Source organism: Sulfitobacter sp. IGS-18 (genome assembly GCF_059628195.1).
Window position 1 is genome coordinate 341,466 of sequence record NZ_JCAQIH010000002.1, and the last position, 54,999, is coordinate 396,464.

General features: G+C 62.9%; 56 protein-coding genes (2 of these 56 running past the window's edge). 21 read left to right on the plus strand and 35 right to left on the minus strand.

The genetic code is table 11. From position 1 onward, the window contains the following. Positions 1-790, plus strand: partial view of a glycosyl transferase family protein gene (locus ACWNZ3_RS19740; protein WP_496901988.1) — the 3' portion only. Its footprint begins 182 nt before the window's first position; 790 of the gene's 972 nt are visible here — the last part of the coding sequence; its start codon lies beyond the left edge, outside the window; its stop codon occupies positions 788-790. A 10-nt stretch (positions 791-800) separates the two neighbouring features. Further along, positions 801-1,901 (plus strand): SAM-dependent methyltransferase, encoded by a 1,101-nt coding sequence (locus ACWNZ3_RS19745; RefSeq protein ID WP_496901989.1) that lies wholly within the window; start codon positions 801-803, stop codon positions 1,899-1,901. A gap of 82 nt (positions 1,902-1,983) precedes the next feature. Here the strand turns inward: ACWNZ3_RS19745 and ACWNZ3_RS19750 are convergent, their stop codons facing one another. The 9 genes from ACWNZ3_RS19750 to ACWNZ3_RS19790 form a co-directional block, all read right to left on the minus strand. Beyond that, the gene (locus ACWNZ3_RS19750; protein ID WP_496901990.1) at positions 1,984-2,739 is read right to left on the minus strand and encodes an alpha/beta hydrolase; all 756 of its coding nucleotides are present in this window, start codon (positions 2,737-2,739) and stop codon (positions 1,984-1,986) included. A gap of 60 nt (positions 2,740-2,799) precedes the next feature. After that, the gene (locus tag ACWNZ3_RS19755; RefSeq protein ID WP_496901991.1) at positions 2,800-3,825 is read right to left on the minus strand and encodes a zinc-dependent alcohol dehydrogenase; all 1,026 of its coding nucleotides are present in this window, start codon (positions 3,823-3,825) and stop codon (positions 2,800-2,802) included. 2 nt (positions 3,826-3,827) lie between these two features. Next, positions 3,828-4,829, minus strand: a complete 1,002-nt coding sequence (locus ACWNZ3_RS19760) for a branched-chain amino acid ABC transporter permease (protein ID WP_496901992.1) — start codon at positions 4,827-4,829, stop codon at positions 3,828-3,830. 9 nt (positions 4,830-4,838) lie between these two features. Further along, positions 4,839-5,699, minus strand: coding sequence for a branched-chain amino acid ABC transporter permease (locus ACWNZ3_RS19765; RefSeq protein ID WP_496901993.1), 861 nt, complete (start codon positions 5,697-5,699; stop codon positions 4,839-4,841). Continuing rightward, positions 5,686-6,420: an ABC transporter ATP-binding protein gene (locus tag ACWNZ3_RS19770; RefSeq protein WP_496901994.1), complete on the minus strand. Its 735-nt coding sequence runs from the start codon at positions 6,418-6,420 to the stop codon at positions 5,686-5,688. The genes ACWNZ3_RS19765 and ACWNZ3_RS19770 overlap by 14 nt, the downstream gene beginning before the upstream one ends. Beyond that, entirely contained in the window at positions 6,417-7,145 is a 729-nt protein-coding gene (locus ACWNZ3_RS19775) for an ABC transporter ATP-binding protein (protein ID WP_269360507.1), read from the minus strand. The genes ACWNZ3_RS19770 and ACWNZ3_RS19775 overlap by 4 nt, the downstream gene beginning before the upstream one ends. A 10-nt stretch (positions 7,146-7,155) precedes the next feature. Continuing rightward, entirely contained in the window at positions 7,156-8,454 is a 1,299-nt protein-coding gene (locus tag ACWNZ3_RS19780) for an ABC transporter substrate-binding protein (RefSeq protein WP_496901995.1), read from the minus strand. 90 nt (positions 8,455-8,544) lie between these two features. Next, a complete protein-coding gene (locus ACWNZ3_RS19785; protein WP_496901996.1) occupies positions 8,545-9,381 on the minus strand; it encodes an SDR family NAD(P)-dependent oxidoreductase in 837 nt (278 codons plus the stop codon). Between the two features lie 30 nt (positions 9,382-9,411). Continuing rightward, entirely contained in the window at positions 9,412-9,927 is a 516-nt protein-coding gene (locus ACWNZ3_RS19790; protein ID WP_269360504.1) for a 2,4'-dihydroxyacetophenone dioxygenase family protein, read from the minus strand. 240 nt (positions 9,928-10,167) lie between these two features. Here ACWNZ3_RS19790 and ACWNZ3_RS19795 point away from each other — a divergent pair, with 240 nt between their 5' ends. Then, on the plus strand, positions 10,168-11,808 hold the full coding sequence (locus ACWNZ3_RS19795) for a XylR N-terminal domain-containing protein (RefSeq protein ID WP_496901997.1): 1,641 nt from the start codon (positions 10,168-10,170) through the stop codon (positions 11,806-11,808). Here the strand turns inward: ACWNZ3_RS19795 and ACWNZ3_RS19800 are convergent. The 8 genes from ACWNZ3_RS19800 to ACWNZ3_RS19835 form a co-directional block, all read right to left on the minus strand. Next, entirely contained in the window at positions 11,794-13,242 is a 1,449-nt protein-coding gene (locus ACWNZ3_RS19800; protein ID WP_496901998.1) for an ABC transporter ATP-binding protein, read from the minus strand. The genes ACWNZ3_RS19795 and ACWNZ3_RS19800 overlap by 15 nt on opposite strands. Further along, positions 13,239-14,057, minus strand: a complete 819-nt coding sequence (locus ACWNZ3_RS19805; protein ID WP_496901999.1) for an ABC transporter permease — start codon at positions 14,055-14,057, stop codon at positions 13,239-13,241. The genes ACWNZ3_RS19800 and ACWNZ3_RS19805 overlap by 4 nt, the downstream gene beginning before the upstream one ends. Further along, positions 14,054-14,983 (minus strand): ABC transporter permease, encoded by a 930-nt coding sequence (locus tag ACWNZ3_RS19810; RefSeq protein WP_496902000.1) that lies wholly within the window; start codon positions 14,981-14,983, stop codon positions 14,054-14,056. The genes ACWNZ3_RS19805 and ACWNZ3_RS19810 overlap by 4 nt, the downstream gene beginning before the upstream one ends. After that, positions 14,980-16,485, minus strand: a complete 1,506-nt coding sequence (locus ACWNZ3_RS19815; RefSeq protein ID WP_496902001.1) for an ABC transporter substrate-binding protein — start codon at positions 16,483-16,485, stop codon at positions 14,980-14,982. The genes ACWNZ3_RS19810 and ACWNZ3_RS19815 overlap by 4 nt, the downstream gene beginning before the upstream one ends. Then, positions 16,482-16,862 (minus strand): DUF6525 family protein, encoded by a 381-nt coding sequence (locus tag ACWNZ3_RS19820; RefSeq protein ID WP_496902002.1) that lies wholly within the window; start codon positions 16,860-16,862, stop codon positions 16,482-16,484. Before ACWNZ3_RS19820 ends, ACWNZ3_RS19815 begins: the two co-directional genes overlap by 4 nt. Beyond that, on the minus strand, positions 16,769-17,980 hold the full coding sequence (locus ACWNZ3_RS19825; RefSeq protein WP_496902003.1) for a GTP-binding protein: 1,212 nt from the start codon (positions 17,978-17,980) through the stop codon (positions 16,769-16,771). The genes ACWNZ3_RS19820 and ACWNZ3_RS19825 overlap by 94 nt, the downstream gene beginning before the upstream one ends. After that, entirely contained in the window at positions 17,977-18,894 is a 918-nt protein-coding gene (locus ACWNZ3_RS19830; protein ID WP_496902004.1) for an NAD(P)/FAD-dependent oxidoreductase, read from the minus strand. Before ACWNZ3_RS19830 ends, ACWNZ3_RS19825 begins: the two co-directional genes overlap by 4 nt. A 167-nt stretch (positions 18,895-19,061) precedes the next feature. Beyond that, a complete protein-coding gene (locus ACWNZ3_RS19835; protein ID WP_496902005.1) occupies positions 19,062-20,105 on the minus strand; it encodes a zinc ABC transporter substrate-binding protein in 1,044 nt (347 codons plus the stop codon). Between the two features lie 56 nt (positions 20,106-20,161). Between ACWNZ3_RS19835 and ACWNZ3_RS19840 the strand changes: the two genes are divergently transcribed. Genes ACWNZ3_RS19840 through ACWNZ3_RS19850 form a run of 3 tightly spaced genes read left to right on the plus strand, consistent with a single transcriptional unit; the run spans position 20,162 to position 22,250 of the window. Continuing rightward, positions 20,162-20,680 (plus strand): helix-turn-helix domain-containing protein, encoded by a 519-nt coding sequence (locus ACWNZ3_RS19840; protein ID WP_269360494.1) that lies wholly within the window; start codon positions 20,162-20,164, stop codon positions 20,678-20,680. Continuing rightward, positions 20,677-21,456 (plus strand): ATP-binding cassette domain-containing protein, encoded by a 780-nt coding sequence (locus tag ACWNZ3_RS19845; RefSeq protein ID WP_496902006.1) that lies wholly within the window; start codon positions 20,677-20,679, stop codon positions 21,454-21,456. The genes ACWNZ3_RS19840 and ACWNZ3_RS19845 overlap by 4 nt, the downstream gene beginning before the upstream one ends. After that, positions 21,456-22,250 (plus strand): metal ABC transporter permease, encoded by a 795-nt coding sequence (locus ACWNZ3_RS19850; protein WP_114276910.1) that lies wholly within the window; start codon positions 21,456-21,458, stop codon positions 22,248-22,250. Before ACWNZ3_RS19845 ends, ACWNZ3_RS19850 begins: the two co-directional genes overlap by 1 nt. Before the next feature lie 6 nt (positions 22,251-22,256). Here the strand turns inward: ACWNZ3_RS19850 and ACWNZ3_RS19855 are convergent, their stop codons facing one another. Continuing rightward, positions 22,257-23,459: an MFS transporter gene (locus tag ACWNZ3_RS19855; protein ID WP_496902007.1), complete on the minus strand. Its 1,203-nt coding sequence runs from the start codon at positions 23,457-23,459 to the stop codon at positions 22,257-22,259. Between the two features lie 79 nt (positions 23,460-23,538). Here ACWNZ3_RS19855 and ACWNZ3_RS19860 point away from each other — a divergent pair, with 79 nt between their 5' ends. Then, positions 23,539-23,979 carry a helix-turn-helix domain-containing protein gene (locus tag ACWNZ3_RS19860; RefSeq protein ID WP_496902306.1) on the plus strand — a complete coding sequence of 147 codons (441 nt, stop codon included), beginning with the start codon at positions 23,539-23,541 and terminating at the stop codon, positions 23,977-23,979. A gap of 200 nt (positions 23,980-24,179) precedes the next feature. On the opposite strand, the gene ACWNZ3_RS19865 is transcribed toward ACWNZ3_RS19860, so the two are convergent. Next, positions 24,180-24,563 (minus strand): hypothetical protein, encoded by a 384-nt coding sequence (locus tag ACWNZ3_RS19865; RefSeq protein ID WP_496902008.1) that lies wholly within the window; start codon positions 24,561-24,563, stop codon positions 24,180-24,182. Between the two features lie 131 nt (positions 24,564-24,694). On the opposite strand from ACWNZ3_RS19865, the gene ACWNZ3_RS19870 reads away from it, so the two are divergent. Then, entirely contained in the window at positions 24,695-25,480 is a 786-nt protein-coding gene (locus ACWNZ3_RS19870) for a helix-turn-helix domain-containing protein (protein WP_496902009.1), read from the plus strand. A gap of 145 nt (positions 25,481-25,625) precedes the next feature. On the opposite strand, the gene ACWNZ3_RS19875 is transcribed toward ACWNZ3_RS19870, so the two are convergent. The 3 genes from ACWNZ3_RS19875 to ACWNZ3_RS19885 form a co-directional block, all read right to left on the minus strand. Next, positions 25,626-26,609 carry a Bug family tripartite tricarboxylate transporter substrate binding protein gene (locus ACWNZ3_RS19875; protein ID WP_274574620.1) on the minus strand — a complete coding sequence of 328 codons (984 nt, stop codon included), beginning with the start codon at positions 26,607-26,609 and terminating at the stop codon, positions 25,626-25,628. A gap of 288 nt (positions 26,610-26,897) precedes the next feature. Beyond that, positions 26,898-30,767 carry an amino acid adenylation domain-containing protein gene (locus ACWNZ3_RS19880; RefSeq protein ID WP_496902010.1) on the minus strand — a complete coding sequence of 1,290 codons (3,870 nt, stop codon included), beginning with the start codon at positions 30,765-30,767 and terminating at the stop codon, positions 26,898-26,900. After that, entirely contained in the window at positions 30,764-31,030 is a 267-nt protein-coding gene (locus tag ACWNZ3_RS19885; RefSeq protein ID WP_496902011.1) for an MbtH family protein, read from the minus strand. Before ACWNZ3_RS19885 ends, ACWNZ3_RS19880 begins: the two co-directional genes overlap by 4 nt. Before the next feature lie 169 nt (positions 31,031-31,199). Between ACWNZ3_RS19885 and ACWNZ3_RS19890 the strand changes: the two genes are divergently transcribed. The 5 genes from ACWNZ3_RS19890 (at position 31,200) to ACWNZ3_RS19910 (ending at position 36,823) form a co-directional block, all read left to right on the plus strand. Beyond that, on the plus strand, positions 31,200-32,525 hold the full coding sequence (locus tag ACWNZ3_RS19890; RefSeq protein WP_496902012.1) for an MATE family efflux transporter: 1,326 nt from the start codon (positions 31,200-31,202) through the stop codon (positions 32,523-32,525). Further along, positions 32,522-33,688 carry a PLP-dependent transferase gene (locus ACWNZ3_RS19895; RefSeq protein WP_496902013.1) on the plus strand — a complete coding sequence of 389 codons (1,167 nt, stop codon included), beginning with the start codon at positions 32,522-32,524 and terminating at the stop codon, positions 33,686-33,688. Before ACWNZ3_RS19890 ends, ACWNZ3_RS19895 begins: the two co-directional genes overlap by 4 nt. 81 nt (positions 33,689-33,769) lie before the next feature. After that, positions 33,770-34,813, plus strand: a complete 1,044-nt coding sequence (locus ACWNZ3_RS19900; protein ID WP_496902014.1) for a GNAT family N-acetyltransferase — start codon at positions 33,770-33,772, stop codon at positions 34,811-34,813. Further along, positions 34,810-36,114: a lysine N(6)-hydroxylase/L-ornithine N(5)-oxygenase family protein gene (locus ACWNZ3_RS19905; protein WP_496902015.1), complete on the plus strand. Its 1,305-nt coding sequence runs from the start codon at positions 34,810-34,812 to the stop codon at positions 36,112-36,114. Before ACWNZ3_RS19900 ends, ACWNZ3_RS19905 begins: the two co-directional genes overlap by 4 nt. A gap of 145 nt (positions 36,115-36,259) precedes the next feature. Then, on the plus strand, positions 36,260-36,823 hold the full coding sequence (locus tag ACWNZ3_RS19910; RefSeq protein ID WP_496902016.1) for a sigma-70 family RNA polymerase sigma factor: 564 nt from the start codon (positions 36,260-36,262) through the stop codon (positions 36,821-36,823). Positions 36,824-36,852: 29 nt separating this feature from the next. On the opposite strand, the gene ACWNZ3_RS19915 is transcribed toward ACWNZ3_RS19910, so the two are convergent. From ACWNZ3_RS19915 to ACWNZ3_RS19930, 4 genes are read right to left on the minus strand one after another with little or no spacing between them, the layout of a single operon-like run. Next, positions 36,853-37,140 carry a hypothetical protein gene (locus tag ACWNZ3_RS19915; RefSeq protein ID WP_496902017.1) on the minus strand — a complete coding sequence of 96 codons (288 nt, stop codon included), beginning with the start codon at positions 37,138-37,140 and terminating at the stop codon, positions 36,853-36,855. After that, entirely contained in the window at positions 37,130-38,182 is a 1,053-nt protein-coding gene (locus ACWNZ3_RS19920; protein ID WP_496902018.1) for a hypothetical protein, read from the minus strand. Before ACWNZ3_RS19920 ends, ACWNZ3_RS19915 begins: the two co-directional genes overlap by 11 nt. Continuing rightward, positions 38,179-38,583: a hypothetical protein gene (locus tag ACWNZ3_RS19925; protein WP_114276923.1), complete on the minus strand. Its 405-nt coding sequence runs from the start codon at positions 38,581-38,583 to the stop codon at positions 38,179-38,181. Before ACWNZ3_RS19925 ends, ACWNZ3_RS19920 begins: the two co-directional genes overlap by 4 nt. Further along, a complete protein-coding gene (locus ACWNZ3_RS19930) occupies positions 38,580-40,067 on the minus strand; it encodes an FAD-binding oxidoreductase (protein WP_496902019.1) in 1,488 nt (495 codons plus the stop codon). Before ACWNZ3_RS19930 ends, ACWNZ3_RS19925 begins: the two co-directional genes overlap by 4 nt. 190 nt (positions 40,068-40,257) lie before the next feature. Between ACWNZ3_RS19930 and ACWNZ3_RS19935 the strand changes: the two genes are divergently transcribed. The 3 genes from ACWNZ3_RS19935 (at position 40,258) to ACWNZ3_RS19945 (ending at position 41,991) form a co-directional block, all read left to right on the plus strand. Further along, positions 40,258-40,620: a hypothetical protein gene (locus ACWNZ3_RS19935; protein ID WP_496902020.1), complete on the plus strand. Its 363-nt coding sequence runs from the start codon at positions 40,258-40,260 to the stop codon at positions 40,618-40,620. Then, entirely contained in the window at positions 40,617-41,216 is a 600-nt protein-coding gene (locus tag ACWNZ3_RS19940) for a short chain dehydrogenase (protein WP_496902021.1), read from the plus strand. The genes ACWNZ3_RS19935 and ACWNZ3_RS19940 overlap by 4 nt, the downstream gene beginning before the upstream one ends. 223 nt (positions 41,217-41,439) lie before the next feature. Next, positions 41,440-41,991, plus strand: a complete 552-nt coding sequence (locus tag ACWNZ3_RS19945; RefSeq protein WP_496902022.1) for a 2OG-Fe(II) oxygenase — start codon at positions 41,440-41,442, stop codon at positions 41,989-41,991. Between the two features lie 160 nt (positions 41,992-42,151). Here ACWNZ3_RS19945 and ACWNZ3_RS19950 read toward each other — a convergent pair whose 3' ends face one another. Beyond that, complete coding sequence (locus tag ACWNZ3_RS19950; protein ID WP_496902023.1) at positions 42,152-42,925, minus strand: amidohydrolase family protein; 774 nt, start codon at positions 42,923-42,925, stop codon at positions 42,152-42,154. Between the two features lie 84 nt (positions 42,926-43,009). Between ACWNZ3_RS19950 and ACWNZ3_RS19955 the strand changes: the two genes are divergently transcribed. The 4 genes from ACWNZ3_RS19955 to ACWNZ3_RS19970 are packed head-to-tail and all read left to right on the plus strand — an operon-like array spanning position 43,010 to position 46,671. After that, positions 43,010-43,741 (plus strand): GntR family transcriptional regulator, encoded by a 732-nt coding sequence (locus tag ACWNZ3_RS19955; RefSeq protein ID WP_496902024.1) that lies wholly within the window; start codon positions 43,010-43,012, stop codon positions 43,739-43,741. Between the two features lie 28 nt (positions 43,742-43,769). Beyond that, positions 43,770-44,720: a tripartite tricarboxylate transporter substrate binding protein gene (locus ACWNZ3_RS19960; RefSeq protein ID WP_274574644.1), complete on the plus strand. Its 951-nt coding sequence runs from the start codon at positions 43,770-43,772 to the stop codon at positions 44,718-44,720. Positions 44,721-44,723: 3 nt separating this feature from the next. After that, the gene (locus tag ACWNZ3_RS19965) at positions 44,724-45,173 is read left to right on the plus strand and encodes a tripartite tricarboxylate transporter TctB family protein (protein ID WP_274574646.1); all 450 of its coding nucleotides are present in this window, start codon (positions 44,724-44,726) and stop codon (positions 45,171-45,173) included. A 1-nt stretch (position 45,174) separates the two neighbouring features. Beyond that, positions 45,175-46,671, plus strand: coding sequence for a tripartite tricarboxylate transporter permease (locus tag ACWNZ3_RS19970; protein ID WP_496902025.1), 1,497 nt, complete (start codon positions 45,175-45,177; stop codon positions 46,669-46,671). A gap of 90 nt (positions 46,672-46,761) precedes the next feature. On the opposite strand, the gene ACWNZ3_RS19975 is transcribed toward ACWNZ3_RS19970, so the two are convergent. After that, positions 46,762-47,397: a LysE family translocator gene (locus tag ACWNZ3_RS19975; protein ID WP_496902026.1), complete on the minus strand. Its 636-nt coding sequence runs from the start codon at positions 47,395-47,397 to the stop codon at positions 46,762-46,764. An 88-nt stretch (positions 47,398-47,485) separates the two neighbouring features. Between ACWNZ3_RS19975 and ACWNZ3_RS19980 the strand changes: the two genes are divergently transcribed. Continuing rightward, the gene (locus tag ACWNZ3_RS19980) at positions 47,486-47,740 is read left to right on the plus strand and encodes a hypothetical protein (RefSeq protein ID WP_496902027.1); all 255 of its coding nucleotides are present in this window, start codon (positions 47,486-47,488) and stop codon (positions 47,738-47,740) included. A 139-nt stretch (positions 47,741-47,879) separates the two neighbouring features. On the opposite strand, the gene ACWNZ3_RS19985 is transcribed toward ACWNZ3_RS19980, so the two are convergent. The 7 genes from ACWNZ3_RS19985 to ACWNZ3_RS20015 form a co-directional block, all read right to left on the minus strand. Beyond that, positions 47,880-48,848: an ABC transporter ATP-binding protein gene (locus tag ACWNZ3_RS19985; RefSeq protein WP_496902028.1), complete on the minus strand. Its 969-nt coding sequence runs from the start codon at positions 48,846-48,848 to the stop codon at positions 47,880-47,882. Continuing rightward, positions 48,845-49,858: an ABC transporter ATP-binding protein gene (locus ACWNZ3_RS19990; RefSeq protein WP_496902029.1), complete on the minus strand. Its 1,014-nt coding sequence runs from the start codon at positions 49,856-49,858 to the stop codon at positions 48,845-48,847. The genes ACWNZ3_RS19985 and ACWNZ3_RS19990 overlap by 4 nt, the downstream gene beginning before the upstream one ends. 1 nt (position 49,859) lies before the next feature. Then, entirely contained in the window at positions 49,860-51,332 is a 1,473-nt protein-coding gene (locus tag ACWNZ3_RS19995; protein WP_496902030.1) for an amidohydrolase family protein, read from the minus strand. Beyond that, positions 51,332-52,528, minus strand: coding sequence for an amidohydrolase family protein (locus ACWNZ3_RS20000; RefSeq protein ID WP_496902031.1), 1,197 nt, complete (start codon positions 52,526-52,528; stop codon positions 51,332-51,334). The genes ACWNZ3_RS19995 and ACWNZ3_RS20000 overlap by 1 nt, the downstream gene beginning before the upstream one ends. 12 nt (positions 52,529-52,540) lie before the next feature. Beyond that, entirely contained in the window at positions 52,541-53,479 is a 939-nt protein-coding gene (locus ACWNZ3_RS20005; protein WP_114276930.1) for an ABC transporter permease, read from the minus strand. Then, the gene (locus tag ACWNZ3_RS20010) at positions 53,476-54,447 is read right to left on the minus strand and encodes an ABC transporter permease (RefSeq protein WP_496902032.1); all 972 of its coding nucleotides are present in this window, start codon (positions 54,445-54,447) and stop codon (positions 53,476-53,478) included. The genes ACWNZ3_RS20005 and ACWNZ3_RS20010 overlap by 4 nt, the downstream gene beginning before the upstream one ends. A 65-nt stretch (positions 54,448-54,512) precedes the next feature. Next, positions 54,513-54,999: the end of an ABC transporter substrate-binding protein gene (locus tag ACWNZ3_RS20015; RefSeq protein WP_496902033.1), read on the minus strand. It continues 1,085 nt past the right edge of the window; only the last 487 of its 1,572 coding nucleotides appear in the window; its start codon lies off the right edge, out of view; its stop codon occupies positions 54,513-54,515.

The following is a 54,999-nucleotide window of genomic DNA, read 5'->3' on the forward strand; positions in this document are numbered from 1 at the left end:
AGAAATCGCCGGGCTGACCGACGGGGCGCGGGCCGCACTTGCGCTCTGGACAGGGCCCGCCCCCGCTGTTGACTGGCCGTCTTATGCCGCCGGGCGCACCCGTGGGCAGCCGTGGTTTCTGGCCGCAGCGAAACTGGTGGCCCAGGCGGGCTATCCGGTGCTGATGCACGGCTGGAATTCACATCAGGCGACGGGGGCAAGCGTACGTGCCGCGCTCGCCGATGTCGGTATCCCGCAAGTGCCATGGGCCGACGCCCCCGGAACACTGGCGCAAACCGGTATTGCCTATGTCCCGCTGGAAGCGCTTTGCCCTGCCCTGCTGGACCTGTTGCGCCTGCGTGACGTTCTGGGCCTGCGGTCCTGCATCAACACCGTGCTGCGCATGTTGAACCCGGCCGCTGCGCCGATCGCCTTGCAGGGGGTCTTTCATCCCTCCTACCGCGAATTGCAGCGCGATGCGGCGCTGCTGCTGAACCAGCCCGGCCTGCGCGTGCTCAAGGGCGGTGGGGGCGAGTTCGAGCATCACCCGACCAAGGACATCACCCTGCACGGATTGCAGGACGGCGCCATCTGGGAAGGGCAGACCGGCACGGTGCTGAGCGGCCACCAGCGCCTGTCCGAAACCGACAGTACATTGGCCGATGTCTGGCAGGGCCGCATTCAGGACCCGTTCGCCATGGCCATCATCATCAGCACCGCAGCCCTTGCGCTGGAGGCCTGCGGCATTGCCGACCCGGCCCGGCTGGCACGGGACCTGTGGCTGCGCCGCCACGACGCCAAAGCCGCCTGAGGGGACCATCATGCACAGCTTTCCCATGTTCATCCGCACCACCAACCGCCGCGTTGTGATTGTGGGCGGTGGGGAGCAGGCTGCGCAAAAGGCGCGCCTGATGCTCAAGACCGATGCGAAGCTGGTGCTGCTGGCACCGGTCCTGGACGTTGAACTGGCGGATCTGGTGGCGACAGGGCGTGCGACACAGGATGCCGGGCCCTTCACACCGGAACATTTTGCCGATGCGGCGCTTGTCTTTATCGCGAGCGGTTGCCCCGGCCTCGATGCGGCGCTGCATGCGCTCGCAAAAGCGGCGGGGGCGCAGGTCAATGTGGTGGACCAGCCGTCGCTTTGCGACATGACCACGCCGTCACTGGTGGACCGCGATCCGGTGGTCGTGGCCATCGGCACCGAAGGAACCGCCCCGGTGCTTGCCCGCCGGATCAAGACCGAGGTCGAGCAGATGCTGGACCCGCGGCTTGGCAGCTTTGCAGCCCTTGCCGGGCGGCTGCGCGGCGCGGTTGCGGCACATATCCCAAAACCGGACCGTCGGGCGTTCTGGCGATGGGCATTTGCCGATGCCCCCTGGCAGTTGCACAAGACCGGACAGGAACGCGCCGCTGCCGATCTGCTGAAACGCACAATTGCAACAAAAGACCTGCCCGACAGGCAGGGTCAGATTGCATTGGTGGGCGCGGGCCCCGGTGCGCGCGATCTGCTGACCCTGCGCGCTGTCGAGCGTCTGCAAGAGGCCGATGTGATCTTCTACGATGGGCTTGTCGATCCTGATGTGCTGGAACTCGCCCGCCGGGATGCAGAGCGTGTTTTTGTGGGGAATGTCCCTGGCACGCATATCTGGCCAGGGGAACGCATCTGCAGATTGGTCTTGGCCGAAGCCGCCAAGGGCCGCCGCGTCGTCCGCCTGGAATCCGGCGACGCGGGCATTTCCGGTCATGCCAAAGAAACACTGGACGCCGCCACCGCCGCCAATGTCCGCGTCGAGATTGTTCCCGGTGTCACGGCGGCAAGCGCCCTTGCCGCCGCCTCAGGTCAGCAGCTGAGCGGGGGAAGAGACCCGCAACCTGCCTTTCGCTCGGCAATCGCTGCCGGGCAGAACATTGGCGTTTGACCTGAAGTCAGAATGACAAAAGTGCCTTTCCGGCGCAGCGCCCGGGCCTCCAGCGGTTGCGAGACGGCACCGCAAAACCCTGCTATTTACCGGCCAGATGTTCAAAGAACGTCCCTACGGAATCCACGATCAAATCCTTGTCGTTGTCGAGCGTGGCGACGTGATATGATTCATTCAGCCAAAGCAGACGCACCTCATCCGACGATACGCCGTTGACGATCAAATTCGCATTCGCGGCCGGAACCACATGATCTTCGCGGCCCTGGATCACCAGCGTCGGACAGGTGATTTCCCGCAGCATGGTGCCGGTCGCCATGATCAGCTTGGTAAGTTCCCCAAGGCAGACAGTCGGTACTTCGGTATAGGCCAGCTCTTTCACATCCGGTGCCTTGATGTCCGATCCCACGCCCGGCAACAGCTCCGGCATCGGGTCAAGGAACATGGCACCTGACATCGGATCGTTGAGGATGCCGACCGCGCCGGCAATCGGCGCGATGCCCTGGACAATCTCCTTGTGTCGCCATGCCAGGTTGAGGGTAATCGTGCCACCCATGGAAAGACCCGTCACAAAGACCTTTGACTTGCGCGCGGCAAGCGCCTTCAGCGCCCGCTCTGCCTCTCCGACCCAATCGGTGGCACCGGTCGGCGCCATATCGGCAACCGATGTGCCATGACCGGGCAAACGCGGCCCCACGACGGTAAAGCCGAATTTCTTGTGCAATTTCTCACCAAGGTAACGCATACTTTGGGTGCTGCCGGTAAAGCCATGAATTACAAGCACGCCGATGTCGTTTCCCTCGAACTCGAATGCTTCGGCTCCTTCAAGAACATCTACCATGTCATTTTCTCCTCCATGATCTGCCGATCCTCCGGTGCGGGGGGCATTGCCCAGCCTTGATCAGTTTTGCGCCACAAAGCCACTTGGATCGACAAGTACCTTGCATTGGGTTGTGCGGCTTCTCAATGCCTCAAAAGCCTCTGGCATCGAAAGCAGACTCACATGGTCGGAAATCAGATGGTGCGGTGTATGGGTGCCGCCGTCCAGGGTGCGGATGGCCATTTCGAATTCCGGCATCGTGAAGAACACCGACATTACGATGTCGACCTCCTTGGAGATTGCGCGAAAGCTGTTCATGTGATCGGGCGCGGTGCAAAGCCCGAGGACAAGCACCTTGCCGCGCGGCGCGACAAGGTCGACACAATGGTCAATCAGCCCCGGTTTGCCAACGCATTCAAAGACGATCTCCGGCGCGCTCCCGCCGCAACTTTCGGCCAGGCGTCGGGCCATGTCTTTGCCGGACAGGATGAAATCCGTGGCGCCCAGTTCCATGGCGCGGTCGCGTTGATGGTCGTGAAGGTCAGCGACCACGACATGCGCCGCCCCCATGCGTCGCGCCCAGAAGGCGACGGCAAGCCCGATGGCACCGGCGCCGACAATAAGCACCCTGGCACCCGGTTGCATGCGCGCACGCCGGATGCCGTGAAGCGCCACGCTCAGCGGTTCTGCGAGCGCGCCGTCGATGGCGGAAATGCCCCAGGGGAGCTTGCGGCATTGCACCGCGTCGAGCGCCGCAAACTCGGCAAACCCGCCGCCGATCAGATCGAAGTTCGCGCACCACGCAGGCTCGCCCCGCTTGCAGGATGCACAGGCGCCGCAGCCCCGCAGGGGAGCAGCCGAAACGTGATCGCCAGGTTTGAGGCCCGTGACGCCAGAGCCCACGTCGATCACTTCGCCGGAGAACTCGTGGCCGATCACCTCGCCGCCTTCCAGCCCGAATGTCGGGTCTTCGGTCATGTGAAGGTCGGAGCCGCAGATGCCACAGCGGCACACTTTGAGCAGCACCTGTCCCCGCCCGGCCTCGGGCAGTTTCACGTCGCCGATCCGGAGCGGTTTGCCCAGGGCGTCGAAGATAGCGGCTTTCATGATCACTCCTCCAGGATCAGTTTGCGACGCACCGGGAACCAGGGATGATCCCCGAGTTTCTGCAGCAGCCCCCAGACGCCACCCCGGGCATAGAGCGCGATGATGAGGGTGAGGATGCCGAGCACGATCAGGTAGGCAGAGCCGAACTCACCGAACAACCGGTCCGCGAAGAAATAGATCAGCGCGCCGATGAGGGCCCCTTCGATGGAACCGATCCCGCCGACCATCACGATGAAGATCGCCATCGAGGCCCAGAACGGATCGAAACCGGCAGAGGGGGTGATCCGCAACTGCGCCATGTAATAGATCGCGCCCGCAAAGCCCGTTCCCACGGCTGCGGCGACAAATATATAGAGCCGCAGCTTGCCGACATTGACGCCCTGGCTGGCAGCGGCAACGGGATTGTCCCGCATCGCGGTCAGCGCCAGACCGTGTCGCGACCTCAGAAGCCAGTAGCTGCCGCCGATGGTCACGATCAGCAGGATTGCACATAAGATCACAAAGGCGACCTCGCGTTCGTGCTGGCTGTATTGCGTCATGACGCGCAGGGTCATGCCGGCCCCCGCATTCACATAGTCGATGTTTGAGGTCGCCAATCGCACGGCCTCTGCGACAACCCAGGTGCCGATGGCGAAATAGGGACCGTCCAGACGCCTGAGCAGGAAATAGGTCGGCACCGCCAGAACCGCAGGTGCGATCAGGGACAGGATCACGGCGAAAAACGGGTTGACGCCAAAGTTCTGTGCCAGAACGAACAGCATGTAGCCTGCCACACCGATAAAGGCCTGTTGCCCGACCGAAACAAGCCCGGCGTATCCGGCAAGAAGGTTCCACATCTGGGCGATGGCGATATAGCAGCACAGCTCGATCGCCCAGCGGATGTTGCCCGATGTCGCCCACCAGGGCATGGCCACCAACGCCAGAAGCAGGAAGAGGCCGATGGTCATGGCAATCCGGCTGGAGGTGGTCGCGCGCTGGACGCGCATCTGTTTGATCGTGTTCATTTTCCGCCCCTACTTCTTACGCGCCATGATGCCTTCGGGGCGCGTTGCGAGCACCAGAAGGAACACAAGATGGCCGAAGAGAATTCCAAGCCCTGGATCGACCCGCAAACCAACGGCCTGAGCGATCCCCAGCACCATTGCCCCAAGGAACGCGCCCCAGATTGAGCCCATGCCCCCGATGATGACCGCCTCGAAGGCATAGATCAGCTGCGCCGGCCCGTCAGACGGCGACACCGTCGCCCGGAGCGCTGCAAAGATCGCGGCAAGGCCCAGGATGCCCACGGCAATCGCCGTTGCCGTCGCATAGATACGTTTGGGATCGACGCCGGTCATTGCCGCCGCTTCGGTATCGGCGGCCGCCGCCCGCAGGCCGCGCCCGAACCTTGTGTAACGCAGCACGGCGTCCAGACCGCCGGCAATGACAAATGCACAGACCAGAACGATCACCGGCAGCAGACCCAGGTAAATCGGACCAATCTGGAAACTTGCGCTGGCGATATCGGAATTCGGCAAACTGCGCGTATCGGCGGACCAGATTTCCAGCATCAGGTTCTGCAGCGCGATCGACAGGCCGAAGGTCGCGATCAGTGACGGCAGCGGATCGGCACCGACCACCCGGTTCAGGATAACCTTTTGCAAGATCCAGCCGATGGCCACGGCAATGGGCACGATCACGAGGACCAGACCGATGTTACCGAACGGAAGCGCCCCCGCCAATGACACCGCGATGAGCGACAGCAGGATCATCACGTCGCCATGGGCGATGTTCACGATCCGCATCACACCGAACATCAACGCCATGCCAAGCGCATATTGGGCGTACATGCCCCCCAGGAGCACCCCCTGGACAATTGCATCAAGCCACTGCATTGGACGCTCCGAAGTAGGCCGCGGCGATTTGATCGCGGGAGATTTCGTTAGAATTGCCGGTCAGCGTGATCCGTCCTTCCAGCATGCAATACAGGCGGTTTGAAGCCTCCCGCGCCAGCGACACGTCCTGCTCCACAAGAACGATAGATGTGCCCCCCGAGATGATTTCCGGCAAGACCGCATAGATTTCCCGGATTACCCTGGGCGCCAGACCAAGGCTCAGCTCATCGCACAAAAGCACCCTGGGTTGGCAGAGCAGCGCGCGCGAAATCGCGACCATCTGCTGCTGACCGCCCGACAGGTCCTCGATTGGCTGGTTGCGTTTCTCGCGCAGGATGGGAAACAGCTCGAACAAGCGGTCCCGGGTCCATTGCCCCTCGCTTTCGGGAAGGCGCGCGTGGTCGATGGCGACACGCATGTTCTCTTCGACGGTCATGCCGGCAAACAGTCTGCGGCCTTCCGGCACCATGGCCAGACCGCGCCCGACCATCTTGTGCGCCGGCGTGCCGCCAACGGGCACCCCCTCGTAGCGAACCATGTTGCGGCCAACCGGCAAAAGCCCGAAGACCGATTTGAGAAATGTGGATTTGCCCGCGCCATTTGCGCCGATCAGCGCAATGACCTCCCCCTGCAGCAGATGCAGGTCGATCCCGAACAGGGCCTGAAAGTCGCCGTATCCGCCGACCAGGCCATGCGTCGAAAGAATGGCTGTGCCGGTCATGCTTCGATCCCCATGTAAACGCGCTGCACCTCGGCATCCTGCATCACCGTATCAGGGCTGCCCTCGGCGATCTTCCTGCCAAAGTTCAACACCAGAACCTGATCCGCGACCGCCATGAGCGCGTGCAGCACATGTTCAATCCAGATGATGGTAACGCCCCGGTCGCGCACCCGCCGGACTAGGGTCACAAGCGCAGCACCCTCCGCCTCCGTCAGGCCGCCGGCAATTTCGTCCAGCAACAAAAGCTTTGGCTTGCCCGCAAGCGCGCGCGCCAGTTCAAGGCGTTTGCGGTCCAGCAATGTCAGACCCCCCGCAAGCTTGTTGGCCTGCGCAAGCAACCCGCAGTCGCGCAAGACCTCGGCGGCATGTGCGCTTGCCTCCGCCTCGCTCATCCGGGCACTCAGCATCGCGGGAACCATAAGGTTCTCGAAGGCCGTCATATTGCCGAAAGGCTGGGGCACCTGATAGGTGCGGCCAATCCCGCGTTTGCACCGTTCGTAGGGCGGTTCGGCAGAGAGCTGGGACCCGTCCAGAGACAGCTCCCCCGCATTCGCAGCAAGATCACCACTGATCAGATTGAACAGCGTCGTCTTGCCTGCACCATTGGGACCAAGGATGCCAAGCACCGTCCCGCGTGGCACGTCAAAGGTCACGTCGTCCACCACGGTGACAGCGCCGAAACGCTTGGTCAGACCGCGCGCTGACAAGAGCATCTGATCAGTCATGTGATCCCCCTCAGGACCAGTCGAGAGGTTTCATCACAGTATCGGGGTCCAGCACGTCGGGATAAAGCGTATTGTCCACGATCTCCAGATCGAAGGGCCACTTTTCACCTTTGACCCACTGGCCGCCAAAGATCGGCGTCTTGCAGATGTTCGGGTGCGGACCTTCGGTGAAGTTGATGTTGCCGACGAGGGTGTCCAGATTGGTGGCCGCCAGCGCCGCGCGGTTGGCGTCGCGGTCCAGCGGATCGGCGGAGCGCTTGAGCGTGTCCAGGATGACCTCCCACAGGGCATGTGAATACCCCAGCGGCTGGGTCCATTGCTTGCCGGTCTCCGATTCCCAGACCTCCGCTATTTCGCTGCTGGTTTGACCGGTCAGCGACGATTTGTAGGGGAATGCCGGGGTCCACCAGACTTCGGATGACATGCCTTCGCCCAGATCCCCCATGGCTTCGATGCCGGACGGGAAAAGCAGCGCAGCGGCCACGGTCACCACCTTGGGCTTGTAATTTTGCTGGCTGCATTGCGTGATGAAGGTCTTGAGGTCCGCCACATAGGTGATGCCGCCGACGATATCACAATTGTTCGCCTTGAACTCGGCAATCTGAGCCGAGAAATCGTTGGTCCGCGGTTCGAACATGGATGGGGCGAATGCCTCGAAGCCGGCTTCGCGCACGGCATTGGGCAGGCCGTATTCTTCGTTGCCCCAGGTCTCGCCATCGGCATTGCGCGGGAACAGCATCCCCACCTTGCCATTGGTTTCGATCGACCGCCACATGCCGGTAAAGGTGCCAAGCACGTCTTCGAGACCCCAGAAGAAATGGTAGGTCCAGGTGAAAGGGCTGTCAGCCCCTCCACGGGGCATCACAAAGGCTTGCCAGGGAGAGCTCGACGAGATGCAGGGCACGCCATAAAGCTCGCATTGATCGGCCGTCGGGTTGTTGATGTCGGTGGTCGAGGCCGGCAGCATCAGCGCGATCTCATCGTTGAGGATCAGATCGCCGGCCAGTTCCGCCGCCCGGTTGGGGTTGGATTGTGCATCCCGTATAAGGATCTCGATATTGTAGGTCTCGCCGTTGACGCTGATCCCGTCGGCAACCAGGGCCATGATCTTGGTCACCGTATATTCGTCGGTCTCCCCGAACAGGGACAACGGCCCGGTCAACGGGCTGATGACGCCGATCTTGATCGTCTTGGAATCTTGCGCACGTGCCGCATGTGGCAGTGCGATGGTTGCAGCGGTCACTGCCCCCAGCCCCTTGAGCAGCGAACGCCGGTCCATATAGGTCTTTGGATTGATTTCGAGTGTCATGGTAATCCTCCTTGATGACGTCACGCCGGGCTCCTCCTTCCCGGTTGGTGACGAGTGGCGGAAGGCGGCTGCAGGCCGCCTGTCCGAAATTCATTCTATTTCCTGGGCCGGTCGCAGGATCAGGCCACCGTCGATCACCATCTGCGATCCGGTGACATAAGCCGATGCGTTGGACGCAAGATACAGCGCCAGGGGCTTGATCTCATCCGCCTCCGCGACGCGTCCAAGACAGGACCAACGGATAAACGCCTGCCGGTCCTCGACATTGGCCATGCGCCCGCCCGCAATGTTGGTGATGAAGGGCCCCGGACAGATGGCGTTCACGCGGATCTGGTAGCGCCCCAGTTCCATCGCCAGTTGCTTGACCAGATGGCTGAGTCCCGCCTTCGCCGGCATATAGGGTGTGCCCACGATCCCGTCGACGTAGAATGCCGCGATGGACGATGTTGCGATGATCGCACCGCCACGGTTCTGCTGCTTCATATGGCGCGCCGCCAGTTTCATCGTGTTGTAGACGGAGGTCAGGTTGACCCCGATCACCTTGTCCCAATGGGCGTCGTCCAGCGTGTCGATCTGGCCCTCCGGATTGCGCCTGCCCTCCGGGGTCAGGAACCCCGGACCCGCGTCCACCCCGGCGTTGGCAAAGACGACATCAATGCCCGATTGCGCCCTGGCCGCGTCGTCGAAGGCCGCGCTCAGCGTCGCGCGGTCCGTCACGTCCACCACGGCACCGGTCACTCTGCCCCTCGGGGCAAGTTCGCGGATCTCGGCAACAGTGCGGTCCAACTGATCCTTGTCCAGGTCGAACAAGGTCACATTGGCCCCACGCTCGGCCATGATCTCGGCATAGGCCCGGCCCAGACCAAAGGCGGCGCCGGTCACGATGACGGATTTTCCCGCCACATCAAACATCGTCTCAAGCGACATGCATTCCTCCTTCACTGATCGCGTTCCGGATCAGATGAACATGTCTTTGTTGACGGGGATGTTGTTGGCTTCACAGTAGGTGACATAATGGTCGATGAACCAGAACACGTCCGCCGTGAATTCGAAATTTGCCTGATCGTCAAAGAACTCGATCGCGCCGCTCAGCCAGAAAAGTGCCTTCATGCCGTTCGGATCGTCCGAGTAGAGCGTATGCGCCGTGCCCGGCAGCTCGTAGACGAAATCACCCGGGCGCGCGACCCAGTCATATTCGTGATAGCCCCAGGAACCCTCAAGCGTGACGGCGGATACGACGCCGCGGTGACGGTGTGTTCCAATGCGTCCGCCGCCCTTGACCCAAAGGATATTCGCCGCGGAGTTTTGCCGGACGTCGAATGCCAGATGCTTGATCGCAGCTTGCTCACCGAAGGGAACCCAGGGGTTGTTCTCGTCATCGCCGGGGATGAAAGCACCCTCTTTGCCAAAACGATGGATCATCGCTTCGTGGGGTTCATCCGGCAGTTTTGTAATCAGCTTTTGATCGTTCATGTCTTCCTCCCTATGGCCCCGATTTCAGGAGCGACACACAGGAGACAGTCGAGTCCGTCACGGCGTCAAAATCTTTTTTCGTGCCGCAACGCAGCAACCGCGTTTTGAGCGGCCTTTCGTAAGGAATACAGGGAAAGATTTGTTGGCCGGGCCGGGACAGAGAATGGATGCAGGCCCACATTTCTGCATTGCGGCTTAATTATATGATGAAATCGTCTGATGATATGGTTAAATACTCCGATGAAGACACATCGTGACGAACTGGAATTTCTGGACCGCGGCGGGCGTCCGACCCTGGCTGACATGCTGGACCGGATGACGTTCCGGCCGTCGCGCGGCAGCATCGAGCTGAACGGCGCGCGCATGGTGCTTTCCCGGGCGACCTTTGGCGCAGACCTGCAGGACGAGCTCATCCGGCGCTTCGGCGAACATGAGGCAATGGTGCTGCTGTTGCGCCTTGGCTATCGCAACGGCCGCGAGGATGCGGAATTCATCCGGCGCGCCTGGCCCAATCTCGACATCGGAGATGCCTTCACGGCGGGCACGCGCATTCACATGGTGACAGGCACCGTGCGCGTTGAAACGCTTCACAATGATTTCGATTTCAAGAACAACCGGTTTTCCGGCGATTTTCTCTGGCACGATTCCGTCGAGGCGATGGAATACGCGCGGCGTCACGGGCGCGCGACCAAACCGGTGTGCTGGGCGCAGACGGGATATGCCGCCGGATACGCCAGTGTCTTTTTCAGCAAGCTGATCCTTTACAAAGAGGTAAGCTGCGCGGCGATGGGCGACAAATCCTGCCGTGTCGTGGGCAAGACCGTCGACGATTGGGGCAAGGACGACCCGTTCGTGCGCATTTTTCTGGACGAAGTGCTGGTCACACGGCCCGAGACTTCGCCGCGCATGCGCAAGGAAGGCGTGGCACAGGGCAGCAAGGCAGCGGGCATTCTGGAAGACATGATCGTGGCCCCGGTACACCGGGAGCTTGAGCAACTGGCGAGGGCGGGATTAAGCACGTTGATCACCGGGCCTGATGGCGCAGGGTGTTTCAAGGCTGCGGCCTGGCTTCACACAAGGCGGTTTCCATCCGGCCAGTTGCACCGTGTGCATGGCGCATCCGATACCCTGCCGGCGCTGATACAGAACATTCGCCATACGCTGACCAAAAAGGGGGCGCGGGAACAGACCCTGGTGATCGAAACGCTGGAGGATCTGCCCCTCGACACGCAGCTTGAACTGGTGGATCTGGTGCACACCGACGGCGCGGCGCCCGAGAACTTCATGCTGATCGGGATATCGCATCTGTCCTTGCCCCGGTTACAGCGCAGCAGCAATTTGCGGGCAGAATTCCTTCATGCGCTGTCCATTCTGCCCGTTACATTGCCGGCGCTGGCTGCGCGGGAGGATGACATTGCGCTGTTCGGCGACATTTACCTGTCTCACCTCAGCACGCAGAAATCCGGGTTCGAAGGTCACCTTACCCCGGATGCGCGTGCTTTCATCCGGGCCCAGAGCTGGCCCGGTAACCTGCCCGAGCTGAGAAGCACGATCCTGAGGGCGGCCCTTCAATCGGCGACCCCCACGGCGATCACAGCCGAAGATATCGCCCGGTCCCTGGCGGTTGACCCATCCCCGCTGGAGACAACCGGGGCCGGCAGATTGCCAACCGAGGACGAAATCGAAGCGGTCTGGACCTCCCTCAAGGCGCTGTTGGATCAGGATATGTCCATAGATGGCGCCGTCGCGCAGTTTGAACAGCTTGCGCTGCAGGAAGCGGGCGGCAACGTGTCAGCTGCCGCCCGTCGCCTTGGTCTTACCCGGGCGAAGCTGGATTATCGCCTGACCGCTCAGGGTGCCAGAACCTCACGACAGCGATGATGCGTGGCGCCGGTGGCGCAGGGCGTTCTCCTCGTTGCCAGGCTCGGACAGTGACAGCACGCTGTCTGCGGTATTGCGGATCAGGGCCTGATCGTGACTGACAATCATCACGGCGATACCGTCGGTATCCGCAGCGCCCGTCACAAGCCTTATCACACTGGCCTGCGTGATGGGGTCGAGCCGCGAGGTCGGTTCATCTGCGAATATGAAAGCGGGTTTGCGCAGCAAGACGCGCAGCAAGGACAAACGCTGCAATTCCCCGCCTGACACGGCACCGGGCCTGCGTTGCAGCAATTTGGGGTCAAGGCCAAGGCTCTCCATCAGCACATCAACCTCGCGCGAAGCACAGCCCGCCATTGTCACCACATCCGCCAGAGCCTCGCCAATCCTGCGCTTGCGCGGAAAGGCCGCGACGGGATCCTGATAGAGTTTCTGGAAGGCAAAGGGATGCGCGCCACCTTGCCGCCTGATCCGCCCATGGGCGGGCGGCATCAGCCCAAGAATGGCATCACCAAGCGAGGATTTGCCGCATCCGGAGGGGCCGGTGACGCCAAATACCTGCCCCGCCGCGATCTTAAGCGAAACACCTTGGAACAAGGTCCGCTGACCCCGAACCAGCGCGAGGTCTTCGGCGCTGACCACCGCAGGGCCGGGATGCGCCGCTGACGGACGGGGGCTCCAGCTTTCCGGGTCGGCGGCGAAAAGTTCCCGTGTGTAGGCCTGACCCGGCGCGGCAAAGATGTCACGGGTCGTGCCGCTCTCGACTACCTGACCGGCGCGCAGGACAATGAGCCTGCCGCCGATCCGGCGGGCCAGTGACAGATCGTGGGTGATGATCAGCAATCCGCCCGCCTGCCCCATTTCGGACAACAGAAGATCGGCGACCTCGTCCCGGCGCGCGGCATCCAGCCCCTTGGTGGGTTCATCCGCAATCACGATGCGGGCACCCCCGGCACGGGCGGCGGCGATGGCCACCCGCTGCGCCATGCCGCCGGACAGTTGATGCGGATACCGTGATCCGGCCTCGGCAAGTCCAAGCTCCGACAGGTCGGAAGCGGCGCGGGCCCGTGCGACGCGGGGCGACAGGCCGTGCACCAGACGATGTGCTTCAGCAATCTGCGTTTCGGCCCGCATCAGGGGATCAAGCGACAGCCACGGTTCTTGCGGCAGAACGCCTATTTCTCGGCCCCAAAGCCCCCGGAACCGATCCGGGGTTCCGGCATTCAGGACACGGTCGCCGATGGCGACACGGCCCTTTGCCTCCAACCCCTCGGGCAGCGTGCCCATCAGGGCCTGCGCCAGCAGGCTCTTGCCCGATCCGGTTTCACCCAGGATGACCAGTGGCTCTCCCGGATCGAAGTGCAGCGATATCGGCGACAAAAGGGATGTGGCCCCGTCCCGGACCGTGATGTCTTCGGCAATCAACAGGCTCATGTTTCACGGCTCCCGGCCAGAAGGGTAAGGCCCAGCAGCAGGGCAAATGTGGCCACGACCGGCGACAGGAGCGCCAACGGCGCCTCGCGCCAGTAGGGCAGCAGTTCAACCATCATCAGGCCCAGTTCAGGCGTGGGCGCGCGCATGCCCACATGCACAAACCCGAGCGCCGCAATGGCCATGATCGCAGTGGCGGTTCCGAAGGCAGCGGCGGTCAGCATCATCGGCGCGATTTCGGGCCAGATATGGACGCGGAAAAGATAGACTGGACCGAACCCGAGAAGCCTGGACGCCTGCACGGCGGGCGAGGCCAGGGTTTCGCGCGTGGCCGCACGGGTCAGGCGAAAGAACTCGACCCAAAGCACCAGCGACAGCCCCGCCCAGAACCCAAGCGCCGTCCCCGGCACCATGGCCAGCACAATGAGAACCAGCAACAGGCCCGGAAGCGCCAGCAGCGCATCCGCCAGCATGACGAAAATCCGGTCGATCCAGCCCCCTTTGGCCGCCGAAAGCGTGCCCAGGACCAGCCCCGCAGCACCGGCCGTTGCCACCGCGGCCAGGGCGATGACAGGTGACAGACGCAGCGCATCTGCCAGACGGTGAAAAACCGACCGGCCAAGGTGATCATAGCCCAGCGGCGCGCCAGTTTCCGGCCCGGCCAATGCCTTGATCAGGGACTGTGCAAGGGGATTGCCCGGAACGATCACGGGGCCAAGCAACGACAGGGCGGCCACCAGCGCGATCAGGCCGATGCCGACTGTGCGCATTGGCGACAGCGGCAGGCGGCGCGTTGTTTGGAAATCAATACTGCTCATCCCGTAACCCTCGGATCAAGTCGCCGCACGGCAAGGTCGATGGCGCTGTTGACGATGACAAAGCCGAGCCCCAGCACCAGCGCCGTGCCCTGCACCATCGGCACATCCCGCGAGAATATCGCGTGAACCAGCGCATGCCCGATGCCGGGCCAGCCGAAGATCGATTCAACGATGATCACCCCTTCGACAAGTGTCACGAATTGCAGGCCAAGATAGGTGATCAGCGGCACAGAGACGTTGCGCAGCCCGTGCCGCAGCAGGGTTTGCCGTTCGGACAGCCCCTTCCATTGGGCGAATCGCCAGAACGGCATATCCGCGATACGTGCCATGGCGTCCCGCGTGATGCGCGCATTGACCGCCGCCAGTCCAAGGGCAAGTGTCAGGCCCGGCAGGATGAAATGGCGCAGCTCGCCGTGCCCCGCCGCGGGCAGCCATCGCAGGTGCACGGCAAGCAGCACGATCAGGACAAGCGCCATGAGAAACTGCGGAACGGCCTTTACCCCGGTCGAAGCGACCAGCAGCACACGGTCCAGCACCCCGCCCGGCCTGAGCCCCGCGAGAATGCCAAGGGGTGGCCCGATGACCAGCGACAGCAGAAGCGCCACCAGCGCGAGGGTGGCCGACGCGCCCAGCTGATGCACAATCTCGTCCATCACGGGCTGGCCGCTGACAAGCGAATTTCCAAAATCGAACCGCGCCAGATCGCTCAGCCATTGCAGCAGGGCAGGCAGCGCCGGGCCGTCAATGCCCAGTTCGCCACGCACCGCATCGGCGGCAGCGGCATCGACGTTGTCATAGCCGTACCGGCCCGCAGCAATGCGCCAGGCCGCATCGCCGGGCAGGCTGCGCATCATGATGAATGTGGCGGTGCCGATCAGGATCGCGACCATCACCGCCTGCACCAGGCGCGAAACAAGCACCTTCATTCCGCCCACCGGATGTTCTCCAGGCCGAAGCTGCGCTCGAACGGGTCGATTTCCGCGCCTGTTACCCTGTCTGATACGGCCAGCGTCTGCCGATACCAGGCAATCGGGATGATCGGCAGTTCCGATTGCAGGATTTCAGATGCCCTGGCACGTTCCGCGTTTCCGCCGTCACCCCGCGCCAGACCGCGCAGAAGCGTTGCGAATTCTTCGTTCCGCCAGTTCATCGCCCCCCAGTCGCCATTGCCAACGTAGTCGGCCAGGATTGTGCCAATCGGATCGGGGACAAGAGAAAAGTTGCGCGCGATCAGGCCAAGCTCCAGCGAGCCATCCTGATGCCCTGCGGGTATTTCTGAGGAGTTGGTCGTGTTGACGGTCAGGTCAATACCGATCGTGCGGAACTGCTGTTCCAGCACCGCGGCAACCAACGGCAGTTCCGGCCGGTCAGGATAGGTTGTCAGGGTGACCGCGAAACGCGCCCCGTCCCGTGTTAGGATACCGTCACTGCCCGCTTCCCATCCCAGATCGGCAAGCAACTTCTTGGCCTCCTCCACCTCATAGGCGAGCGGGGCAAGCGCATCGTTGTGCCAGTCTGCGGTGGAGGGCGGGAACAATTGATCGGCCCCTTCGGGATAGCGCAGCACCGCCTGTGCGATACCGGCACGGTCAATCGCAAGGCTCAGCGCGCGGCGGGCATCGGGTTCGGCCAGAAACGGGTGACCCGCATTGACCTTGATCAGAAGCGTGCGGGGAATGGCAACCGAGAGCACCTCGACATCATCCAGCATGCCCAGCCGCGAGACGCTGGCAGGATCAAGGCCAAAAACGAATTCGGCTTCGCCGGATTCTGCCATCAGCGCCCGTGTTTCGACCCGGCTGACACCGGAATAGCTGACATCCGCGATATGCGGCGCATTTCCCCAATATTCGGCAAAGGCCGTCGCATCCAGGCTGAGCGGCGGTTCCATCGCCGTGATCCGGTAGGGGCCGGTGCCGATGATCGCGACCCCCGTGCCATCCGCAGCATATGACGCGGGCGACAGGATCTGTGACCGGTATTCCGCAAGGAACGCGGGCAAAGCCGCCATTGGCTCCGACAGGGTGACAGTGATTTCGCCGTCACCCGCCGCGATGCCTGTAATCGGCAAGTCCTGCAACGGACCGGGTTTGGCGCGCGCAATCTCAAGCGCATTGACCACAGTATCTGCGGTCATCGCGCTGCCGTCGTGGAAAACCACGCCTTCACGCAGGGCAAAGACCCAGGTCAGCCCGTCTTGCGAAACCTCCCAGGAGGTGGCGAGACCGGGGGTCAGTTCACCATCGGCATTTGCATTCACCAGCGTTTCAGCCACCCCCATCCGCGTAAAGATATAACCGCTGGTCGCGGGCTCCGGTGCCTTGATCTCGAATTGTGCGACGACATCAAGCCTGTTGTCCGCCTGCGCCAGCACCGGCATCGCAAAACATGCGAGCGCCACGGCCGCCTTGAGGAAAGTTCTGGTCATCTGTTGGTATCCTGTTTGAAGAAAGAGCGTGGTATTGCGACGTGGCGGTCGCGGGAAAGGGTTTTCTGTTGGGCGCGGTTCAGCCGCGCAATGGCGCCTTCAATGCCTTCGCCACAGGCCCGCGCCCGCCGCAGGATCTTTCGGCAGGACGCCGGGGACCACGGCAGCGCCGCCTGGGATAGCCAGGATCGGATCGGGGCCGGCAGCGCATCAAAGACCTGCATCGGGTCTTCGGCGCGGCGCCTGGTTCTGAGGCTGGTTGCACCGCGGTTGGTTGGGGCCATCACCCTGCCTCCGCAGATCGCCATACCGGGAATGGGTCGGACATCTCGGGCAAGGCGTCGGGACCCGGCGCAAGGTCTTCGGGCACGAGACATGCATCAAGCCGCGCCTTGATCGCCGGCCAGTCGATACCGGCACCAATGAACACCAGTTCCTGCCTCCGGTCGCCCCAGGGTTCCGACCAATGCGAAGCCATGTACTGGCGCGCGCCCTCGTGATCCGGCCAGCGGTCACGCGGAACGGAGGCCCACCAGGTGCCCAGAGGCTTGACCGATGACAATGCCCCGGCAAGGCTGAATTCAGCCACCCAATCGGGGCGGGTGGCGATCCAGAAGTGCCCCTTGGCGCGGATCACACCGGGAAGCGCACCGTTCAGGACCGACAGGATCTTCTCTGGCTCGAAGGGTGCCCTTGCGCGGTAGACAAAACTGGCCACGCCATATTCCTCGGTCTCCGGCACATGGTCGGCAAAGCCATATAGCTCCTTTGCCCACATCGGATGTTCATGTGCCTTTTCAAAGTCGAACAGCCCCGTGTCCAGGATGGCACTGGCGGGCACCTCGGAATGGCTGGTCTCGATGATGCGCGCATCGGCGTTCAGACTGCGGATGATCTTGCGCGCCGCGTCAACCTGATGCGGCGCGGCATCCGCGACCTTGTTCAGGATCACCACATCGGCGAACTCGATCTGCTCGACCAGCAGGTTGACCAGCGTGCGCTCGTCGTCTGCGCCCAGCGTCTCGCCACGGTCACGCAGGAAATCATGGCTGCCGTAATCGCGCAGCAGGTTCACCGCATCGACCACCGTCACCATCGTGTCGAGGCGCGACACATCCGAGAGACTGTTCCCCGCCTCGTCCCGGAAATCGAAAGTCGCCGCCACGGGCAGCGGCTCGGAAATGCCGGTGGATTCGATCAGCAGATAGTCAAAGCGACCATCCTCGGCCAGGCGCCGGACCTCCTGCAGAAGATCATCGCGCAGCGTGCAGCAGATACAGCCGTTCGACATCTCGACCAGGGTTTCGTCGGTATGGCTCAGGTTTGCACCGCCCTCGCGGACCAGATCGGCGTCGATGTTCACCTCGGACATGTCGTTGACGATGACGGCCACACGCCGCCCCTCGCGGTTGTTCAGCACGCGATTGAGCAAGGTGGTCTTTCCAGCCCCCAGAAAGCCGGACAGGACAGTTACGGGCAGACGCGGGTCAGTCATTGGGCGGCCTCCACGGGTGTGACGATTTCGGGAAACAGCAGCGAGGCGTGGCAACCGCTTCCGGCCTGCGCCCCGTCGGCAAGAGCGAAGTTTATGTTGGGCATCGGACGTGCGACATCTCCTGCGGCGAAGACGCCCGGAATACTGGTCTGCGCCATCGGCCCCACTTTCACGAAAGGCCCCATCGGCCCGTCGGACAGGGCACATCCCAGATGCGCCGCCGGACTTTCCGCCAGGGTGGTCCGGGGCCCCAGGAACAGGGCGGCAAACCTCTGACTGTCGCCGCCGGACAGGCTCAGGGTAATGCCGCCTTCATCAATTTGCGCGGCTTCCAATGCCCTGCTGTCCATCTGGACACCGGCCAGTTCAAGCGCCGCGTGGTCAAGACCGTCCATCCCGCCCGTGATCAGCGTAACGCGGTCGCTCCAATCGGCGCGCAGCATCAGCGCCTGATGGGCACCCATGTGAGAGGTGGCAAGGACGGCCAGCGGTTCGCCTTTCACCTCGTAACCGTGACAATAGGGACAATGCAGCACCTGACGGCCCCAGCCCTCTGCAAGTCCGGGAACATCCGGCAGGATGTCACGCACGCCATGGGCCAGGATGAGGCGCTTTGCGGCAAAATCCTCGCCGTTTTCCAGCGTCACGGAGAAGGCACCCATCTGGCCGCCGATGGCCGTCACCTTGCCCCCGCGCTGGCTTAAATGGGGATATGCCTTCAGATCATCTCGGAACCGGCCAAGGATTTCAGCGGGCGCAATGCCATCCCATCCCGCGACCCCATGCGCCCCCGCCGAAGTTCGGTTGCGCGGCAAACCGGCATCTATCACCAGAACCGACCGGCTGGCCCGCCCAAGCTGAAGGGCGGCGGTGAGGCCCGCGAAACTTCCGCCAATAACGATTACATCGTACATCTGTTACCTTTCGTCATGGATCCTGCGGCCAAAGCCACATCTGATTGTTTGGGGGGCGCCTCCGCGGGCCCCATTCATTATGTAATTACATCACATCTTGGAGGCCCGAAAATCCTCGAGCCTCCTGCTGCGCCACAGGGTGGCCGCAGCAGGAAACGCCTGATGCGTCAGAGACACTCCGCCAGCGCGTTCGCCAGGTTGCGCAAGAGTTGCGGATAAAGCTCCGCACCCGGTTCAAGGTCAGACCCCAATGGGTCCATAACTCCCGTGCGCGCCGCCGTGCCTTCCATGACCGAGGCGACGATGCCTGGATTGAATTGCGGCTCGGACATGATGCAGGTCACCTTCTGATCCGCAACACGCTCCTGAATCTCGGCAATGCGCGCCGGGCTCGGATCTGTGGCATCAGAAACGGAAATTGCGCCTGATGCCGGAAAATCGAAAGCCGCTTCGAAATACTGGTAGGCATCGTGGAAAACGATGAAGTTGGCACCGCGCAGGGGTTCCAGGATGCTGTTGATTTCAATGCGCAGATCCGCCAGTTCCTCGCGTCCCGCAGCGGCATTTGCAAAATACGCTCCGGCATTGTCCGGATCGGCCGCTGAAAGCGCGGCAGCAATCGTGTTCAGCCAGGCCGAACCGTTGTCCGGGGACAGCCAGACATGCGGGTCGTGATCGCCGTGGTCGTGGCCTGCATGTTCTTGCTCTCCATGATCGTGCTCCCCATGTTCGTGACCGGCATGATCGTGACCCTCGTGCTCTTCGGCATGATCCGCGTGGTCATCGTGATTTTCATGTTCTGCATGATCATGATCTTCGGCATGTTCTTCATCGCCATGGTGATGCACCTCGAACAATGCATTCTCGCGCAAAGGCAGCTCCGTGGTGCCCTCTGACTCCATCAGCGCCACAATTGTGGCATCGTCCGCCAACGTATCGATTGCATCGTCCAGCCAGGGGGTCAGTTCGGGACCGACCCAGAACACCAGCTCCGCATCCTGCAGAGCCTTCGCCTCGGAGGGGCGCAGGCTGTATTCATGCGGGCTGGCACCGGGTGCCACGATCAGCGACGGCTCCCCCACCCCTTCCATTACGCGGGCGACCAGCGCATGCACCGGTGCGATATCGACGGCCACATTCGGCACATCCGCGAGGGCCGTTCCGGCCAGCAGCACAGCCGCCAGGGACCAGGGCGCGAGGTTTCTGGACATCTCCAACTCCATGTGATTTTATAACGTTACAGGTCGGATACAGGAAATGTAATAACATGACAAGTAGGTCGCAGACAGATCATGAAACACCGTCAGATCCGGTCGGTTTCGACAAGCACGACCATGCCGATTGCATCAATACTGCAGTGGCCGCGGCCGAGGCGCATTGCGCCAACAACGGGCTGCGCTTTACCCCGGTCCGGCGCAAGGCGCTGGAGATTCTGCTGCAGGAACATCGCGCCCTAGGTGCCTATGAAACACTGGACCGGCTGCGTGACGCCGGTTTCGGGTCCCAGCCTCCTGTCGCCTATCGTGCGCTTGAATTCCTGGTTGCCAATGGTTTCGCGCATAAGATCGAGCGGTTGAACGCCTTTGTTGCCTGTGCACATCCCGGAGCCAACCATTCGCCTGCCTTCATGATCTGCAGAGTCTGCGATTCGGTTGCCGAAGCACAATCGGCACCCGCACGCGGCTCCCTCGGAGAGGCAGCGCGCGCAACGGGGTTTCAGATCGAACGGACTGTGGTGGAAGCCGTCGGCCTCTGCCCCGCCTGTGCGGAGAATGCCGCACCATGAGCCTTGTCACCGTTGAAGACATCAGCGTCGGCTACGGGGCCGAAACGGTACTGGCCCATGTATCGCTCGCCATCGAACCCGGTGAAATCGTGACCATTGTCGGCCCGAACGGCTCCGGCAAGACCACGCTCCTGCGGGCGCTGATCGGCGCGGTGCGCCCCGCATCGGGGCGGATCACGCACAAGCCTGCGCTGCGCATCGGCTACGTGCCGCAGAAACTGCACATCGACCCGACCCTGCCCATCACGGTTGAGAGATTCCTGCGGCTTCCGGGCGGGATCGCGCGCGATGCCTGTGCGCGGGCGCTGGCCCGGGCCGGTGTCCCGGATCTGTCGCGGCGCCAGATGTCAGCCTTGTCCGGCGGCCAGATGCAGCGCGTTCTCTTGGCACGCGCGTTGATCAATGAGCCCGAAATCCTGCTGCTGGACGAGGCAACGCAGGGTCTCGATCAACCCGGTTCCGCCGCCTTTTATCGCCAGATCGAGGAGGTGCGCAAAGACACCGGATGCGCCGTCCTGATGATCAGCCACGAATTGCACGTGGTGATGAGCGCATCAGACCGGGTCATCTGCCTGAACGGGCACGTCTGCTGCGAGGGCACGCCGGAAATCGTATCAGCCGCGCCGGAATACCGTGCCCTTTTCGGCTCCGGCACCGGCGGAGCACTTGCGCTGTACCGCCACGACCATGATCACGCGCATGATGAAACCTGCAACCACGACCACGACCACGGGCACGACCATCCACCACAGACCAAGACCGAGGCCGCTGAATAATGCTGGACGATTTCATGACCCGCGCAACACTGGCCGGTATCGGTGTGGCCTGTGCCGCCGCCCCTCTGGGCAGTTTCGTCGTCTGGCGCCGCATGGCCTATTTCGGCGATGCAACGGCCCATGCCGCGATCCTTGGCGTGGCATTGTCCCTGGCGCTCCAGGTGTCGATCTTTGCGGGCGCCGTGGCTGTGGCCCTGGCCATGGCCCTGACCGTCACGCTGCTGACCGGTCGTGGTTACGCAATGGACACGCTTCTGGGTGTCCTGGCTCATTCCGCCCTGGCCTTCGGGCTGGTCGCCGTCTCGTTCCTGTCCGGCATCCGCATCGACTTGATGGCCTATCTGTTCGGCGACATTCTGGCGGTGTCGCGCGGCGATCTGGCTGTGATCTGGGGCGGTGCCGTTCTGGTCGTCGGGCTGATCGGCTGGCGCTGGTCCGCGCTGCTGACCGCAACCCTGAGCGAAGAGCTTGCCTATGCCGGGGGTATCGACCCCAAGCGCGAACAACTGGTTCTGACCCTGGCGCTTGCCGTCACCGTCGCCGTTGCGATCAAGGTTGTCGGCGTCCTGCTGATCGCGGCGATGCTGATCATCCCCGCCGCCGCCGCGCGCGCGCTGTCGCGCACGCCGGAAGAAATGGCCCTGATCGCCGCCGTGATCGGCGGCGGATCGGCCATAGCCGGCTTGCGTGCCGCCTATGCCCTGGACACACCCGCGGGCCCTTCCATCGTTTGCGTTGCGGCCATCATCTTTCTGATGACAAGCATCCTCAAGGGGGTGCGAACCCAAGGTTAGGGCCTGTCAGCGCCGCGTCACCCATAGGGCTGCGACCATCGATGCTCCGGCAAGGGCAAATGTCAGCTGCATGCCGTTGCCAATCGCACCGGGTGCCGCGGCTTCGATGATGCTTGTCCCTGCACCGAAGGAGAAAACGGCACCCATGACCGAGGCGCCACAGACAAGCCCGAGGTTGCGCGACAGACCAAGCAGGCCCGACACCGCGCCGCGCGCGCCGTCAGCGACATTTGCCATGACCATCGTGTTGTTGGCAGATTGGAACATCTGATATCCCGGTGTCAGGATCATGATGGCGGCAATATAGCCGTAAACACCGAACACTGTCGGCAGGGCCGACAGGGCAAATGCACCGGCAGCCAGCCCCGCAAGCCCGATCAGCAGCACGCGCGACGCGCCCCAGAAATGGACGAGATAGCCGGAAGGCACACCGACGCAGATCGAAATCACCGGCCCAAGCGACATGACCAGACCGACAGTTACAGGGCTGAACCCAAGCCCAAGGCCAAGATAGAATGGCCCCACGATCAGCGTGGCCATCATCAGGTTTGCCACCAGAAGATTGGCAGCCATGCCGGGGATGACACCTTTTTCGCGCAGCGCGGAAAGCCCCGTCCGTGGCGACGTGATGCCCGGCGCAGCCGACGGCAGGAACCGCCACGCCAGACCTGCCGCGCCCAGGCCGATCGGGACCAGGATAAAGAAGACAAACGGCCACCCGGCCAACCCGATCAACAACCCGCCCAGCGATGGCCCCAAGGCCGTTCCAACCGCAGACATGGTCGCAAGCAGCCCCATGATGCGGCCGACACTTTCGCCGCCAGCCGTCTCCCTGACCAGGGCGATGGTCAATGTCATCAGGAAAGCCGCGCCGATGCCCTGCGCGGCGCGGGCCGCAACCAGAGCCCAAAGGTTGGGTGCCCAGCCACACAGGGCGGATGCCAGCGAGAAGACAATCAGCCCCAGCAGCAACATCCGCGCGCGGCCGAACAGATCCCCAAGTCGACCGGCGAGCACAACAAAGAGCGTGAGTGCCACAAGATAGGCGATCACGATCCACTGCACCTGATGGAACGGTGCCTCAAAGGCCACCGCAAGGGTCGGCAGCGCGATATTGGCAATGCTGGTGCCCAGTGAAGCCAGCAGCATTGACAGCGACAGGCACAGCAATGCGCCAAGCCTTGCAGCCGTCGGTTCGGATGATTTCATGACCTTCAATTTGCGTCTCCGCTTGCCAAAAATGGTGTGGGAAGCCATCCTACGAATTCAAGCCAACTTGAGGTCAAGTATGAAAATGCTCGATATCGGCGAGGTGTCGCAAACCGTCGGAATTCCGGCATCGACCCTGCGCTACTATGATGAAATCGGCCTGATCTCATCGGTCGGCCGGCACGGGCTTCGGCGACAATTCGCGCCCGATGTGCTGTTGCAGCTTGCGCTGATCTCGATGGGAAAGTCGGCGGGATTTTCTCTTGAAGACATCGCTGGCATGTTCGGCCGAGACGGGAGACCGGACCTGCCGCGCCAGGAATTGCACGACCGCGCGGACGATCTGGATCGGCAGATCCGCGAGCTGACGGCCCTGCGCGATACCCTGCGACACGTCGCCGAGTGTCCGGCACCGTCGCACATGGAATGTCCGACCTTCAGACGTCTTGTCGGTGTCATGGGGCGGCGAAGATCAAAGAAGGCAAAGAGCCGTTCAAAGGCATCTGCCGGATTGCGGTGAACCGCAGCCCCGTCGATGGATCACGCCGACAGGCGACGTTTCCCTGATCGGCGGCAGGTCCAGCGAGCGGATGGTTTCATGCCAACGTGGCAGATGCAACGCTCCCAAACGGTGCCGGCGTTGCATCAATTGTTTCCGGGCAGGCCCTGAACACGGGGCCTTGCTTTTCATGTCGGTTGTCGCAGCGGATACGCCCGCGCTCAGCGCTGCGCCGCGGTCCATTCCGCCCAGACGAAACCGGCCACGACAACGGCCTGACCCAGCACAAGGATCCAGCCAAAGACGTTTGGCGATATAATGCCGGTAACGGGCAGCGCCAGGCTCGCCACGATCCACAACACATTGCCGCCGATCACCAGATAGGTCCCCAGCGAGGGCACCGAGACGGTCCCGGCCAGAACCGCCATGAACGCGGCAATGGGAAAAAGCAGCAACCCCGCCCAGAACAGCAGATCTGCCGGAATTGCGGTAACCCCTGCCACCAACCCGGATGCAGATACCGACAGCGCGCCCATCAGCGCGCAGGTGGCGGAATCGAGTTTCAGAATGGTTTGCAACGCAGGTATCTGGCTTTGATGTAACATGATTGTCTCCTTTGCGGATGTTCAACGCGCCACTCCGGCGGCGTCTGCCTGGAATTTGCCCGCCAGCGCTGCTGGGGTCGATTACCTGGGAGGTAATTGTTTGCCGGCAGTCAGCGCGGTAGACAATTGCCATGAACAACACATCGGAAACCGTAGGGCGGCAGTTGCGGGAATGGCGGCAACGGCGCAGGCTCAGTCAGCTGGCTCTGGCCAGCGAGGCCGAAATTTCGCAACGGCACCTCAGCTTTGTCGAATCCGGGCGCGCGCGTCCCAGCCGGGACATGGTACTGCTGCTCAGCGAATACCTCGACGTGCCTTTGCGGGCGCGCAATACGATGCTGACGGCGGCAGGTCATGCGCCGCATTACCCGCATCACCGGCTGGACACGCCGGAACAATCCGGCATGCGCGGGATGATCGAAAAGGTCCTGCATGGCCATTTGCCGCATCCCGCCCTGGCGGTAGATCGCCACTGGGGTCTGATCTGCGCCAATGCTGCAGCGCAGCGCCTGATGTCAGATGCCGCGCCGCATCTGCTGACGGGCGAGGTCAACGTGCTGCGACTCAGCCTGCATCCAGAGGGGCTGGCCCCGCGCATTCTGAACCTCGCGGAGTGGCGCGCGCATCTGCTTAACCGGCTGGATCACGACATCTCGTATTCGGCGGACGCCAGGCTGGCGCAGCTGCGCGACGAGCTTGCCGCCTATCCCGTGTCCGGACCCGGGGGCAACCTGGCATCAGACGCCGCGCAAGCGGGCAGCATCGCAATTCCGCTCAGACTGAAGGGAGATGCAGGGCCGCTGTCTTTCCTCAGTACTACTACGGTATTCGGAACCGCCGTCGACGTTGCCCTGTCCGAGGTCACGATCGAGGCATTTTTCCCGGCAGACGACCGAACGGCGCAAGCCTTGGCGTAACATCCTCCGCCTCCAATCTGGGAGGCGGAGGAAACCAGGTTTGTCGGCGGTTTCACAGATAGCTGAGCCAATGTCCCGTCGCCAGCGGCGGCTTCATCGAAAGGACCGCCTCGACCGGCAACGGGGTAAGCCGCAGACGGTGAGGTTACTGGAGCAGACCTGCCGCAGTCAGCTGTGTCACAGCGACGGCGCCGATTGTCTCGACGAATTTGGCATATTCTTCGGGGCCCATATCGGAATCCGTGACACCGGTGCTCTTGGCATATTCCTGGTAGGAATCCGCTTTCATTGCATCGTGGAATGCATCAGCGATCTGCTGTTGCAGCTCCAGCGGCATGTCCTTGGGGCCAAAGACGCCACGGACCTGGACCCAGCTGGTGTCCACTTCGATGCCTTGTTCGGCAAGCGTTGGCAGATCGGGTGCACCCGTCAGCCGTTTGTCATTCAGGACGCCCAGGCCCTTGATCCGGTCAGCTTCAAAGAACGCGGCTGTGGGGCCGAGGTTGGAGACGGCGATATCAATGTGCCCGCCCAGAAGCGCGGTCGTGATGTCCGGCGTGGATTCATAGCCGATCCAGTTGAACTTGGCGCCGGTTGCCGTTTCGATCATCGAGGTGCCGAGGTTCTGCATGGATCCGACGGGGCCGAAACCGCCGATGGACACGCTGCCCGGGTTGGCTTTGGCGGCTGCGACAGCCTCTGCCATGGTGTTATAGGGGCTGTCTGCGCGCACGTAGTAGAGGATCGGGTCAACCTGAACCCCCGCAATCCACGAAAAATCCTCCGGTGCGAAGGTGCCTTTGAGGTTGGTGGCCATGCCGGTGAAATGGGTCAGTGTGTTGATGCCCAGCGTCAGCCCATCCGGTTTGGCGGAGCGGACTTTGGCCATCTGTGCGGCACCGCCGCCGCCGGGGGCGTTCTGAACCACAATGGTCTGGCCAATGGCCGGTTCCAGCGACTCGGCCAGGGTGCGGATGAAAATGTCGGACGTGCCGCCGGGCTTGGTGTGCATCACGACCTCGACCGGACCGGCAGGCCAGCTGTCCTGCGCATAGAGCGCTGTGGCCGATACGGTCACCAGGCAGGCGGCGGCTGCCGCGCGTAAAGACTGTGTAAACGAAAATATCATGGGCTCTCCTCCTCAGAGCGGAACGTCGCAGGTGCGACAAAGACAGGCGCAGTGTCATTGTTTTTCGTTGCCCGTGAAACTGAGCAGAAGTTGGTCAAAGGCTGCAAAAATGAATGGCAGAAGCCGGCACCTCCGTATGCATCGAAGGCCCGTCAGAGCCAGATTTCACCCCTTTGGCCGTTGCGACCACCCGCCGGGATGCCCCTTGTTGTTGGCGGCTGACCCGTCGCGCCCGATGCAGGTGGCAAGCAAGCCGGCAATGCCGGAAGGGGGCCGAGGCCCCCTCACTCAGTCGTCAAACGCCGCATCCAGCCGTGCTTTGAACCGGCTGTGGAACCGGGTCTCGCCGATGATATGCAGGTGGTTGGTGCCGTTCACCACTTCGGCCGGGGTGGCCCGCGGCGACAGACGGCGCCAATCCATGAGGTTGAGCCCCCGGCTGAGACTGTCGCCCGCGCTGAACGAGGCCACGGGCAGGTCGAGCGGCGCGGGGCGGTGCTGGCGGAATACCAATGCATTGTCGATCAGCACCCAGAAGGTATGTTCCCGGCTCGAAATCTCCGGCCCGTCAAACGGCAGCGGCTCCGCCTCATTGCCGATAAAACGCAGGAACTGGTCGTAACATTCCGCATCCATCGCGCCAATGAGCCTGTCCCATTGCGCGCGCATCCTGGTCTTGCCGAGCCAGACCTGCAGGTCTTGCGCCAGAGCCTCGCGTTCGCCCGGGGCAAACTCCGGCGTGACCCCCGGCATGAAATCCGTGCCAAGATCGCAGACATCGACCATGCCCGTCAGGCGCAGATCGACCTCCCCCTGCAACTGGCGCGCCGCTTCCCAGGCAAGCAACCCGCCCCAGGACCAGCCGAGAAAGGCAACCGGCTGCCCGGCGCTTTCGCGGCGGATGTGGTCGGCATATTGCGCCACGACCTCTTCGACGGAGACATTGAGCCTTTTCTCCTCGTTGAGCGAATGGCACAGGAAGCCGGTCACCGGCTGATCCGGGCCGAGGTAATCGGTGAGCCGCAGATATTCGCGCGTGGACACGAGCAGACCGGGAAAGCAATAGAGCCGGGGTTTCGTGCCGCTTGCGCGCAGTGCAATGGCACTGCGCCCGGTCTGACCGCCCGCTTCGATCCGCGCCGCGATGGCGCGCACGCTGGGCGCATCGAAGAGGTCCGCGATGGTCAGCGCCGTGCCGGGCCATCGTTTGCGCATCCCCGCGAGGGCTTTCAAAGCCAGAAGTGACTTGCCGCCCATGGCAAAGAAATCGTCGGTGACCCCCATCTCCGGCGCGCCGATGATCTCGCGCCAGAGCGTGAGGATCGCCTCCTCGGCCTCGCCCACAGGCCGCACACCCGCGCCCTTGCGGGTCTGAACCGGCACCATGGGCAGGGCCGCACGGTCAAGTTTCGCATTCGGATTGGTCGGCATCTTCTCCAGAACGATCACTGCCTCGGGCAACATGTGCCTTGGCAGTTTCGTCTCCAGCCCGGCCAGCAGCGCCTCGCCCGCCGACAGCTCCGGCCCCACCACATAGGCCAGCAGCCGCTTTGCCGCGCCATCTTCGCGCAGCAGCACCAGGGCCTCGCTGACATCGGCATCGGTCAGCAGCGCGGCCTCGATCTCGCCCGGTTCGATCCGGTAGCCGTTCACCTTGATCTGAAGATCGACACGGCCGACGAATTCGATGGTGCCATCCTCGCGCCAGCGTCCCAGATCGCCGGTGCGATAAAGCCGCGCGCCGGAGGTGCCGTCGAGCAGCGGGCCAAAGGGATCGGGAATGAACCGGTCGGCGGTGACATCGGGTTTGCCGACATAGCCGCGTGCCACGCCCGTGCCGCCAAGATAGATCTCACCGACAACGCCCTGCGGGCAGGGCATCATCTCGGGGTCGAGCACATAGGCGCGCCGGTCGCCGACGGCCCGGCCAAGAGGGGCATAGACCCCCTCGAACCGCGTGCCGGCGGCGACTTTCCACACCATCGGTGTCATGATCGTCTCCGTCGGGCCATAGCCGTTGATCAGGGTCGCGGCCTTGAGCGCGCGGGACAGGAGATCGAAGGTCGATTGCGCCAAGCCCTCGCCACCAAAGCTGTAAAGCCGCATTGGCGGGGCGCTGTCGGTCTCTTCGGCCCATTCGGCGAGCTGTTGCAGATAGGTGGTCGGGATCGACGCGTTGTTGCAGCCGTGTTCGCGCATCGCGCTCAGCGTCTGTTCCGGGGTCCAGAGCGGCCCGTCGGGCACCACCACGGAGCCGCCCATCATCAGCGGCACCATCCAGCGCTCATGCCCGCCGTCCGAGGAGAACGGCAGGAACGGCAATTCGCGGCTTTCCGAACTCATCTCATAGACACGCGCGGTGGTCTGGTTGTGGTCGGTGAGCGGACCGTGTTCGACGGCAACGCCCTTGGGCTTTCCAGTCGAGCCGGAGGTATACATGACATAGGCGAGCTGGTCGGGGTGGATCACCACCTGCGGCGCGTCCAGGCGCGGCGGGTCGGCGAAATCCTCAAGGCAGAGCACCGTCGCGGACAGCCCATCCGGCAGCCTGTCGCGATAGCGCCGGCTGGTCAGCACAACGCGCACGCCAGCATCGGAAAGGATGTGGTGATTGCGGCTTTCGGGATGATCCGGTTCCACGGGGATATAGGCCCCGCCCGCCTTCATCGCGGCGAGGATCGCCACCATGGCATCGGCCCCGCGTTCGATCAGGATCGCGACTGGCACCTCGGCACCGACACCAAGCGTGACGAGGTGATGCGCCAGGGCATTGGCCCGTGCGTCGAGCATGCCATGGGTAAGCCGGTCTTCGCCGCAGATCACCGCCATCTTGTCCGGTGTGGCGCGGGCGTGATCCGCGATGATCTCATGGGTCGCGCGCCGGTCGATGGGCGTGTTATCCGGGTAGGGTGCAGAGAGCGCGTCCAGTTCCTGTTGCGACACCAGCGCGATACGCGCCGTCGGTGCCTCGGGCCTGTCCAGCCCGTCAGTGATCATCCGCTCAAGATGGGTAAGAAGCCGGGCAATCTGGGCCTCGGTGAACAATCCCGCCTCCGCATCGGCGATCAGCCGCAGACCCTCTGACGCATGTTCCGCGACAATCACCACCTCTTCGGCCAGGGGCGGCAGAGGCCGGGCAATGCGGGTGATCCCCTCGGGCAGGTCCCGGACCGGCAAGACGTGCAGCGACACCGCGCCCAGCGGATGCCGGTCCACATCGGCGCGGCTCAGTCGATCCTGAATGAGCACCTCGGCAGGCAGAAGATGCGCGCGGCCCTCTGCAATGGCGCGGGCGATGCGGGTCTGCGCCTGACCAAAGCCCTTGAACGGGTCGAGGGCCGCGCAAAGCGGCATGACACCGGCATGGCGATGGTCGGATACAGCGGGCGCGCCGAGGGCAAAGCGCAGGTTCCGCAGCCCGGTGTAACGGTGCAACACAAGCGCAAGTGCTGTGGCCAGAACGCTCTCGGTCCCCGCCGCTTGCAGGCGCGCCGACAGGGGCGCTGGCAACAGACGGGAAACCCGCAGGCGCGCGGTGTCCTCCGTTGTCGCCGGACGCGGGGGGATACGGGCAATCGCATAGCTGTCGAGCAGGTTTTGCCAGCCGCTCAGATCGCGCGCACGGGTGGCACGGTCTTTGGCCGGTGTGGGCGCAGGCGCCACCTCGGGCCCCTCCATGATCCCGAGCTCCCGCCAAAGCGCCGCCTCGATCGTGGCAAACACGCCGTCATCTGCAAGAATTGGATGCAGCGTCAGTGCCAGGAAATGCCCCCCGGATCGTGCCGTCCAGAGATCGGCAAACGCCATCCGGCCGCGCAACACGGGGCGGTGCGCGGTGCAGCGGTGGCGCACATCCGCGCGCAGACCCATGCCGCAGTGCGTCAGCGGCGTTTCCCCGTCAAAATGCCGCCAGACCTCGCCGCCGGGGCGCTGTTCGAACCGGGAGGTGAACGCGGGGTGTCGGCCGAGTACCGCGCCGAGTGCATTGACAATCTGTGCCTCAGAATGACGCGCATCCAATCCGAGGATGAGAACTTCCGGGACAAAGGCCGCCAGTTCGCCCACCTGTTCATGCGCGAAAATGCGTTTTTCCAGATCGCCAAGGCGGCGCGGCTGCAGGGTGACGGCGGAGGTGTCGATGACCAGATCCTTGCTCATGCCGACGCCTCCGCCCGCATGGCCGCTTTCAACGCCTCGGGGCGCATGTCGGTCCAGGTTCCCGCGATTTGAGCCAGGCAGGCGTCGCGCGTGTCCGGGCCACCGGCAAGGCACCAGCCCGCGGGCGGATCATAGGCTGCGGGATGCACGGAATACCGGCCTTCGTGATTGCGCAGGATGCACCATTGCGCCTGAGGATGGGTCAGGGAATGTGCCTGCAAGCTGGCCTGTATTTGCAAACTGGTCTGGGGTGGGTGCGACATCGAAAACCTCCGGTCCGAATGTGAACTGTTTCCTCTCAGACGTTCGGGGCAGCGCGAAATTCACCTTGGCGGATTAAATTTTCGCTTCTTTCGATTTTTTCTCCTCCGGCTGTGAATTTCCCGATTGCCCGCACGTCTTGGTGTGAGACCCCGCATGCTGGACCACAGAATGAACGCACTCGACCTTGCCGATCCGAACCTGCCCAGGCTGATGTTGCGTCTGGGTCTTCCCGCCATGGCCGGGCTGTCGCTGAACGCCGCGCATCAGGTGGTGGATGCGGGATTTGTCGGGCGGCTGGGCGCAGAACCTCTGGCGGTCCTGACGCTGCTGGCGCCCTTCGCGGGCCTGATCGCGGCTCTGGGTGTCGGGCTGGGCGTCGGGGCCGCAAGCACATCGGCGCGGGCGCTTGGTGCGAGTGATCCGGAACGCGCCCGCCGCATCGCGGGGCTTGCCTTCTGCGTGGCTGGCGTTCTGGCGGTTGCCCTGTGGTGCCTGCTCCAGATCCTGCGCGCGCCGGTTCTGGACCTGCTTGGCACACCCGAGGGAAGCCTGGCACCTGCCCGCGCCTACTACCCGCTTTTGACCCTCACGATGTCCTTCGGGCTGATCCAGATCCTGTGCGACTTTCTTGCCATCGGGCGCGGTCACGCGGCGATGAGCCTCAAGACACTTGCGCTGTGTTTCGGGCTGAACATGGCGCTCGATCCGCTGTTTATCTTTGGCCTTGATCTGGGGCTGAACGGAGCGGCCTGGGCGACGCTGTCCGCCCAGATCGTCACGCTGTCGGTCTGGGCCGTCTGGTTCCGCGCCCCCGCCCGGCGTCCGAAGCCGGGAACCCTCTCGCTGCTGGCGCCGATGCTGCGTGTCGGCTTGCCGGAGGCGGCGGCGCTGGCTGTGACCACATTCGGCCTCATGGCCCTGCTGCGCCTCGCTGCCGATCTGGGCGGCGTCGCGGCGGTGGCCGGATTGGGCCTTGCCCTGCGCCTCGTGTTTGTCGTGACCCTGCCGCTGGAAGGGTTTGCCATCGGCGTTCAGCCCGTTCTCGCCCATGCTTTCGGGGCCGGTGCATCGCGGCGCGCGGCTGATGCGCAGCGGTTCTTGCTCCGGGGTGCATTGGGCGTGGGGGCAGCTTTGGGCATCGTGCTGTGGCTCGGCGCGGTGCCGGTGAGCCGGGTTCTGAGCGTTGACACGGATGTTCAGGCGCATTGCGTTACCGCACTTGGCTGGCTTGCCCTCTGTGTCCCTGCCGTGGCGCTGCGCCTGGTGGCGCAGATCGGCCTTCAGGCGGCGATCCGCCCCCGTGCCGCGCTTCTCCTCGGGCTGGCCCCGATGGGGTGGCTGTTCTGGCCTTTGCTGGCGCTCTTGGTGCCGCCTTTCGGGCTGTCCGCCCTGCCCGTTTCCATGGCGCTTGCCGCCTGCCTTGCCGCTCTTCTAGCGCTGATGCTGATGCGTCAGGGCCGCCTGTCCGCCACCACATCGGGAGTTTCCGCATGACCACATCTGATCCGACTTTTCCTGACCTCATCAGCCCGGTGCACCAGCCGCCCTTTTCGGCCAGCGCCCCGCCGATCTTTCAAAGCTCCTCCTTTCTGTTCGACAGCTACGCGCAGATCGCCGATGTCTTTGCCGGACGCTCGGACCGCCTGGTCTATTCGCGCGGTGACAACCCGACGGTGAGCGAGCTGGAGGGGCTGATCGCCCGGCTCGAAGGGACAGAAGCCGCGCGCGGGTTCTCTTCCGGTATGGCCGCAATCTGCGGCGCGGTACTGCCCTTTGTCCAAAGCGGAGACCGGATCGTCACGGTCGAGCATCTCTATTCCGATGCCTATCGCCTGTTTGAGACGGTTCTGCGCCGGTTCGGGGTCGAGACGATCTATGTCGACGGCACCGACACGCAGGCCGTGATCGACGCCTTGCCGGGCGCGCGCCTGGTCTATCTGGAAAGCCCGACAAGCTGGACGTTCCAGCCCCAGAATGTTGCCGCCATTGCCGCCGCAGCGCGGCGCCTTGGGGTGCTCTCCGTGATCGACAATTCCTGGGCCACCCCGATGTTCCAGAAACCTGCCGCCCTTGGCGTCGACCTCATCGTTCATGCCGCCTCGAAATACCTCTCCGGGCACAGCGACACGCTGGCCGGGCTGGTCGCCGGGCCGAAAGAGCTGATCACCAGGATCGACCACGAAGCAACGCATCTTTACGGCGGACGCATGGCCCCGATGGATGCGTTTCTGGTGCTGCGCGGGATGCGGACGCTGCTGCTTCGGATGCGCACCCATATGGAGAGCGGGCTGACCATCGCCCGGACACTGGCTGACGATCCCCGGGTCACCGCGGTGCATCACCCCGGCCTTTCGGAGATGCCCAAGGGGCTGTCCGGCTGCGGCGGGCTCTTCGCCTTTGACCTGGCGGAGGGTGTTGATGTCGAACGGTTCTGCAATGCGCTGCGGGTGATCCGTCTGGGTGTGAGCTGGGGCGGACCGGAAAGCCTGATTGTTCCGGGGCAGGCCGCATGTGGCCTCGCCGGGGCGGCGAATTCCTTTCAACGCTTCGGCGTCAGCCCGCGCACCATCCGCCTTGCCGTGGGGCTGGAGCCGGTGGGGACCCTGCTCTCCGATCTCGGCCAGGCGCTCAACCGGGCCGGGCAGGTCGCGGCATGAGGGACGCGGATCAAACAATGGGCAACTTCTGCCGGGTGTTGCTCCGGACCCAGCCAAGAGAGACGCCTAAGGAGAGCCGCCATGCCTCGTGACCTGACTGAACAACCGCTTCATGCGCGCCGGATCGGCGAGCGTATCGAAATCGCCGGATATGAACCGCAGCGATTCAGGGATCTGGGGGGCGGGCGGATTGAGCTTTCTGCCCCGCCGGGTGAGGATGCCTTCGCCCGGGCGCTGGCCGCCTTCGAGGCGCTGACCACGCAAGGTCCGGAGGTCGCGATCCGCCTCAAGGGGGCCGATTGGGCACCGCTTTTGCCAGAGCTGATGCAAAAGGGGATCGCACTTGCCACAGAGATCGGCCCCCTGGTTCTGCCCGCTGCCTTCTGGCAGGTGACGGACCGCTGGCTGACCCGAACCGTGCCGGCCTATCCGACGCTCTGGACGCAAGGTCCGCATGGCCGTCATCCGATCCGCCCGCCCCGGTCCGAAGGGGTGCTGTATCGCCGTCATATCCCCTGGCTCGACCAATGGCTGACGCTGCGGGCGCTCGACATCTCCGATCTCGAAACATTCCATCGTTGGCAGAACGATCCGCGCGTGGCGGAGTTTTTCGAAGAGGCAGGGACGCTGGATGAACACCGCGACTATATCGCGCGGCTCCTGGCCGACCCGCATATGCTGCCGCTGATCGGGGCGCTGGACGGTCGCGATTTCGGCTATTTCGAGCTTTACTGGTGCCGGGAGAACCGGCTGGGCGCGCAATATGACGCCGCCGCATGGGATCGTGGCTGGCATGTCCTGATCGGCGAAGAGGATATTCGCGGGGCCGATTACGTCACTGCATGGATGCCGTCGCTCATGCATTACATGTTCCTCGCGGAACCGCGCACCCAGACCGTGATGGGCGAGCCGAAAGCCAGCCACGCCCGACAGCTCGCCAATCTGTCGCGCGGTGGCTTTGCCCATCTGCGCCAGTTCGACTTTTCCCACAAACGTGCCAGCCTCGTCGCTCTCGAACGCCAGCATTTCTTCGAGGCCCGCCTCTGGGCGCGGCCAGAGACCGGCGGGGGAGCTCCGCTCTGCTTTGCCCCTGCCCGCCTTCCCTCAACAGGAGACTGGACATGACTGCACCCACCCACACCCCCCGGAACGACGATGAGATCTACGACCTGATCGGCATCGGTTTCGGCCCTTCGAACCTGTCGCTTGCGATTGCGATCGAAGAGGCGGGGCTGCCGATCCGGGTGAAGTTCCTCGAAGCGCGGCCCGCATTCGCCTGGCATCCCGGCATGATGATCCCCGGCACGGATATGCAGATTTCGTTCCTCAAGGACCTTGTCTCGCAACGTAATCCGCAAAGCCGCTACAGCTTTCTCAATTACCTGCACAAGAAGGGGCGGATGAACGCCTTTATCAATCGCAAGACGTTTTTTCCGTCGCGGGTCGAGTTCAACGACTATCTCGGCTGGGTTGCCGGACAGTTTGACTGCTGTGATTATGATCGGAACGTGTGCGGTATCGAACCGCTGGGCAATGCCGGTGCGGGCGGCACTGTTCAGACGCTCTGCGTCACCGCGCGCAACAGCGCGGGGGCTGAACATGTCTACCATGCGCGTAACCTCGTGATTGCGCCGGGCGGCGCGCCGATGTTGCCGCCGGTATGTGACGGCCTGCGCGGCGATGACCGCCTGTTCCATTCCAAAGACTACATGAGCCGGGTCGTGCCGGCACTGAAGGCGGGGGACCGGATTGCCGTCGTGGGCGCGGGCCAGAGCGCGGCAGAGATTTTTGCCGATCTCGCCCAGAGAACGGAAGCGCCGCAGGTTGATCTCATCCTGCGCGGATCGGCGATGAAACCCTCCGACGATTCCCCCTTCGTGAACGAGATTTTCGCCCCTGAACAAACCGACCGGTTCCATGAGATGTCCGAAAGTCTCCGGCGCGGTCTGCTCGATGAGCTGTCAGGGACAAATTACGCGGTGGTTGACGAGGATCTGATCTGTGCCATCTACACGATGCTTTACGAGCAATCCGTGAGCGGCGCGGGCCGGTTGCGGTTGCGCAGTCAGACACAGGTTGTCGGCATGTCGTCGGAGGATGCGAAACTCCGGGTCGAGCTGCGCGGCCGCAAGGCGCGCGATACGAAGCTCTATGACAAGGTTGTTTTTGCGACCGGCTATTCCAGAAAACTCGATGCCAGTGTCCTGCATGGGCTGGCGCCACTGTGTGAAGACACGGAAACCCGCCGGGATTACCGCTTGTCCATGAAGCCCGGCTTCCGGCCCGCTGTCTTCGTTCAAGGCTACAGCGAAAGCAGCCACGGGTTGAGCGATACCCTGCTGTCGGTGCTGGCGCAAAGATCTGCCGAGATTGTCGCGGCGCTCGGCACGCTGGTCAACGAGGCGCAGGCCATCGCCGCCGAATGACACGGACGCCCCCGCGCCATACACGCGGGGGATGTTCGCCGGTCGCGGAACAAACGCTTGGCGTGTCTCGGCTTCTCATGTACCAAGCGCTCATTCACTCAGCTTGTGCCAGGTAGATCGCTTTTAGCCGCTACATGAGGCCACAATGTCTGAGAGTCTGCCCGTCGATCCATTGTCGAGCGCGACGCCTGTCGTATCACCGGAAAACGCAGCCGTCCGACGGCAGCTGCTGTACCATTTGGTACATGATCGCGACATGCTCATGTGTGAAGCCATGCGCATCCTGGGCTCTCCCGATCGTGCCGAAGACGTGCTGCAGGACGCGGTCCTGCGCTGCCTGTCCAGTCAGGCCTTGCAGCAGACCCCGGACAGCCCCGGCAGCAATTTGCGGCGCATGGTGCGCAATCTCGCGCTTGATCATTATCGAAAGCAGAAACGGGAAATTCCCTGCGATGCTTTTGCCGAGACGCTTGTCTGCCCGGCAACCCCAGTGGAACAGAAACTTTCTGCACAAGAGGATCTTGTGCATCTGATGCGCGCACTCGGCGCATTATGCCCGAAACGGCGCTACGCTTTTGTGGAGGCGCGTCTCAAAGCAAAGCAACAGACAGAGATCTCCCGGGAAATGAACCTGTCCGCCTCCCGTGTCCATGCGCTGATCCAAAGCGCGCAGACCCAGCTTGAGGCGGCGCTGGCCGAGACCCTGTGAAAAGCGATCCCCGTAACCGCAGCAACGTATTATCGTGGCAAAGGCAGACATCCGGGCAAGCCTGCGGGCAGGACGATGCGGGCACCGGTACGATACAGCGATGCCGCAAAACTGCTGCGCGGTGCGGCGAGGGTGACGCTCCAGCCATTGCTTCCCAGGATGGCGATGTCATCGGACAGGGATTGCATGAAGCTGGCAGAGGGAAACAGGACCACCTGGGCGGGCGCCTCATCTGTCAGAAGGCTGACCGTGATCAGCGTCAGAATCCAGCCCGTGAACACCAGCGGCATCGTACAAAGGATGCCTCTAATAGTCATGGACATGCTCCAGCCGGGCACCGGATGCCGCAAGGTTCCGGATCTGGTCCGCAAGTTCGGTCACTTTCACCAGCACCAGATGGCGAAAGTCGCCGTATCCCTGCCTTGGGAGGCTGACAATTGCATCCTGATGACCTGGCTGATCCGAGAGGGCGGTAAAGAGAATGTCGTCATTGCCGGCAATCTCGCGGAATTGCCAGCCGTCCAGCGCCATGGACCGAAGCAGATGTGTCAGGATCCGATAACGCGGTGTTTCAATGACGATACCTTCCGGGAGCGTCTCGCCAATTGTTATCCCGTCATAGGCAGCCAGGTCTATGGCGGGTTTGCCGGAAACAACCATGCGCAGGCGAAGTTCGTCAAATCCGGTTGCGGCAACCGCCCGGGCGATCAGATCGGCATAGGCTGCTTTGGCGCCATATTCGAGCCCGAGCGCAAGGCGCCGCTCGCGATCCCGCAGATTGCCGGTGGCTGCCTGGCGCAGGGCCTCTGCGTCTTCGCGAAAATGCCACCGATACCACGGCACCTGCTGCAGGAACGCTGCATAATCAGCAGCCTGAACCGCTGAGAGATCATCCAACGGCGCGCGGCCCGCACCCCGTTGCCAGGCGAACAGGCGGCCGATGGTTTCTTCGTAGGCCGCCTTCATCATCAGTTCGGCGGTGAAGCTGACCCCGATGACATAGACCATCTGTTTGGTGGCGGAATCGACGTTGCCAACACCGGAAGCGGTTTCATTCAGGACACAAAGTGACGACCAGAATCCGGTAATGCTTTTGAAAAAACCAAATTCATGCGGGTCCCCCGTTCGGATGACCTCGGCATAATCGTCATAGGTGTGAACGATGTGCCATTCCGGATAGGTCAGCAGAGTGCGGGATTCCACCCGATGCTCTGCGGGTGGCAGCAAGGCCGCGTAAGGCGTTTGCACCTTGTCCCCCCGGCACATGGTTTCGACCCATGCCACGGGTGCAAGAAGGCCAGCGACAAGCAAAAGCAGGACGACCCCGACCCGTTTCACCCATGTCCACAACCGCTTCATGCCGGGGCGGACCTGAACCCTGCCCAGACCGCCAGACCACCGAGCCCCAGATGCGGCAGGTTGGCCAGAACGCGCAGCAACGAAAAATCAAGCCCGGCAGAGGGGTTGGTGAAAATCCCCAGATCAAGGAATCCGTAGCCCGTGAAGAACCCGAAAATACCATCACCCAGATATGCCAGTCCAAACAGGATCAGAAAGGTCCGGGCCGCCCGGTAAGAGAGAAGCCCGGCCACAAGCGCCCATAACGCCGAGGCGACATGAAGGGCGTCATCGTAGATATCCAGTTCGAAGATACCAAATGCCAGCCCGTTTTCATCGGTCAGCCCGGGTATGTAGTTCAGCGAGGCCGCGATCATCAGCGCTGCGAAATATCCCAGCGAAAGTTTCTGCAAGTTGCTCATAATTGCCCCAAATAGCTGTCCCAGAGATTGTTGCGCAGGACCAGGTCCGGGTCCAGATCGCGTTTTTCCCGGGAAAACCGGACCGCATTTTCATAGGTTTGCGACAGCTGTGCGACGGTCGCATGCGGACGATACGGCAGGTAATAGGCCCCGTCGATGGCGGCGATCCTGTCGATCAGGTCGCGGGTCATGCGCGCCATGTCGGCCTCGCCGCGGATGGTCATTTCCTGGCTGAAGGACATCACCGCCGCAATGCGCGGCACCTTCGCATAGGACAACATGCTTTGATCGTCCTGCGCCACGTAACGCAGCGTGACATTCAGAAATTCCTGATAACTCGCCGGGATCACATCGCGGCAGGCCGTCAGGAATTCGCCGAACCGGTCGAAACCAACGAAATACTCGTGCAGGATATCAGTCCGGTCCGGGTTGCGGTCATCAAGCGTCATCACCGGTTCGTTGATCAGGGTATTGCGCGTGACCTCCCCCCCGCCAAGCGCCGGGCCAACGGCGGTTTCATTCCACCATCTGAACGCCTTCATCCTCTCGTTGCCCAATTGTGCGCGATAGATCCGGCTGGCGGCATGCGCCATCCAGCCCGAGCCTGAGGCCGGCGGCAGCGCGGCCTGATCCGGTGTTTCGCGATAGCTGACCAGCAAGGCCTTGGTGAAAAAGCTTTCGCGTTCGACGTTGAGGCGGCCATAGGCCATTGTCACATCCGGATCCCTGATCACCGCGTCAAAGGCATCGGCAAATGCCGGGGCGTCGATCACGTCAAACTGCGGGGCAAGCCGGCTGTTGGGCACCATGTCGACCTCAAGATCAACAATGACACCGATCAGCCCGTAGCCGCCCATCGCGAGGTTGAAGAGATCCGTGTTTTCCGACCGCGAACAGGTCACCAGTTCGCCGTCTGGCATGACCATCCGCAAGGACCGCACGGTTGACCCCATTGGCCCAAAGGGCACCGGCCACCCATGGGCATTGACCGAAAACGTCGCGGCGACACCGAAATCATGGTTCGATTGCATCACCGCAGGGGAAAACCCGGCAGGATCAAGCGCGTTAATCACCTGAGACCAACGTGCCCCGGCATGGGCACGATAGCTGCGGCTGGCGCTGTCCAGTTCCACCGATCCATTGTCAAAGGTGATGGCCGTGCCGTTGCGGGGAATCGCCTGACCCCCCATGGAATGGCGCGCCGCCCCCACGTTCAGGGGCCGCCCGTCTTTACGCGCTGCGGCAAGTTCTTGTCGAACAATGGCAATCAGGGCGTCATCGGGATCCTGTTTCACGACCATGTGCTTGTGGATCGGCGTTGGCGACAGGCCGCTTGCATCGTTCAAAGTGGTTTCACCTGCCCCGGAGGCTATGCGCCGGGTGCCCTCATAGACCGGCAGATTTGGTCCAAACGCCCGCGACAGGGTCCAGCCTGCAGCACCGCCTGCGCCCAACAGGGCCGCGCGCCGGGTGAATTTTTTCATGGCTGGGCCCCTCATCAATGACCTGGTCCGCTTGGTCATTTGATACAGCCGACGCCATGGCCGTTACAAGGATATCAAAGGTAAGGAATTCCACCAGTTTCTGGTTTGAAAAGCGGTATTCGGCTTCGCATGCGCGGCAGTTTGCGTCAGATCATCCAGTATCGGTCAGCTCCGCAGGGCGCCTTGCGAAGTGGCACCCCATTGTCCGTCGGGCGCGCCTGTATCACCCCGCGTCGGTCCTCGCGGCAAGATCGCGCAGCCAGACGGCAATGGCATCTTCGCTCACCTGGCAGGACGCCAGCTCTTCCATCATCCGGACACCGATGCCGGGATCCGGCCTGAGGGGAACACCGTTCAATCGCAGGAAGGTAAAGGTTGCCACGAAAGCCCTGCGGTTGTTGCCATCGACAAAGGCATGCGCCTTGGCGATGCTATCGGCATGGGCCGCCGCAACCGGAATGCCTATGAACGACAGGCGGAACTGGAGCCTTGCCGGGTGATCCTCAACCGGAAACTCCAGATGTACGACGAGATAGAGAAGGATAAAATATGAGAATAATTGTGGTTGGTGCAGCTGGCGATATCGGACAGGCAGCCTGCAACGAACTCGGCCAGAGGCATGAAATCATCACCGTTGGCCGCACGACCGGCGACTTTCAAGTCGATATAGGCGACCTGAATGCGGTGAAGGCACTGTATGAGGTGGTCGGTGCCTTTGATGCCGTTGTGTCATGTGCGGGCGACGCGGCCTTCACGCCTTTGGCGGAAATGGATCAAGAGACCTTCATGGTTGGTCTCCGGCAAAAAGTCATGGGGCAGGTCAACCTCGTCCTTGCCGGACTGGGGGTCATATCAGATGCAGGTTCGTTCACCCTGACAAGCGGTGTTCTGGATCGCGACCCGATCCGAATGGGAACAAACGCGGCAACCGCGAACGGGGCATTGGCGGGGTTCGTCACCGGTGCCGCAATAGAAATGCCGCGCGGTTTGAGGATAAATGTCGTCAGCCCCGGAATGCTGGAGGTATCCGCACCGCGTTACGGCGCATGGTTCCGTGGTCACAAGCCGGTGTCATCTCATGACGTCGGTTTGGCTTATTCTAAATGTGTCGAGGGGGCTCGGACTGGACAGGTGGTGATCGTGGAGTAGCGCCGACCAAGGAAGAACCGGACATTGGCCCAGCCGCTGCCTGTGCACACATCGGGTATCGCCCTCCCGGGACGGCAATGCGCAGGCCTCCGCCTGCCGCGCACCGACGGGGCGATTGAATTTTCAGACAAGGGCCCGGCGCGGTGCTATATTGCGCGGCCGGTCCGCTGCCCCCGTACAGGTGGCTTGGGGCCGGAGTCTCCTAGTCCGAAAGACCCAGATAATGCTCTCCATGCATGCGATACCCGAAGCCTTCAGCGTCGGAGAATGCGACGCGATCGTAACCGCCATATCCCAGGCCCCCGCCGATCCGGCGCTGCTTGTGGGTCGCAACCGCGACCACAACATGCGCAATGCCGATCTGGTGTGGACCGACAAGGTGGACGGGCTGGGCTGGGTGATGGACCGGCTGATTGATCTGGTGCGGGTGGCGAACCGCGATCACTTTGGGTTTGATCTGACCGCATTTGAGGAAAGCCCGCAGGTGGCGATCTACCGCGCCACCGCGGGGGGGCATTTCGTGTGGCATTCGGACATTGGCGGCGGACCGATCTCGGCCAAGCGCAAGCTGACGCTGGTGCTGCAACTGTCGCAATCGGGCGACTATGAGGGCGGCACGTTGGAGGTGATGCCCGGTGCGCAGGTGCTGGAGGCCAGCCGGGCGCAAGGCTCCGTGACCGTGTTTCCCAGCTTTATGTTGCATCAGGTGACACCAGTACGCAGCGGCGTGCGACATTCGCTGACCGTCTGGGCGCACGGGCCCGCGTTCCGGTGAAATGGGCCAACCCCAGATGATTTTGCGGCATGCGCCGCGACGTTGATCCACGACGCGAGATCGGGCTTTCGCGAAAGCGGCTATGAATGGCGACCGCATTTCAGTTCAGCCTGCGTTGATGATCGCTGGGGCCGACAGGACTGCAGAACCGAAGCTGCTTTCAGCCGATGTCGTACAACCTTCGTGCTGCGGTTCCGTCCGACAGGTCACGCCAATCAGCGGCGCGGGACCAGACGTCGGCATAGCCGGTGCGGTGCTCGTGCTGGGTGTGGGGCCAGTCGCTGCCCCATACGACGTGATTGTCGGGCAGCAGGGATAGCAGTTCGCCGGCATGGGGGGTGACGTCGAAAGACGTGCGGTAGTGGGCGGCGAACTTGAAGTAGAGGGCGCTTCTGTCGTGCAGATCGGCAACTGCCCGGATCATGGGATCGCTGCGGGGATCCGGGTTGGAAGGCAGGCCGAAATGGTCAATGACCAGGTTCACGCCCTGATCGGCAAGCGCAGGAAGGACCGGGGCAAGGCGCGGACCTTCGAGATGGATCTCAAGGTGCAGGTCGCGGTCACTCAGCCGGGTCAGGAAACGCCGGGTCGGTGCGGCGCCGAGGTCCGGCATGGCCGCGCCGCGCACGAGGTTCCAGCGGACACCGCGCATGCCGGCCTGCACCAGGCGATCCAGTTCCTCATCGCAAACCTCCAGCGGCACGACACCGACACCGGCGAAACGCGCGCGGTCCAGCCTGGCGAGCGCGGCACACATCTCGGAATTGTCGGCGCCGAGGAAGCTGACCTGCACGATCACGCCACCGCGCAGCCCATGCGCCTCCTGATGTGCCACCCAACCATCCAGGGGCGCCGGATGGGCGGGAACATAGCGCGCGCCGTCGATGGCGGTGACGGTTTCATAGACATGCGCGTGGCAGTCGAACTGGATCATGAGGCCCTCCCGGTATAATTCATATATATGACCAGTTGACTGAATGGGTCAATATCGTTTAGAAGCTCCCGAGGGAGGACGACAATGAACAACGGATTCGCCACGACTGACGCAAGGCTGCCGGCCTATGCCCGGCTGCGCGACACGCTGGCGGCGCGCATTGCCGCCGGTGACTGGACACCGGATACACCGATCCCCTCCGAAGCGCGGCTGGCGGCGGAATTCGACGTCTCCGTGGGCACGGTGCGCAAGGCGGTCGACGGGCTGGTCAGCGAAGGCCTGCTGGAACGGCGGCAAGGCTCGGGGACATTCATGCGCGCGCCGTCCTTCAATGCCAGCCTGTTCCGCTTCTTTCCGATGCGCGACAGCGACGGCGCGCCGCCATCCATCCCGCAAAGCCAGATGATCCTGCGCAGCAGGGCCGAGGCCCCCGCCGAGGCGGCCGAAGCACTTGGCAGCAAGGATGTGATCAAAATCGTGCGTCTGCGCAGCCTGTCGGAAGTGCCGGTGCTGTTCGAGGAAATCTACATTCCGCAGGCACGCTTCGCCGGGTTCGAGGAATTGCGCGACACCGACTTCGGCCCGCTGCTGTATCCTGTCTATTTCGAACATTTCGGCGTGCTGGTGAGACGCGCAACCGACGAAGTGTCCTTCGGGCGCGCCACCGACACCGTGGCGCAGCAATTGCGCATCAAGTCCGGCGATCCGCTGGCGGTGATCCGGCGCACTGCCTTCGATGTCGAAGACAAGCCCATCGAATGGCGCATCGCCAGCGGCAGCGCCGAGGGCTTCCGCTATCGCAGCGAAATCAACTGACGACTTCAGTTTTATTGGGAGAGAGACCATGAAGATCAAGACAATCCTGCTCGGCCTGACCGCAGCCGCGGCGCTGGCCGCCCCGGCGCTGGCGGAATACCCCGAACGCGCCATCGAACTGACCATTCCGGCCGGTGCCGGTGGCGGCACCGACACCAGCGCCCGCAAGCTGGCAATCCTGCTTGAGGAAAAACTCGGCACCTCCATCGCCATCCTCAACGTGGGCGGCGGCGGCGGCTCGGTCGGCGCGTCCCAGTTCATGCAGGCCAAGCCGGACGGCTATTCGCTGTTCGCCACCTGGAACAGCCCGCTGACCACCGTGCCACAGGTGCAGAACGTGGCCTATGCGCTCGACAGTTTCACCCCCATCGCCTCGACTTCGGAAACCGCCTACACGCTCTGCGTGAAGGCCGATTTCCCGGCCACCACCGGCGCGGAATTCCTGGCCGAACTGGAGGCCAACCCGGGCAAGTACACTTACGGCAATGACGGTATCGGCGGCACGATGCAGCTTGCCGCCGAGCGCATTTTCCAGGCCAAGGGCATCAACGCCATCGCCATCCCCTTCGGCGGGGCGGGCGAGACGCTGCAGAACTTCCTCGGCGGCCACGTGGACATCTACGGCGGTTCGATCTCGACCGTGCTGCCCTATGTCGAGAATGGCGAGGCCAAGTGCCCGCTGGTGACCTCCGCCGCTGACGTGCCGGCACTGCCGGGCGCCTCTGGGCTGGACGCGCTGGGGCTGGCTGACAAGGAAACGCTCCTGTGGCGGGCCATTCTCGGGCCGAAGGGTCTCGATCAGGCGATTGTCGACAAGCTGGCCGACACCATCGAAGAGGCGGTCAACGATCCGTCCTATGTCGAATTCCTCGCCACCAAGGGCGAAGTGCCCAATGTGGTCAGGGGTGACGACCTCGGCGCGCGGCTGCAGGCCGAATACGACGCGCTTGCCGAAGTTTCCAAGAACCTCGGGCTCTGAGCAATGGAGAAGCGTCAGGACATCGCACTCGGGCTGCTCTTTGCCGCTTTCGGCATAGCGGCGGCCTGGATGGCGACCGGCTACACCGGGGCCAGCGGGAATTACCCGATGGTGCTGGGCCTGCTCCTGGCGCTTCTTGGCGGGGCGGTGACGGTCAGGGCCGTCCGCGCCACCCGGAACGAGGTGCGGGCGCTGGTTGACGCGCCCGCGCAGATGATCATCGCAGCGGTGATCGCGACGATCTATGTGGCACTGGTGGTGCCGCTGGGCTTTTACACCGCCTCCTTCCTGCTGATGCTGGCGCTGCCGGCAGCACTTGGGTTCCGCCAGGCGGTCTATGCGCTGATCGTGGCGCTGGTCTTCATGGCGCTGATCTACCTCGTCTTCTCGGTGCTGCTGGAAAAACCGCTGCCGCGCGAAGCTCTCCTGTCGCTCTTCGGGTCCGGAGCCTGACATGGAATTCTACACCAACGCCCTGACCCATGTCCTGTCCTTCGGGCCGTTGACAGCGATGATCGGCGCCACATTGCTCGGCGTTCTCATCGGCGCACTGCCGGGGTTGAACCCCGTGATGGCCATCGCGCTTCTGCTGCCGCTGACCTATTCGATGGATCCGCTTGTGGCGCTGGCCATGGTGGCGGGCATCTACAACGGGTCGATGTACGGCGGCGCGATCCCGGCGATCCTCTTGCGCATTCCCGGCACGCCCGCCTCCATCGCCACGACCTTTGACGGCTTCCCGATGGCCGACAAGGGAGAGGCCGCCAAGGCGCTGAAAATCGCCTGCTGGTCCTCCGCAATCGGCGGCATCGCCAGCGCCATTGCGCTGATGACAATGGGGCCGCTCCTGGCGCGGGTGACGCTGTTCTTCGGCCCGGCCGAGTATTTCTGGATCGCGATCTTCGGCATGGCCTCGGTCGGCGTCATGGTCGGTTCCGATCCGGTCAAGGGCATCATGGCCGCGGTGCTGGGGCTCCTGATCGGCACCATGGGCATCGACAACCTTTCGGGCCAGGCGCGCTTTACCTTCGGCCAGACCTGGCTTCTGGGCGGGCTCGACCTCATCGTGGTGCTGGTGGGGCTCTACGCATTGCCGCCGGTCCTGCAACTCGCCGAAAAGGCCGATCTCAAAGGGCTCTCTGCCGCTCAGCTCAGGTTGACCAACGTGCCTTTCAAACCCGGCGAGATACGCGGGCTGATCCCGACATGGCTGCGCGCCTCCGGCATCGGCATCGGCGTCGGCATTCTGCCGGGCGCGGGCGGCAATATCGCGGCATTCCTCAGCTACAACGCGGCCAAGAACGCTTCCGATGACCCGTCGAGCTTTGGCAAGGGCAACCCGCAGGGCGTGGCGGCAGCGGAATGCGGCAACAACGCCGACAACGCCGCCTCGATGATCCCCGCGCTGTCGCTGGGCATCCCCGGCAACGTCGTTGCGGCGCTGGTCCTGAGCGCGCTGACCATCCACGGGTTGCAACCCGGCCCGCAACTCTTCCACCAGAACCCCGTTCTCGTTGGCGGCTTCATGATGGAAATGCTGCTGACCTCGGTCCTGATCTTCGCCCTCGGCGGCGCCGTCGCGACCCGCGTCTTTGCGCAGTTCCAGCGCCTGCCCGGCGTGCTCCTGGTGCCCTCGATCCTGATCCTGATGTGCGTGGGCGTCTACGTCATCAATGGCCGCCCGGTCGATCTCTGGGTGATGCTCGTCGCCGGTCTCGCGGGATACATCCTGGAGAAAGTGAACGTGCCGCTGGCGCCAATCATCCTCGGCATGATCCTCGGCCCCATGGCCGAACAGAGCGTCCGCCGCGCCCTGCTGATAAGCCGGGGCGACGCGACCGAACTTCTGACCCGCCCGATCTCCGCGGCACTCGCCATCGCGACCCTGCTCGTGATCGTCTGGCCCATCTTCAGGGCCATGCGCCGCCGGCGGAACACAACGAAGGCTTAAGTCCGCCAACGCCTCCTTCTGCGGTCGCTGATCCTGAACTGAGTGATACCGGAACTGGTGTTGTCGCGTGGAGAATACCTGCGCAAATGCTCAGGCACTCGCGCGTCGATAGAAAGCCAAGGAACCGGCGAGCATCAACAGCGCGCCGCCGCAAATCCGGTCAAGCCAGAGCGCGCCGGATTTCCGAAGCATCCTGACCGCCCGCGAGCCGAGCAGGGCGTAGCCGAACATGACCATGAAATCCACGCTCGCAAAGACCAGGGCGAGCAGTGCATATTGCTGGATCTGCGGTGCCGCTGGGTCGATGAACTGCGGCAGGAAAGCTGAAAAGAACAGATAGCCCTTCGGATTTGTCACCGCCACGAGGAAGCTTTTCAGGAAGATCGACCGCGCCGATCCCGAACCGCCACCGCTCGCGGATCGAAGCGATTCATCGAGGGTTCCCTTGGAGCGCAGGAGCATGACGCCAAGAAAGGCGAGATAGCCAACGCCGATCCATTTGACGACACTGAACCAGAATTCCGATGCCGCCAACAGCGCGCCCAGCCCAAGGGCAACGGCCCCGATCAGGACAAAATCGGAGAGTACCGCACCGATCATACCGACAGATGCGCGCCGTGTTCCGAACTTCGAACCGTTCGTCAAAGCGAGCAAAACAGTCGGCCCGGGTGTTGCAATACCAATGAAGGCTACAAGCGCAAATGCAAGAATTGTGGTTTCCGTCATATCATCCTCCGCGGTGGTCCAGACAATCAAAACTGCACCCCCTTGCAAAAAAGTCAGCAGCCGATCCCGTTGTCAACAGCGGCAGGTCGTGATCGACATTGCCGGTACTGGTGGATTACGGATTGCAGCGACAGGCAAGACACCGCTGGCCGTGCTGCGACAAGCCGGGCTGACCGAACTTGTAACCAGCCGGGGGTTCGAAGGGACGCGAAATTCGCAATACAAGAAACCCGGCAGATTTGCCGACTACCTGCTCATCAATCGCGCGGCTGACGTGATCCGCTTTGATGTGATCCATGAGCCGGAAGTATCCGACCATTGCCCGATCATTCTTGAGATCTGATGCTTTCCGGCCAGTCCGGGCAAGGGTGCCGCCAGGGGCGAAGTGGCACCCAGGCACGATCATGGGGCACAGGTGGGATGGAATAACCAGGCAGAGAACAGCAACCGAAAGAGAGTGATGGGTTCAGCGCCGCTGATCCTCAGACCTCCGCCACCGCGTGACAGGAGACTTTTGCATGTCCCGCGGCATGCAGCAATTCGGGCATCACCTTGCTGCACTTTTCCATCGCGATGGGGCAGCGTGGATGAAATGCGCATCCGGTTGGCGGATTCAACGGGCTGGGCGGTTCGCCTGCCTGCGCCTCCACCCGACGCTTGGGGTTCTGGATGTCGGGGATCGTCGCGAGCAGCAGCTTTGAATAGGGGTGCTGCGGTGCCGTGAAAAGCTGCTCGACCGGTGCCTGTTCGACAATGCGGCCAAGATACATGACCGCGATATGGTCGGACATGTGGCGTACCACGCTCAGGTCGTGACTGATGAAGAGATAGGTCAGCCCCAGTTCATCCTGCAGCCGTCGCATCAGGTTCAGAATTTGCGCCTGCACCGATACGTCCAGCGCCGAAGTGGGTTCGTCGCAGACCAGCAATTCCGGTTCCGACGCAAGCGCCCGCGCGATGGAAATGCGCTGCCGCTGGCCGCCGGAAAATTCATGCGGGAATTTCTGCGCATCATCGGCACCCAGCCCCACCGTTTCCAGCAGCTCGCGGACCCGCGCCATGGTTTCCTTTTCGGTATCCCGCAATTTCATCTCGCGAATTGGTTCGGCGATGATATCGCCGACGCGCCAGCGCGGGTTCACGCTGGAATGCGGGTCCTGAAAGATCATCTGGACCCGGATCGGACGTCCCGTCGCCCCGGTGCCAAAGGAAATGTCACCGCGCGTGGTCTTGTAGAGCCCGGTAACAAGTCGGGCGACCGTGGATTTACCGCATCCCGATTCTCCGACGATGCTGAAGCAGGTGCCCTTCTCGACCGTGAAGGAAACCTCCGACACCGCCTCGACGAACAGCTTCGGGCGCCGTTCGATCACGCGGTTCAGCCAGGGGGCGGAAACGTCAAAGACCTTGCTGACGCCATCGACGGTCAGCGCGGGAACATGAGCAGTCATTTTGTGCCTCCCTGTTGCAGCCAGCATGCAGAACGCGTCACGCCCACCGAGACCAGCGGCGGCGTCGCGGCGCTGCATTTCGGACCGGCATGCGGGCAACGCGGATGAAAGGCGCAGCCGGTCGGGCGCGCGTTCAGGCGTGGCATCGACCCGTCGATCTGTGCCAAAGTCTCAACCCGGTCATGCAGGCTGGGGATCGCTGCCATCAGCCCCTTGGTATAGGGGTGTTGCGGGTTGTGGATCACCTCCGCAACAGGGCCGCTTTCGACCACCCGACCGGAATACATCACACAGACCCGGTCGGCGGTTTCGGCGATCACGCCCATGTCATGGGTCACCAGCATGATGCCCACGCCGGTCTCGTCGCATAATTTGCGCAGCAGCGCGGTAATCTGCGCCTGGATGGACACGTCGAGAGCGGTTGTCGGCTCGTCCGCAATGATCAGACGCGGGCCAGCCGCAAGCGCCAATGCGATCACGACCCTCTGGCGCATCCCGCCCGAAAACTGATGCGGATACTGGCGCAGGCGTTCCCTGGGCGCCGGAATACCGACGCTTTGCAAAAGCGCCAGCGCGCGGTCATTTGCCGCCTCCTTTGACATGCCGCTGTGCAGCCGGATGGTTTCAACCAGCTGTTTGCCCACCGTGAACAGCGGGTTGAGCGCGGTCAGCGGGTCCTGAAAAATCGCCCCCATTTCGCGGCCGCGCACCTTGGTCAGTTCCTTTTCCGACAGGGTATCCACGCGCCTGCCACCGACGTGAATCGCGCCGCCGGATATGCGGCCCGGACTTTCCAGCAACCCGAGAACCGCCAATCCGGTGATGGATTTGCCCGCGCCGGATTCACCCACGACACCCAGGATCTCGCCCGGTGCGATCTGCATGGAAACATCGTCGATGGCCAAAAGCGTTCCGCGCCGGGACGGGAATTCAACACTTAACCCCGACACATCCAGCGCAGGGGTCGCCGCCTCGGGCTCTTTGCTTGCCGCAATGGGTTGCGCCATCATTTCAGTCTCCGATCAAAAGGGGAAAGGTGGGCGGAAAGATCTCTTCGACAGGCGGATGGCCCAGGGTCCTTTCGGGATATTTCGCGATCAGCCCGTCGAATTGTTCCTGCACCTGCCGGCGCGCCGCCTTCATGTCGATCCCGGCCACGTCGCCATCCCGCATGGAAAGACGGCCATCCACGATGGTGGCGCGGGTGACCCGGCCCGTCGCCCCTAGGATCAGGGTCTGAACCGGGTCAATGCGCGGGGCCATATAGCTGTCGGCCATGTCGAAAACCGCGACATCCGCCTTGGCTCCGGCGCGCAGCACGCCAATGTCGTCGCGCTTCAGGCCCTTCGCCCCACCCAGAGTCGCCGCATCGAACATCTGGCCCGAGCTGACAGACGCCAGCCCGTCGTTCAGGCGGCAGGCCATCATGCCCACGGCCATGTTCAGCACCATATCGGGCGGCGCGGTATCGGTGCCCATGGCCACGTTGATGCCCATCTGACGCAATTTGGCAAAGGACCGCAGCGCACCACCGTGCCGGGCCGACACCAGCGGGCAATGCACCACCGTCACGCCATTGTCGCTATAGCGGTCGAGGTCCTCTGCGGTGGCGACGGTCGCATGCGGCGCCAGCAGCCGCGGCGTCAGGCAGCCCAGCCCGTCCAGCCATTCCGGCGCGGTCCTGCCGTGCAGCGCCTGCACCGTCTGCAATTCCATCTGCCCCTGCGCCATGTGCAGGCGCACCGGACAATCCAGGTCATTCGCCGCCGCCATGGTACGTTTCAACAGTTCTTCGGTGCAGGTCTCAACCCGGTCCGGCGCCAGCATCGGCGAAACCAGGTCCCTGCCCTGCATCGCTTCGGCAAAGGCAATTGCGTCCTGCAACCCCTGCAACCCGCGCGCCTCGTCAAAGACAGCGCTCAACCGGCCCTGCTGATCCACCGCCATGCCGCCTGACCGGTAGGCCGGGCCAAGCCAGACCCTCAGGCCCATCTGCTCTGCCGCATCCGCGGCGGCGGTGAATTCGTCGACCGTTTCGCCCCATGCGCGATAGAACAACGAGGCAATCGGCGCGGCAGAGGTAATCCCGTTCAGCAGCAATTGCCCGAAGGCAAACCGTTTCTGCGCAACCAATGCGTCGGGTGTGTACATTTCATAGGGGCCACGATCCATGTAGGACAGCGGCCAGACACGGCCCTTGCGCTCACTGGGCCAGTTGTCATGTGCCAGCAGCGTCGTATCCAGATCGCTCAATGCGTCAAGATCTACAAACCCCGGTGCGATCAGCGCCGCCCCCATGTCGAACCGCGCCTGCAACTCGCCCCCGAACCGGCCGCCTGCATGCAAGACCCGGTCGCCCTCGATCACGACCTCGCCGCCCTGCACCAGCCGCCGCCCCGCCGGGGTGTCCACAACCACCCAATCGGCAGTCAGGCTCCACCGGCCTTCAGGCCGCTTGCCAAGGGGAAGGTCGCCGAACCGCATCACGGCGCAGCCATCAGCGTGGCACCGTCGCGGGCGGTGACCTTGCCCGCCTTCACCACCAGCTTGCGCGGCGCGTGGCGGACGATGGCATGGGCCACAGCAACCCCTTCGACGATGACCAGATCACCCGGCGCGCCAACTTTCAACGCGCGCCGTTCCATCCCCATCGCCTCGGCCCCGCCACCCGCGCAGACGTCAAGCGCCATGTACATCTCGGCGTCCGAGCGCAGGTTGCTGCGCAGGCCAACGAACTTGGCCCGTTCCAGCATGTCGCCATTGCCATAAGGCCCCCAGGTATCCTGAATCCCGTCATTGCCCGCGCCAAAGCGAATGCCATATTCCGCCATCTGCCGGACCAGCGGTGCCGGGCTGGACGCCGGCGCCGTTGTCATGATGCTCGCTTCCAGCGCCCCAAGGCGTTCCAGCAGCGGATTGACCCGCGCAGGGTCCGCCATCCCGAGACAGAAGGCATGGCTGACGGTCAGCATCCCCTTCATCCCCAGCGCCTCGGCCCGGTCGAGGATCTGTTCCATCGAAAACGCACCCAACTCGCCACGCTCATGCAGGTGAATGTCGATGCCCTTGCCGTGCTTTTCCGCCAACCCGAAGATTGTATCCAGATGCCCCTTGGGGTCGTGATCGACGCCGCAAGGGTCAAGCCCGCCCATCAGGTCGGCACCCATCTTCATTGCCTCGTCCAGCAGTTCCGCGGTGCCGGGTGCAATCATCAGGCCCGACTGTGGGAAGGCGACAGTCTGAATCTCCACCACATCTGCCAGTTTTTCGGCGGTCTCCATCACCCCTTCCAGCGCGCGCAGACCGCCGGTCGTGTCGATATCCACATGGCTGCGGATCAATGTCGCGCCAAAACTCGCTGTCTGGAGCGCGTGGCGCATCGACTGCACATGCGGATCCAGGTCAAGGCGCTGCTTCATCTGGCGCTCGTTGTCGATCATCGCCATCAGGTTCCCGCCGCCGACATCGTTGTGATACCAGGGATAGCCAAGCAGCGACTTGTCGAGATGTGTATGCGCCTCGCTCAGGCCAGGCAGCGCAATGCGCCCGCCCGCGTCCTCGACTGCGGCTCCGGCACCGTCCAGATCGGCACCGATCCCGGCGATGCGCCCGTTCCGGATCAGGATTTCGGTCGGTTGTCCGTCCAGCACACGGACGTTTTTGATCAGCAGATCGCTCATTGTCTTGTTCCTTCAACGTAATTTCGGGTTCAGCGCATCGCGCAGCCAATCGCCCAGCATGTTGACAGCAACCACAAGGATGCAAAGCTGGATCGACGGGAAGAGCACAATCCACCAGGAGCCGGAGAACAGGTACTGGTTGCCAACCCGGATCAGCGTGCCCAGCGACGGCTGGTTCGGCGGCATGCCGACGCCGAGGAAAGACAGCGTTGCCTCGATCAGGATGGCGAGACCGAAGTTCAGCGTGGCGGCAACGAATATCGGTGTCAGCGTGTTGGGCAGGATGTGCTTCAGCATCAGTCGCCGCGCGGGTGTGCCGACCAGCCGCGAGGCCATGACATATTCCTTGCGGCGCTCCACCATGGTCTGCGCCCGCACCACGCGGGCATATTGCACCCAGGAATACATCGCGATGGCCATCACCAGAACCGCAGCCACGCCAGCCTCGCGCCAGGCCGGTGACAGGAACTGCTGCGCCACGGAACTGACAAGGATTGCCACCAGCACGATCGGAATTGACAGCAACACGTCGCCGATCCGCATCAGCACATTGTCAATCCAGCCGCCGTAATACCCCGCCATCAATCCCAGGCCGATGCCAACCACCAGCGATACCGCCACCGAGGCGATGCCGATGATGATGGAAATGCGCGTGCCGTAAAGAATGCCGGACAGGATGTCGCGCCCCTGCACATCCGTGCCCAAAAGATACGGCATTTGCCCGCCCTCCATCCAGATCGGAGGCAGCTCGGCGTTCCACAGCTCAAGTGCCGCCAGATCATAGGGGTTCTGCGGCGACAGCAGCGGTGCCAGAAACGCGGTCAGGATCACCAGTGCCAGCACGATGGCGGCACCAACGGCGGATTTATGCGACTTGAACGACCACCATAGATCGCTGTCAAAGAACCGTTCGGCGCGCGAGGGCACCTTGGTATCGGTCTGATCGGTCATGCGTCAGCTCCTTTCAGGCGCGGGTCGATCACGGCATAGGTCATGTCGACGATGGCATTCAGCGCGACAAAGATCAGGGCAACGATGCAGAGGTACGCCGCCATGATCGGCACATCGACGAAAGTGACAGCCTGGATGAACAGCAGGCCCATGCCCGGCCACTGGAAGACCGTCTCGGTTACCAGCGCAAAGGCGATCAGCCCGCCGATCTGCATGGCTGTCATCGTGACAACCGGCATCAGGCAGTTGCGCAGCGCGTGGCGAAAGTGGATCGACCGGGCGGGTATGCCGCGCGACCGCGCGAACTTGATGAAATCGGATCGCAACACTTCCAGCATCTCGGCGCGCACAAGCCGCATCACCAGGGTGATCTGGAACAGCGAAAGCGACAATGCGGGCAAGATGATGGACATGCGCCCCGACGGCGTTAACAGGCCGGTGCTCCACCAGCCCAGATCAACGGTTTCGCCCCGGCCAAATGCCGGAAACCAGCCCAGCCAGACCGAAAACACCAGGATCAGCCCGATCCCCACCACGAAGCTGGGCAGCGACACGCCGATGATCGAGGTGAACTGCATCGCCTCGGCGTACCAGGTCTGTCGCCGGATCGCCGTAATCACGCCCATCGGCACGCCGACAACCAGCGAAATCAAGGTCGCCACCAGCACCAGTTCAAAGGTGGCCGGAAAGCGTTCGCCGATCATGGCCAGAACGTCCTGCTGATTGCGAAAGGAGATGCCGAAATCGCCCTGCGCCGCGCGCCCGACGAACTTGGCATATTGCACGAGGAACGGGTCATCCAGCCCAAGCTTTTCGCGCAGATCGTCGCGTTGCGCCTGCGTCGCCTGTTCGTTCAGCATCTGGTCGACCGGATCACCGACGGCGGTGAAAATGACAAAGGCCAGAAACGTGACGGACAGCATGACAAAGACGGCATTGGCGAGGCGTTTGATGATGAATGCCAGCATTGTGATGGTCTCCGGTTCAGGTGCAAAAACGGGGCGACGACGATGCGCCGCCCCAGTCAGGGAGATTACTTGGTGACGTACCACATCCGTGGTTTGTTGTCGGGGAACTGCGGGAAATCGCTGAAGCCCTTTGACACCGCCCAGGCCATCGGCTGCTGGTGCATCGGCATCATGATGATCTCGTCCTTGGCGATCTTCAGCGCATCGGTTTCCATCTGGAGCCGGGTGTCACGGTCCAGTTCCACCGCTGCGGATTGGGTCAGCTTGTCCAGTTCGGGATAGGACCAGTCGCCCCAGTTGAACACGCCCGAGTTGCCGTCCTTTGAATGCAGTATCTGAACGAGGATCGAATAGGTATCCAGCATCGGCAATGTCGCCCAGCCGATGGTGTAGACATCTGCCTTGCCGTTCGCGCGCTTTGGCGTCTGCTTGGCGGTCGGCCCGATATCAAGCTTGGGCGTGAGCCCGATACGAGACCACATCGAGGCAATCGCCTGGCAGAACTGCTCTTCGTTCACATAGCTTTCATTGGTGCAGACAAAGTCGAACTCG

Excerpts from the sequence above, each read along its gene's own strand:
- ACWNZ3_RS19745 (WP_496901989.1), top strand. The coding sequence starts at position 801 with ATGCACAGCTTTCCCATGTTCATCCGCACCACCAACCGCCGCGTTGTG.
- ACWNZ3_RS19750 (WP_496901990.1), bottom strand. The coding sequence starts at position 2,739 with ATGGTAGATGTTCTTGAAGGAGCCGAAGCATTCGAGTTCGAGGGAAAC.
- ACWNZ3_RS19755 (WP_496901991.1), bottom strand. The coding sequence starts at position 3,825 with ATGAAAGCCGCTATCTTCGACGCCCTGGGCAAACCGCTCCGGATCGGC.
- ACWNZ3_RS19760 (WP_496901992.1), bottom strand. The coding sequence starts at position 4,829 with ATGAACACGATCAAACAGATGCGCGTCCAGCGCGCGACCACCTCCAGC.
- ACWNZ3_RS19765 (WP_496901993.1), bottom strand. The coding sequence starts at position 5,699 with ATGCAGTGGCTTGATGCAATTGTCCAGGGGGTGCTCCTGGGGGGCATG.
- ACWNZ3_RS19770 (WP_496901994.1), bottom strand. The coding sequence starts at position 6,420 with ATGACCGGCACAGCCATTCTTTCGACGCATGGCCTGGTCGGCGGATAC.
- ACWNZ3_RS19775 (WP_269360507.1), bottom strand. The coding sequence starts at position 7,145 with ATGACTGATCAGATGCTCTTGTCAGCGCGCGGTCTGACCAAGCGTTTC.
- ACWNZ3_RS19780 (WP_496901995.1), bottom strand. The coding sequence starts at position 8,454 with ATGACACTCGAAATCAATCCAAAGACCTATATGGACCGGCGTTCGCTG.
- ACWNZ3_RS19785 (WP_496901996.1), bottom strand. The coding sequence starts at position 9,381 with ATGTCGCTTGAGACGATGTTTGATGTGGCGGGAAAATCCGTCATCGTG.
- ACWNZ3_RS19790 (WP_269360504.1), bottom strand. The coding sequence starts at position 9,927 with ATGAACGATCAAAAGCTGATTACAAAACTGCCGGATGAACCCCACGAA.
- ACWNZ3_RS19795 (WP_496901997.1), top strand. The coding sequence starts at position 10,168 with ATGAAGACACATCGTGACGAACTGGAATTTCTGGACCGCGGCGGGCGT.
- ACWNZ3_RS19800 (WP_496901998.1), bottom strand. The coding sequence starts at position 13,242 with ATGAGCCTGTTGATTGCCGAAGACATCACGGTCCGGGACGGGGCCACA.
- ACWNZ3_RS19805 (WP_496901999.1), bottom strand. The coding sequence starts at position 14,057 with ATGAGCAGTATTGATTTCCAAACAACGCGCCGCCTGCCGCTGTCGCCA.
- ACWNZ3_RS19810 (WP_496902000.1), bottom strand. The coding sequence starts at position 14,983 with ATGAAGGTGCTTGTTTCGCGCCTGGTGCAGGCGGTGATGGTCGCGATC.
- ACWNZ3_RS19815 (WP_496902001.1), bottom strand. The coding sequence starts at position 16,485 with ATGACCAGAACTTTCCTCAAGGCGGCCGTGGCGCTCGCATGTTTTGCG.
- ACWNZ3_RS19820 (WP_496902002.1), bottom strand. The coding sequence starts at position 16,862 with ATGTCTCGTGCCCGAAGACCTTGCGCCGGGTCCCGACGCCTTGCCCGA.
- ACWNZ3_RS19825 (WP_496902003.1), bottom strand. The coding sequence starts at position 17,980 with ATGACTGACCCGCGTCTGCCCGTAACTGTCCTGTCCGGCTTTCTGGGG.
- ACWNZ3_RS19830 (WP_496902004.1), bottom strand. The coding sequence starts at position 18,894 with ATGTACGATGTAATCGTTATTGGCGGAAGTTTCGCGGGCCTCACCGCC.
- ACWNZ3_RS19835 (WP_496902005.1), bottom strand. The coding sequence starts at position 20,105 with ATGTCCAGAAACCTCGCGCCCTGGTCCCTGGCGGCTGTGCTGCTGGCC.
- ACWNZ3_RS19840 (WP_269360494.1), top strand. The coding sequence starts at position 20,162 with ATGACAAGTAGGTCGCAGACAGATCATGAAACACCGTCAGATCCGGTC.
- ACWNZ3_RS19845 (WP_496902006.1), top strand. The coding sequence starts at position 20,677 with ATGAGCCTTGTCACCGTTGAAGACATCAGCGTCGGCTACGGGGCCGAA.
- ACWNZ3_RS19850 (WP_114276910.1), top strand. The coding sequence starts at position 21,456 with ATGCTGGACGATTTCATGACCCGCGCAACACTGGCCGGTATCGGTGTG.
- ACWNZ3_RS19855 (WP_496902007.1), bottom strand. The coding sequence starts at position 23,459 with ATGAAATCATCCGAACCGACGGCTGCAAGGCTTGGCGCATTGCTGTGC.
- ACWNZ3_RS19860 (WP_496902306.1), top strand. The coding sequence starts at position 23,539 with ATGAAAATGCTCGATATCGGCGAGGTGTCGCAAACCGTCGGAATTCCG.
- ACWNZ3_RS19865 (WP_496902008.1), bottom strand. The coding sequence starts at position 24,563 with ATGTTACATCAAAGCCAGATACCTGCGTTGCAAACCATTCTGAAACTC.
- ACWNZ3_RS19870 (WP_496902009.1), top strand. The coding sequence starts at position 24,695 with ATGAACAACACATCGGAAACCGTAGGGCGGCAGTTGCGGGAATGGCGG.
- ACWNZ3_RS19875 (WP_274574620.1), bottom strand. The coding sequence starts at position 26,609 with ATGATATTTTCGTTTACACAGTCTTTACGCGCGGCAGCCGCCGCCTGC.
- ACWNZ3_RS19880 (WP_496902010.1), bottom strand. The coding sequence starts at position 30,767 with ATGAGCAAGGATCTGGTCATCGACACCTCCGCCGTCACCCTGCAGCCG.
- ACWNZ3_RS19885 (WP_496902011.1), bottom strand. The coding sequence starts at position 31,030 with ATGTCGCACCCACCCCAGACCAGTTTGCAAATACAGGCCAGCTTGCAG.
- ACWNZ3_RS19890 (WP_496902012.1), top strand. The coding sequence starts at position 31,200 with ATGAACGCACTCGACCTTGCCGATCCGAACCTGCCCAGGCTGATGTTG.
- ACWNZ3_RS19895 (WP_496902013.1), top strand. The coding sequence starts at position 32,522 with ATGACCACATCTGATCCGACTTTTCCTGACCTCATCAGCCCGGTGCAC.
- ACWNZ3_RS19900 (WP_496902014.1), top strand. The coding sequence starts at position 33,770 with ATGCCTCGTGACCTGACTGAACAACCGCTTCATGCGCGCCGGATCGGC.
- ACWNZ3_RS19905 (WP_496902015.1), top strand. The coding sequence starts at position 34,810 with ATGACTGCACCCACCCACACCCCCCGGAACGACGATGAGATCTACGAC.
- ACWNZ3_RS19910 (WP_496902016.1), top strand. The coding sequence starts at position 36,260 with ATGTCTGAGAGTCTGCCCGTCGATCCATTGTCGAGCGCGACGCCTGTC.
- ACWNZ3_RS19915 (WP_496902017.1), bottom strand. The coding sequence starts at position 37,140 with ATGACTATTAGAGGCATCCTTTGTACGATGCCGCTGGTGTTCACGGGC.
- ACWNZ3_RS19920 (WP_496902018.1), bottom strand. The coding sequence starts at position 38,182 with ATGAAGCGGTTGTGGACATGGGTGAAACGGGTCGGGGTCGTCCTGCTT.
- ACWNZ3_RS19925 (WP_114276923.1), bottom strand. The coding sequence starts at position 38,583 with ATGAGCAACTTGCAGAAACTTTCGCTGGGATATTTCGCAGCGCTGATG.
- ACWNZ3_RS19930 (WP_496902019.1), bottom strand. The coding sequence starts at position 40,067 with ATGAAAAAATTCACCCGGCGCGCGGCCCTGTTGGGCGCAGGCGGTGCT.
- ACWNZ3_RS19940 (WP_496902021.1), top strand. The coding sequence starts at position 40,617 with ATGAGAATAATTGTGGTTGGTGCAGCTGGCGATATCGGACAGGCAGCC.
- ACWNZ3_RS19945 (WP_496902022.1), top strand. The coding sequence starts at position 41,440 with ATGCTCTCCATGCATGCGATACCCGAAGCCTTCAGCGTCGGAGAATGC.
- ACWNZ3_RS19950 (WP_496902023.1), bottom strand. The coding sequence starts at position 42,925 with ATGATCCAGTTCGACTGCCACGCGCATGTCTATGAAACCGTCACCGCC.
- ACWNZ3_RS19955 (WP_496902024.1), top strand. The coding sequence starts at position 43,010 with ATGAACAACGGATTCGCCACGACTGACGCAAGGCTGCCGGCCTATGCC.
- ACWNZ3_RS19960 (WP_274574644.1), top strand. The coding sequence starts at position 43,770 with ATGAAGATCAAGACAATCCTGCTCGGCCTGACCGCAGCCGCGGCGCTG.
- ACWNZ3_RS19965 (WP_274574646.1), top strand. The coding sequence starts at position 44,724 with ATGGAGAAGCGTCAGGACATCGCACTCGGGCTGCTCTTTGCCGCTTTC.
- ACWNZ3_RS19970 (WP_496902025.1), top strand. The coding sequence starts at position 45,175 with ATGGAATTCTACACCAACGCCCTGACCCATGTCCTGTCCTTCGGGCCG.
- ACWNZ3_RS19975 (WP_496902026.1), bottom strand. The coding sequence starts at position 47,397 with ATGACGGAAACCACAATTCTTGCATTTGCGCTTGTAGCCTTCATTGGT.
- ACWNZ3_RS19985 (WP_496902028.1), bottom strand. The coding sequence starts at position 48,848 with ATGACTGCTCATGTTCCCGCGCTGACCGTCGATGGCGTCAGCAAGGTC.
- ACWNZ3_RS19990 (WP_496902029.1), bottom strand. The coding sequence starts at position 49,858 with ATGATGGCGCAACCCATTGCGGCAAGCAAAGAGCCCGAGGCGGCGACC.
- ACWNZ3_RS19995 (WP_496902030.1), bottom strand. The coding sequence starts at position 51,332 with ATGCGGTTCGGCGACCTTCCCCTTGGCAAGCGGCCTGAAGGCCGGTGG.
- ACWNZ3_RS20000 (WP_496902031.1), bottom strand. The coding sequence starts at position 52,528 with ATGAGCGATCTGCTGATCAAAAACGTCCGTGTGCTGGACGGACAACCG.
- ACWNZ3_RS20005 (WP_114276930.1), bottom strand. The coding sequence starts at position 53,479 with ATGACCGATCAGACCGATACCAAGGTGCCCTCGCGCGCCGAACGGTTC.
- ACWNZ3_RS20010 (WP_496902032.1), bottom strand. The coding sequence starts at position 54,447 with ATGCTGGCATTCATCATCAAACGCCTCGCCAATGCCGTCTTTGTCATG.